Origin of the sequence: Streptomyces beihaiensis, from assembly GCF_026274175.1 — a bacterium.
GTDB lineage: Bacteria > Actinomycetota > Actinomycetes > Streptomycetales > Streptomycetaceae > Streptomyces > Streptomyces beihaiensis.
Map to the genome: position 1 here is coordinate 1 of NZ_JAPHNL010000068.1, position 57,500 is coordinate 57,500.

Sequence of the window (57,500 nt, forward strand, 5' to 3'; positions counted from 1 at the left end):
GCCCTGTGGGAACAGGACACCACCCCCGCCGGCTTCACCTGGGTGGCGGCCGACGCCGCCGACGACAACGTCCTCGCTTTCCTCCGCCACCCCGCCACCGACGGCGCCCCACCCCTGCTCTCCGTCTCCAACTTCTCCCCGGTCGTCCGCCACGACTACCGCCTCGACCTGCCGCCGACCACCGAGACCACCACCAGCACCGGCGCCACCACCGGCACCGGCACCGACATTCCCGTGTGGCAGGAGGTCCTCAACACCGACGAGGCCCGCTACGGCGGCGGTGACGTACGCAACCCCGACCCGATCAAGACGACGGAATCGGGCATCCACCTCACGCTGCCACCGCTGGCGACGGTGTGGCTGAGCCCGGGGGCGTAGCCGTCGGTGCCCGGCCGGCCCCGCTCGGCGACCTCGCCGATTTGCGTGTGCCGGTAGAGTCTTCCTTCGGAGAACTCCGGGCCATGGCGCCCGACCGGCAGCCGGAGGCCGACTGCCGGGGACCGGCCGGGCCCCGCTGACGTGGCCGGGCGCATTCCTCGGGTCCCTCACGATTCCGCCCCTTCGACATGCACCGTGCGACGCACAACGCCCAACGCCCAACGGGCGGCGTGCGGCATGCGGCATGCGATGTGCGGAGTCACGTACGACGACACCGCGTACGCGTGCCGCTGACGGCCATGCGTGCCTGATCAGGAAACGGTTGCATGTCCTCACCGCTCGGCGCGGCCCCCAGGCTGCGCATGTCCAAGCCTGACTGGCTCCAGTCCCCGAAGGTCCTGCGGACAGAGGTCCTCGCCGGTCTGGTCGTCGCGCTCGCCCTGATCCCCGAGGCCATCTCCTTCTCGGTCATCGCCGGGGTCGATCCGAGCATCGGTCTTTGCGCGGCGTGCACGATGGCGATCGTCATCTCCGTCGTGGGCGGCCGCAAGGCGATGATCTCGGCCGCGACCGGTGCCGTGGCGCTGGTCGTCGCGCCGATCAACCACAAGTACGGACTCGGTTACCTGGTCGCCACCGTCATCCTGGCGGGTGTCTTCCAGATCGTCCTGGGCTCGCTCGGGGTGGCGAAGCTGATGCGCTTCGTGCCGCGCAGCGTGATGGTCGGCTTCGTCAACGCGCTCGCGATCCTGATCTTCATGGCGCAGCTGCCGGAGATGGAGCACGTGCCGTGGGCCGTCTACCCGCTGATCGTCGGCGGACTCGCGCTCATGTTCACCTTCCCGAAGATCACGAAGGTGATCCCGGCCCCACTCGTCTCGATCATCATCCTCACCCTGATCACGGTGGGCGCCGGGATCGCGGTGCCGACGGTCGGCGACAAGGGCGCGCTGCCGTCGTCGCTGCCGGTGCCCGGTCTGCCGGACGTGCCGTTCACGCTCGACACACTCAAGATCATCGCCCCGTACGCCCTCGCCATGGCGCTGGTCGGCCTGATGGAGTCGCTGATGACGGCCAAGCTGGTCGACGACATCACCGACACGCGCTCCAACAAGACCCGCGAATCCGTCGGCCAGGGCATCGCCAACATCGTCACCGGCTTCTTCGGCGGCATGGGCGGCTGCGCCATGATCGGCCAGACCATGATCAACGTGAAGGTCTCGGGCGCCCGCACCCGCCTGTCCACGTTCCTGGCGGGCTCGTTCCTGATGGTGCTCTGCATCGTGCTCGGGCCGGTCGTCTCCCACATCCCGATGGCCGCGCTGGTCGCGGTGATGGTCCTGGTCTCGATCGGCACGTTCGACTGGCACTCCGTCCAGCCGAGGACGCTGAAGCGGATGCCGCTCGGCGAGACCACGGTCATGGTGATCACCGTCATCGTCGTGGTGGCCACGTCCAACCTGGCCATCGGCGTCGTCGTCGGCTCGATCACCGCGATGGTGATCTTCGCCAAGCGGGTCGCCCACCTCGCCGAGGTCTCCGGAGTCGTCGACCCGGACGGCAAGCAGGCGGTGTACGCGGTCACGGGCGAGCTGTTCTTCGCGTCCTCCAACGACCTGGTGACCCAGTTCGACTACAAGAACGACCCCGCCGACGTCGTCATCGACCTGTCGGACGCCCACATCTGGGACGCGTCGTCGGTGGCGGCGCTCGACGCGATCGAGACCAAGTACGCCGAGCGCGGCAAGAAGGTCACCATCGTCGGCCTGAACCAGCCCAGCGCCGACATGCACGAGCGCCTCGCGGGCCGCCTCACGGCGGGTCACTGACCGGCGGTCGCGATGCGCTTGAGGGGCGGCGTCCGGCGCACGGTCGGCGGACGTCAGGGTGAGACCGAGGTGGGGGACCAGGCCGTGCCGTCGTAGTAGTAGGCCGGGTCACCCTTGAGACCGACGGTGCGGAAGGGCCGCCCGTCGGCCTTGATCGGCAACAGGCCACTGCGTGTGCCGCTCGTCCAGGACAGCACCAGGTACCAACTGACGTCCTGGCCCCCGGTCCTCGCGTCCACGTTCAGAACCTGGGGGTCGCCGGCCGAGACCTGGTAGGGGAAGTCCGTCACCTTCTTCTTCACGCCGCTCCCGACATAGCCCGCCACCGGACTGGTGCGCGGCACCGTCGCGTCGAGATCCACGGCGAACGACGCCGGGTCGAGCCCACCGCCGCAGCCGGAACCGGGAGTGAAGGCGTTCCCGCGCGGCGCGGGTCTGCTGCTCATCACGTGCGCGTAGAGCGCGTTCAGCACGACCGGCTCCCCGGTCGTGCTCTGCACGGTGAGCTGTAGGCGCAGATGCCCGCCCGGGACCCCGCCGAGAGCCGAGGCCCACGCGTCCGTCTGCTCCAGCGACGGCGGCGGAGGGACCTTGCCGGGCTTTCGCGGCATCATGAACCACTGGCCGCACTGCGTGTCCCAGTTGTCGTTGAGCACGGCGACCGTGATGGGCGGCTTCCCGTCGCCGCCGGCGCTGGTCGCCGTGGCGGTGGGCGAGCCGGTGGCGGCCGAGGGCCCGGCCGTGGCGCCGGAGGTGCCGGAGGCGCCGGCCGGGGACCGCCCCGGCGAAGCGGATACGGTCCCGGCGGGCGCCGGGGGCGTCTCACCCGTCGCCCGGCCGGTCGCGCCCGCCGAGGCGCGCAGCGCGAGCGGGGCGGTGGTTCCGGTGTCCTCGGCATGCGCGGCGTCTTTGTTGTGGAGCGCGAACGGAAGGGCGGCGACGGCCGCGACGGTGGCGACGGCGGCGGCACCGAGAACGAGCACGGACCGCCTCGACTTCCGGGGCCACCCCCGAGCCCCTTCCCGTTCACGCGGCCCCCGCGCGGTCCCGGCCTTCAGCGTGCCGATCGTTTCGAGCGCCTCAAGCGCCTTGGGTGCCTCAAGCGTCCCGGACACCCGGGATGTCCCGGATACCCCCCGGTCCTCCGGTGCGCTCGACATCACTGACGCTTCCGGTGCCTCCTTCGGCTCATCGGACAGCCCGGACGTCCAGGGATTTCCGGGTGCCTCAGTCGCCCCCGGCTCACCCGTGGGTGTGGCGGGTGCGTTCGCCTGATCGGCTTCTGTTTCCCCTGTTTCCCCTGTTTCCCCCGCCGTCCGGGCGGGCGCGGGCTCTCCCGCCCGCCGTACGGACTCCGGTTCACCGGTCGGCCGCGCGGGCGCCGGTTCCGCCGTGGGCCGCGCGGAGTCCCGACGGGCCGCGTCCGCCAGCAGCCAGCGTCGGTGCAACGTCACCAGTTCCTCCGGGCCCGCCCCGCACAGACGCGCGAGGCGCTCCACCGGGGCGTAGTCGGTGGGCACGGCCGCGCCGTTGCAGTAGCGGTGCAGCGTGGAGGTACTGACGTGCAGACGGGTGGCGAGTTGCCCATAGCTGCGCCCCGAGCGCTCTTTCAGCGCGCGCAGCATCGTGGCGAAATCTTCGACATGTGTGGCCACGCCACGCTCCCCTCGTCCCGCACGACCGTTCCAGGCAATGTCATCATCGCAGCTCACAGGGGCTGGAACGTTCCAGCGTCCCTGACTGTCGCGAGACTGTGGCATCCGGGACGGACCAGGTCCGACGGTAGTGACGCAAGCCAGCCGACTCCCACAGCGAAGGTCACTCGCCATGTCGATGAAGTCCGCCCTCACGTTCACCCGGTCGATGAAGTCCGGCCTCACGTCCGCCGCCGTCCTCACCCTCGGAGCGCTCGCGCTCACCGCATGCCAGTCGGGCACCCCCGGGGCGGCGAGCAGCGCCTCCCCCTCATCCGTCGCTTCCGGTCCCGCGGCCGGCTCCTCCAGCGTCGCCGGCCCGGCTGGGGACACGTCGGGCCGGTCGGCCTCCGCACCGTCCGCCTCGTCGCACAGCGACGGCACAGGCGGCACGAGCGGCGTCGGCGGGACGGGCAAGGCGGTCAGCGCCAGCAGCGACGGTGCCGGTGGCAAGACCGGTCGGTCGGGCGGCACCGGTGGTAAGGGCAAGGCCGGCGGCGCCGGCCACACCAGCGCTTCGGACGGTTACGCGACGAGCGACGGCTACGCCTACAAGCACCCCTGCACCCCGCAGCAGCTCTCGGTGCACGTGGTCCGCCGTTCGGCCGCACCGTCCCAGCGGGTGATCGAGGTCCACAACAAAGGGGCGCGCTCCTGTGGCCTCAGCTACTTCCCGCTGGTCGCGCTTCAGAACGCGAAGGAGACGAACGGCAACCTGGCGATCAAGCCTCTGATCCCGGGCGGCCTCGGCGGCCCGCCCGCCTCGCCCGTCTACGCCGGGCACACCGTCTACGCCGTCATCGACCTCGACCCGAGCGGAGCGACCGTCGGAGCCGCGCGAAACATCAACCAGATGGACGTGCTGGCCGACGGCGATCACATGCCGAACGCCGCCACGCTGAACTTCCCGCTCGGTGACAAGGCGCTCGTGCTGAAGCCCAAGCTGGGACTCTACGAACGCGACATCGCGGACGCCGTCAAGTCGATGCACTCGGCGAACACCCGCCCCTGAGTCTCCTCGCTCGCACGAGCGGTGAACCCTCGCACGACCGGTGCCCCTCCGCCCTGTCGGTAGTGGTTCGGCCCGCCGACCGGGCGGCTCGCGGCGCCGGGCGCCGGGCGCCGGACGGAGTGGCGGAGCAACGGGATTGCCTCGGACCGATCACAGTCCGAGGCAATCTCCGCCGCCCCGCCGCGGGCCACCGACACGTTCACAACGGGCCGCCGACGTTGCTCACGGCGGGCCACCGACGTCGCTCACGGCGGGCCGCCACCGGAGCGAACGCCCCCGCTGCCACCGCTCTCCGCGTGCTGATAGGCGCGCAGGGTGACGGAGGCCGGTGGCCAGGGCGGGGCGACGGGCCGCAGCCGCCGCCAGTCGTACGGGGGGTGCCCCAGCTTCGGGCGGCGCCGGTCGTAGCCGTTGATCAGCAGCCACCCGCCGACGCAGCCCACGATCAGCACGCGCCCCGCGACATCGGCGGGGCGTGCCCCGGGCGCGAGGAGCCCGCCGAGCCCGGCCGTCCACAGCCAGTAGCCGAGCAGTGGGTAGACGACCAGTTGGTGCCAGATCTTGGTCGGGGCGACAGCCTGCCGACGGGTGAAGAACCCCCCGCGCAGCTCGCCCCACCACTGCACGGCGCCGAAGCACAACCAGCCGGCGCCGAAGGCAAGCCCCCACCACGGCCCCGTGGGCCCGCCCGGCCCCCCGCCCCCACCGGCGCCCGCGCCAGGCAGCACCGAACCGGTCCGCCACACCCCGACACCGACCGCCACGGCCAGCAAGGGGTCGCCGACCAGCACCGCCACGAACCCCGTACGAAACCCCATCAGGCGCCGCTCGAGCACCAGCGCCAACACCCAAAGACCCCCGGGCGTCACGGCGAACGCCGCGAGCGCGGCGACCCACGGGCCGTGCTGCAGCGGCACGCCCAGCCAGGGAAGGTAGCCGTCACTCACGAGCACACCGGCGAGCCTGTCCGCCGTCTCCGGCACGGCCGCCGCCGGCGGCAGAGCACCGGCCGGGAGAGGCCGTGGGCGGGGGCACGGCCGCCGACGCGGATCTCACCGCCCTCGCGCGAGCCGAGCGCCGACAGCGGCCCGCGTGCCCCGGCCCGCCCGAAACTTCGAGCACCCTGACCGGCCCGGCGACCCGCCCCTTGCTGTTGCCCCGACTGTTTCGACATACCTCCATGGTGATGAACTCCGGCGCGACGCGCAGTCTCCGCCCGTGGCTCAAACGGCCGCCACGCCGCGCGAGCTCCTCCAGCACCTTGCGCACGTGGGCACGTGGGCACATGGGCACGTGGGCACATGGGCACGTGGATTCAGTCGACCGATCACGGTCCGAGGCAGTTCCCCGCCAACTGCGGCCTCGGCCCGCCGGAGCGGGCCGGAAGCGGTTCGGAAGCGGGCCGGTTCTGGCCGCGGAAGCGGCGCCGCTGGTGCCATCGGAAGCGTCAATCGCCTTTCCTCACCCCTTGTCGACCGCCGGCCATGGCAGGCCCGTCGGGCGCGTACGCACCGGACGGGTCGCCGCGAGGGCGGCCGGGGCGGGGGCGGCGCACTGCCGCGACCGCTGGAGAACCCCATGACCGATCCAGGAACCACTCCGCGCGCCAAGCGTCCGGATCCGCCGTCCATCCCCCTGGAGCCGCCCTCGTACCGCGCCCCGGGGCTGATACCACCGGGCGGCCCGGCCCGGACCTGGGGGCTCGTGGTCATCGCCACGCCCCTGCTGCTCGCCTTGCTGGCGGCTCTGATCGGCGGCGCGGCCGGCGGTTCCGGCACATCCGGCCCAGGCCCGGGACCCGGCTATGACGGATCGAACTACAGCGGCTCAGGCGTCTCGGACACCGCAGGTGGAGGTGGAGGCGGAGACGGAGGCGGAGGAGCGACGGACCCGACCGGCTACGCGTCCCCGACCGTGCCCTCGGGGCCCTACGGCGACACCGGCACACCACCGGACCCGTACGCCACCACGCCCGGAGCGGCCACGACCGACGTCTACGGCGGCAGCGGCTACGCCGACGGCGGCTCCACCTACCCGCCGGACACCGCCTCCGCCACCGCGGGCGACACGGCCGCCACCACCGGCACGGGCCCGAGCACCGGCAAAGGACCGCGCGACGTCGTCACCGCCTACTTCGCGGCGCTCAACGCCCACGACTACCGCACCGCCTGGGCGCTCGGCGGCAAGAACCTCGACTCCGACTACAACACCTTCGTCTCGGGCTACAGCACCACCGAGCAGGACACCATCGGCACCGTGTCCGTGAAGGGCACCAAGGTGCGACTGACCATCAAGGCCCTCCAGACGGACGGCACGACGCACTCCTACGACGCCACCTACACCGTCCGCGACGGCGAGATCACCAGCGGCACGGCCACCCAGACCGGCTGACATCCACCCGGGCGCGTCCGCAGCGGTGCGCGCCTTCCTGAGCGGAGCGCTGAATCACCATGACCACCAACCTACTTCACCCGTCTCCTCCCAGCTCACCACCGCCGAAGCCACCGCAGCCCCGGCAGTACGCCCGCACCAGGGCCACCCGGCTGCTGTCGGCGGGCACCTACCTCGATCCCGGTTACCGCCGCGACGTGATCCGGGTGCTGCTGAAGATGCGGCACCGGGTCGTCGCGCCCTCCTACGGCTACGACGCCGTGTCGGTCCTCGCCCACGCCCTCGCCGCGCGCCGCCTGCGCCGTATCCAGTGGGGGGTCGCCCTGGGCGGGATGGCCCTGGTCCTGGTGCTGTCGGGCAACGGAGCGCTCAGTCCGGCCCTCGCCGTGATCGGCCTGTTCTGGGTGCCGTGGGCAGCGGCCTACCTGCGCAGGATCGTGACCCTGCACATCCTCATGACACGGCTGCGTGAGGACGGCGCCGACGGTGGCTTCGACGGCGCCTGCCCCGCACACGCCAAGCTGACCGGGGCCCTCGCCCACAAGATCGACCACGAGCAGGCCAGCCGTGGCGGGCTGGTCTTCTACGGCGGCTACCAGCCGTTCGTCGGCGCGGGCGTTCCGCTGAACGACTGGGCGAACGCGCAGTTGCTGCTCGGCGCGCCGAGGACACGGATCACGGCGCGCAAACCCAAGGACGGCTCCCTGCCCGACCTCGACACCGTCGAGCGCAGGGACGTCATCCCGTTCGACGTGACCGAGATCACCCGCGAGGTCGCCGCCCGCATGGCCGCCGACCTGCGCGACGAGACCGGCCCGGACGGGCGGATCAACGGGCTGACCGTCGAACGGCGCCGCTACACCACCGCGATCCGCACCCGCGATCGCTCCACGAAGGCCGGCTGGTCGATCCTGCCCAGCGTGGAGGACCTCCCCGCGCTCCACTGGCGGGAGGACTACGACGCTGCCCGCGAGTACCTGTGCATACGGGTCGGGTCGTGGGACGAGGAACTGGTGACCACGATCTACGTGGGCTTCGACCTCAGGGGCAGCACCCTGCACACCGAGTTCTACACGTACGTGCTCGGGCCCCTCGTCGAGGACTTCCACCTGGTGGACCAGCTGCCCGCCGCCATGGACTGGCTGCTCGCGGTACGGGTGGCCTGGGACATGCTCACCAGCGCGGTCCGCTGGTGGGTGGGGCTGTGGCTGATGCCGCTGTGGCTGATCCCGGAGCGGTTCCTGCCGTCGTGGGCCGTCCCGTGGATCCGGCCCTGGCGCGCCAGGAGGGCCAGGAGGGCGGCCACGGTCTTCCTGAGGCTGCGGACGGTGGACTCCAGCGAGTTCCGGCTCGGGCGGTACGTCAACCGCTGGCTCAACTGTGGCGCGCTGACCAGCGTCAGGGAACTCGCCACCAGCGAGACCTTCCACCACTTCTTCCAGCAGGCCGACGCGGTGAAGTACATGCAGATCATCGAGCGCCGCCTGCTGGAGAACGTCCGCGCCTTCCTCGACGAGCACGACGTGGACCTCGCCGAGCACGACCGCGCACAGACCAACATCCTGCTCGGAGACAACAGCCAGAACGTCTTCGGCAGCGGGAACAGCAACTTCGGCTACAACTACCAGCCCCCAGCGGGCGGTTCGTCAGGAAAGACGGGGAAGTGACATGAGCCAGGGCCACACCTTCGGCGAGAACAACCAGAACATCCTCGGCGACGGGGCCAGCGGGTTCGGCTACCACGTCTACAACACCCCCCAGCCGGACCGGGAGCAGGAGAGCGCACAGGCCGCCGCCGAGCAGGAGGCGGCCCGCGCGTCCTACGCACGCAGTCGCAGCGTCTTCGTCGTGCACGGCCGTGACGAGGAGGTCCGCCTGGCCATGTTCGGGCTGCTGCGCCGGCTCGACCTGCGCCCGCTGGAGTGGGAGCGGCTGGTACGGGCCACCCACGGGGCCACTCCGTTCCTCGGCGAGGTCGTCGAGAAGGCGCTGTCGCAGGCCCAGGCCGCGCTCGTGCTGCTCACACCGGACGACGTCGCCAAGCTCCACCCGCACCTGCTGGGCGACCGGGAGCAGCCCTACGAAACCCAGTTCACCGGCCAGCCCCGGCAGAACGTGCTGATCGAACTCGGTATGGCCTTGATGGCCTACCCGGAGCGGACGGTGATCGTGGAGGTCGGCGAGGTACGGCCCGCGGCGGACCTCGCGGGCCGCAACGTGATCCGCTTCGACGGTTCCCTGGCATCCGTGTCGAAGATCGTCGAACGGCTCAAGGTGGCCGAGTGCGACCTCGACGACACCCGGCAGGACTGGCGGGAGACCTCGTACTTCAGGAACCTGTCGGCTTACCACCGACAGGCCTGAGGCACGGAGGCACGGAGGCGCGGAGGAAAGGGGCGGGAGGCCATGAGCCTTCCGCCCCCTCCGCGCGGGCACGCGGGGCGGGGCGCGGGGCGGGGCGCGGGGCGGGGAACCAACCACCGGGCACCCAACGGCAGACCCGGGCATCGGCACAGGGCCGGGAAGGAAGAGGGCCGGGAACAGGCATGGAAAGAGGCCCGGCAACAGGACCGGGACCAGGCCCGGGGCGCCGCCGGTGATGCGCGCGGCAACAGGATCGGGATCCCCGCAGGCACTACTGGTCCGGGCTCGTAGCCAGGGCGTCCAGGAACGCGGCGAGTTCGCGCATGTCGACGCCGTCCAGCTCGCCGGGCCGGACGACCAGGCGCAGTTCGCGGCAGACCGCGGCCTCCCGGGAGCTGGCCACGAAGGACACCAGGATCAGCCGGAGCAGACTGTCCCGGTCGAGGTAGCCGATCCGGGCGAGTCCCGACCCCACCAACGGCATGTCGACCCGGTCGAGTTGAGCGTGCGCGCGCAGCGCACGCCACAGACCGCCCAGCCCCCGCCACAGGTCGTCCACGCCCGACGACGCCACGTAGTCGTCGCCGATCCGGCTGTAGGCCACGCCGAACACCAGCCGGGGCCGGGCGCCCAGCACCGCGACCGTGCCGACCGGGTAGCGGTCGAGCTTGCCGAGCGGCTTGTCCGAGCGCGCCTCCCGGGCGACGGGCCGGACCGACGCGAGCGCCGCGTCCAGCTCCGCGTCCAGGCGGCGCGTGTCACCGCCGTAGCGGCGGTCCAGCAACTGTGCCTGCACACTGTCGTCGTTGATGACCCGTCCGCCCGCCGACAGGGTGTCGAAAGTGTCGCAGAACCCGACGACGAGGTGGGCGGGCCGGTCGAACACGTCGCCCGTCTCGACGACCACCGTCATGGCGGGCCGCCGGAACACCTGCCGCACCCGGGTGATCGGGCGGGCCCGCAGCAGCCCCCAGGCCAGGCAGGTGCCCACGGACAGTCCGACGACTGCGCCGGAACCGCTGTGGGGTACGAACGGGCCCACGACCTGGAGCACCGCGGAGAGCCCGCCGAACGCCACCATGGTGTCGCGCACGAAGACCTGCCGGGCGCGTCGCACACCACGCGGCCACCACGAACGCGCCAGGCGGCGCGGCCACGAGACGCCGCCGGACCGCAGCGCCCCGCCGGCCGGGCCCGAACCGTTGGAATCACCCGGATACATGGTTTCTCCAAGGCATCATGATAATCTGCCAGTCACCAAGGCTTACGCAGAGTGACGCACAATCGCCGGGGGGCGACGCGGATGGCCGGTGCGAGAGCGCGTATCCGGGTGAAGGTTCTGGGGCCGGTCCAGCTCGAGGTCGACGGGGCTGCCGTCAGGCTGACGCCCCTGACCGTACGGCTGTTGGTCCGTCTGGTGGCGGCCGAGGGCGAGGCGGTGCCGGTGCGGCAGCTCCGGCGCGACGTGTGGGGGCTCGCGGACGAACCACGCCATCTGGACCAGCGCAACCGCAACGAAGTGCAGAAGCGGGTGCTGGAGCTGCGGCGGGTGCTGGCGCCGGGTGACCGTTCGGGCGCGGGCAGTTCGGGTGCCCATGTGCTGCGCACCGAGCAGCAGGTGACGGCACAGGGCTCGGAGACGGCCTACCGTCTGGTTCTGCGGCCGGAGGAACTGGACAGTTCGCGGTTCACCGCGATCGTCAGCGAGGCTCTGCTCGCCCCGCCGGCCACCGCCGCGCACCAACTGGCCGAGGCGTTGTCCCTGGTACGCGGCAGGCCGCTGGCCGAGGTGAACGGCGAGGGGTTCGCGACGTCGTTCATCCGCCGCCTGACCGCCCTGCAGAACACCGCCCGCCGCGAACTGGTCCGCGTACAGACCGACTTGGGTCGCCCGGAGCTCGCCCTTCCGGTGGCCGAACTGATCGCCCACGAGCATCCCGACGACGTCGAGGCCGCACGGGCCCTCGACGCTCTGCGCGCGGAACTGCGGGCCCGGCACGGAGACGAACTGTTGCGGCACCGGGTGCCGTTGCCCGGCCGACGCGCGGAAGTGGTGCTGATACGCGGGGATCTGTTCGACCAGGTGGACGCCAATCTGGTGGTCGGCTTCTCGGACACGTTCGACACGGAGAACTCCGAAGACCTCGTGATCAGCCGCGAGAGCGTACAGAGCCAGCTCGTCGACCGGGTGTTCGCGGGGCGGCGCCGCCTGCTGGACGGCAAGCTGCGGGCGGGGCTGCGCACGGTGAAAGCGGTGGGCACCGAGAACGTGCGGTCCAAGCCGCTCGGCCGACGGGTGCGCTACCCGGTGGGCACCACCGTGATGCTGCCGGTCGACGGCCGCCGGGTGTTCGCCACCGCCTATTCGAGGCTCGGGAACGATCTGGTCGCCAGGTCCAACTGCGAGGACCTGCGGCGGAGTCTGGACAATGTGTGGGCGGCGGTGGCGGTGCACGGCCTGTTCAAGCCGGTCGCCGTGCCGCTGATCGGGTCCGGGCTGGCCCGGATCACGGATCTGGACCGGGGCCAGCTGGTCGCCCTGATCGTGGACTCGTTCATCGACGCCTGCCGCGAGCACCCCGCTCTGGCACCCGAGCTCCGGATCGTCGTCCGGCCCCAGGAACTGGCCAGGACCGACCTGACTCCGGTGGAGCGGCGCTTCCAGGAGACCGTGCCCGGCCTGCACGCGACGGACTGACGGCTGCGGTGGGGCCGAGCAGCGGCTCGGCCCTGGCCCCTGAACCGGCTTGCTGCTCCGCATAGTTGCTCCCCCCTCGCGGCCGCACTCCGCCACCCGTGCCTCGCGCCGCCTCGCCCGGCCCCACCGCTGTCCACGAGACCACGCCGGACGCTTCCTCCGGTACCCACCAACCGCTTCCGATCCGATTCCGAGCGGTTGCGGCAGCGGAGGGCCATCGAACTCCCCGACCGTGCCGGCAGCGATGACGTCCTTGACACCGAACCGGGCGAGATCGCCTTTGCGGGATACGCCTCCCCGCTTTCCCGGCCGGGTTCCGGCCATTCCCTCTGCGCCACCGTTGCCCGGCGCCCCGGCGCAACGGGAGCCGCGTACAACGGACCCCCTTCCTCCTGCCGAGACCGATCCGGCCGCCACCGAGGCGCCGGCTGAGTCCGCCGTTCGAGCCCCTGACACCGCCGGTTCGGCCGGACCTGACACGGGTGGTCCTGACAGCCGAGCAACGCAGGTGGAGCAACGGCGCCGCGGCGCGTTCCCGCGTATGGGGTGCGTCAAAGCGGCCGGGAGCGGCGTATGGATGCCGTTAAGGGGCGTAGATCCGGATCAGGACGGCGTGTTCGCTGGGTCGGTCAGATCCCTTCGATTCGCACCTCATCCAGGAGTTCCGATGGCCGACGTGGCCTTCGTCATCGGCACGATCGCGGTCTTCGCGCTCGTGGTCGTCATCGCCAAGGGGGTGACGAGGCTGTGACCGCCGAGAACATCGCCGGCCTCGTCGTGGCCGTCGCCCTGCTGGGCTACCTCGCCCTCGCCCTGATCTTCCCGGAGAGGTTCTGAGCCGCACCATGAGCCCCGTTCTTGCTGACGTGCTCACGGTCGTCGCGCTGACAGGCGCGCTCGCTCTGGTGCACCGTCCCCTCGGCGACCACATGGCCGCCGTGTACTGCTCCAAGAAGCACCTGCGGGTGGAGCGCTGGATCTACCGCGCCGTCGGCGCCAACCCGGACACGGAGATGCGCTGGCCCGTGTACCTGCGCGGGGTGCTCGCCTTCTCCGCGGTCGGCGTGCTCTTCCTGTACCTGGTGCAGCGAGTCCAGGACAAGCTGCCGCTGTCGCTCGGCTTCAAGCCGGTCTCCCCGGACCAGGCGTTCAACACGGCCGCCTCCTTCGTGTCCAACACGAACTGGCAGTCGTACGCGGGCGAGACCGCCATGAGCCATGTCACCCAGACCATGGGTCTGGCCGTGCAGAACTTCGTCTCGGCGGCCGTCGGTATCGCCGTCGCCGTGGCGTTGGTGCGCGGCTTCGCGCGCTCGCGCACCGGCGGCCTGGGGAACTTCTGGGCGGACCTGGTGCGCGGCACCATCCGGATCCTGATCCCTCTCTCGGTGGTCGCGGCCGTGGTCCTGATCGCGTGCGGCGCCATCCAGAACTTCGGCGACATCCACACGGTCACCACGCTCACCGGTGACAAGCAGTCCATCAGCCCCGGTGCCGTCGCCTCCCAGGAGGCCATCAAGGACATCGGCACCAACGGCGGCGGCTACTTCAACGCCAACTCCGCGCACCCCTTCGAGAATCCCGACGGCTTCACCAACTGGCTGGAGATCTTCCTGCTGCTGGTGATCCCGTTCTCGCTGCCGCGCACCTTCGCCACCATGGTCGGCTCGGCCAGGCAGGGCTACGCGATCGTCGCCGCGATGGGCGTCATCTGGCTGGCCGCCCTCGTCGCCGTGACGTGGCTGGAGTACGCCCACCCCGGCACCGCCTCGCAGCTCGCGGGCGGCTCGATGGAGGGCAAGGAGCAGCGGTTCGGCGAGGGGAACTCGTCCCTGTTCGCCGTCTCCACGACCATGACCTCGACCGGGTCCGTCGACTCCTTCCACGACTCCTTCCAGGGCCTGTCCGGCGGCGTCCTGCTCCTGGGCATGATGCTCGGCGAGATCGCGCCCGGCGGCGTCGGCTCCGGCCTGTACGGGATGCTGGTCATGGCGGTCATCGCGGTGTTCATCGCCGGGCTGATGGTGGGGCGCACGCCCGAGTACCTGGGCAAGAAGATCGGCTCCCGCGAGATCAAGCTGGCCGCCTGCTACATCCTGATCACCCCGGCCCTCGTCCTGACCGGCACCGCGCTCGCCATGGCGCTGGGCAAGGGCGTGCCGTCCATGACCAACCACGGGGCGCACGGCTTCTCCGAGGTCCTGTACGCGTACACGTCGGCGAGCAACAACAACGGTTCCGCCTTCGCGGGCTTCGGCGCCGACACCACGTACCACAACACGATGCTCGGGCTGTGCATGCTACTCGGCCGGTTCCTGCCGATGGTGTTCGTGCTCGCGCTCGCCGGTTCGCTGGCCGAGCAGAAGCCGATCCCCGCCACCGCGGGCACTCTGCGTACCGAGAAGCCGCTGTTCACCGGGCTGCTCGTCGGCGCCATCGTGATCATCACCGGTCTGACCTTCTTCCCGGCCCTCGCGCTCGGGCCGCTCGCCGAAGGGCTGGCGTCATGACCGCCGACATCAAGAAGCAGAACCAAGAGGACCGAGAGAACACCGTGTCCCAGACGCCTCCCACTCCTCCCGCCACATCGGCTCCCTCCGCCACGTCGGCTCCCTCCGCCACCTCGACCACTCCGAACACCGCGCCTCTCGCCCCGCACGCGGACGTGCCCACCGGGCACAAGGAGCAGCGGGACCGGATCGGCGGCGGCCTGTTCGACCCTCAGCAGCTGTGGACCTCGCTGCCGGACGCCTTCCGCAAGCTGGACCCGCGGGTGATGGCCAAGTCGCCGGTCATGTTCGTGGTGCTGGTCGGCTCGGTGGCCACCACGCTGCTCGCGGTCGAGAACCCGGGCGACTGGTTCGGCTGGACCATCGCAGCCTGGCTGTGGCTGACGGTGATCTTCGCCAACCTGGCCGAGGCCGTCGCCGAGGGCCGCGGCAAGGCGCAGGCGGACACCCTGCGCAAGGCCAAGACGGACTCCGTGGCGCGTCGGCTGGCCACCGACGGCACGACCGAGGAGCAGGTCCCTGGGACGGATCTGAAGATCGGCGACCGTGTCGTCTGCGAGGCGGGCGACATCATCCCCGGCGACGGTGACGTCGTAGAGGGCGTGGCGTCCGTCGACGAGTCGGCCATCACCGGCGAGTCGGCCCCCGTCATCCGCGAGTCCGGCGGCGACCGCTCGGCCGTCACCGGCGGCACGAAGGTCCTCTCCGACCGCATCGTCATCAAGATCACGACGAAGCCCGGCGAGACGTTCATCGACCGCATGATCAACCTGGTCGAGGGCGCCGCCCGGCAGAAGACGCCCAACGAGATCGCCCTCAACATCCTCCTGGCGTCCCTCACCATCGTCTTCCTGCTGGCCGTGGTCACGCTGAAGCCGTTCGCCATCTACGCGGGCGCCGACGACCAGACCTCCCTGGTCGTGCTGGCCGCGCTCCTGGTCTGCCTGATCCCGACCACGATCGGCGCCCTGCTCTCCGCCATCGGCATCGCGGGCATGGACCGCCTCGTACAGCGCAACGTACTGGCCATGTCCGGCCGCGCCGTCGAGGCCGCGGGCGACGTGTCCACGCTGCTGCTCGACAAGACCGGCACCATCACCCTCGGCAACCGTCAGGCCGCCGAGTTCGTCCCCGTACGCGGCACCACCGAGGCCGAGGTCGCCGACGCCGCGCAGCTCTCCTCGCTCGCCGACGAGACGCCCGAGGGCCGCTCCGTCGTCGTCCTGGCCAAGGAGAAGTACGGGCTGCGCGAGCGACACCAGGGCGAGCTGGAGCACGCCACGTGGATCGAGTTCACCGCCCAGACCCGTATGTCGGGCGTGGACGTCGGCGGCCGCAGGATCCGCAAGGGCGCGTCGGGGTCGGTCGTCGCCTGGGTGCGCGAGCGGGGCGGCCAGGTTCGCGACGAGGCCGAGAAGCTGGCGAACACCATCTCCGAGGCCGGCGGCACTCCGCTGCTCGTGGCGGTCGAGGACACCGAGGGTGCCCGTGTCCTGGGCGTCATCCACCTCAAGGACGTCGTCAAGGAAGGCATGCGCGAGCGGTTCGAGGAGCTGCGCCGCATGGGCATCAAGACGATCATGATCACCGGTGACAACCCGCTCACCGCGAAGGCCATCGCGGAGGAGGCGGGCGTCGACGACTTCCTCGCCGAGGCCACTCCCGAGGACAAGATGGCCCTCATCAAGCGGGAGCAGGCGGGCGGCAAGCTCGTCGCGATGACCGGTGACGGCACCAACGACGCCCCGGCGCTCGCCCAGGCGGACGTCGGTGTCGCCATGAACACGGGCACGTCGGCCGCCAAGGAGGCCGGCAACATGGTCGACCTCGACTCGAACCCGACCAAGCTCATCGAGGTCGTCGAGATCGGCAAGCAACTGCTGATCACCCGGGGCGCGTTGACCACGTTCTCCATCGCCAACGACGTCGCGAAGTACTTCGCGATCATCCCGGCGATCTTCGCGGTGGCGTACCCGTCGCTCGACAAGCTCAACATCATGGGCCTGGCCTCGCCGGAGTCGGCGATCCTCTCCGCGGTGATCTTCAACGCTCTGATCATCATCGCCCTGGTGCCGCTGGCCCTGAAGGGCGTCCGGTACCGGCCGATGAGCGCGGACAAGATGCTCCGCCGCAACCTGGCCGTCTACGGCCTCGGCGGCCTCGTGGTGCCGTTCATCGGCATCAAGCTCATCGACCTGCTCATCACGCTCATCCCCGGCGTCGGGTGAAGGACATGAACACTTCTTTCGCGAATTCAGCCCGCATGGTGGGGGCCGCGCTGCGCATGCTGCTCGTCCTCACCGTCCTCACCGGCGTCGTCTACCCGCTGCTCGTCACCGGCATCGGCCAGGCCGCCTTCCAGCACAAGGCCAACGGCTCGCTGGTGAAGGTCGACGGCAAGGAGGTCGGCTCCGAACTGATCGGCCAGAACTGGAACCTGCCCGGCACCGACAAGCCCGACCCGAAGTACTTCCAGCCCCGCCCCTCCAACAGCGCCTACGACCCACTGTCCACCGGCTCCAGCCAGCTCGGCGCGAGCGACCCGAGGTTGGTGAAGAGAGTCGAGGCCGCCAGGGCGCAGGTCGCCGCCTTCAATGCCGTACCGGAGTCGCGAGTGCCCGCCGACGCGGTCACCGGCTCGGCGTCCGCGATCGACCCGGACATCTCCCCGGCCTACGCCGGTATCCAGATCGACCGTGTCGCCAGGGTGAACAGGCTGCCCGCCGCCCAGGTGCGCAGGCTGGTGCGCGACCACACGGACGGCCGTGCTCTGGGCTTCATGGGCGAGCCGCGCGTCAACGTGCTGGAGCTGAACATCGCCCTGACGAAGCTGGCCAGACACTGATGGTCTTACGGAGGTCCGGAGGTCCGGAGGTCCTTACGGAGGTCCTTACGGAGGTCCTTACGGAGGTCCTTACGGAGGTCCTTACGGAGGTCCTTACGGACCGGGAGGGGCCGGCGGACCGTGAGGATTCACGGTTCGCCGGTCCCGAAGAGCACAATCACACCGAAACGACGGAGAACACAGGAAGGCCGCACGCCGATGACGCGGGTGCTGGTGGTCGAGGACGATCCACAGCTCGTACGAGCCCTCATGATCAATCTGCGGGCCCGGCAGTACGACGTGGATGCCGCCCCCGATGGCGTCACCGCGCTGCGGCTGGCAGCCGCCCGCCAGCCGGACGTCGTGGTCCTGGATCTGGGGCTGCCCGACATGGACGGCGTCGACGTGATCAAGGGGCTGCGCGGGTGGACCCGCGTACCGATCCTGGTACTGTCCGCCCGCGCCGCCTCCGGTGAAAAGGTCGCGGCCCTGGACGCGGGCGCCGACGACTACATCACCAAACCCTTCGGCATGGACGAGCTGCTGGCCCGGCTGCGCGCCGCCGTCCGCCGGAGCGCGGACGCACCCCTCACCCCCGAGACGACCCTCGTCACCACCCCCGACTTCACGATCGACCTGGTGGCCAAGAGGGTCGTGCGAGACGACCGCGGCGTTCGCCTCACCCCCACCGAATGGCATCTGCTGGAGATCCTGGTCACCAACCCCGGCCGCCTCATCACCCAGAAACAGCTCCTCCAGGAGGTGTGGGGCATTTCCCAGAGCAACAGGACCAACTACCTGCGCGTCTACATGGCGCAACTACGTCGCAAACTGGAAGCGGACCCCGCCCATCCCCGCTACCTGATCACCGAGCCGGGCATGGGCTACCGCTTCGAGGCATGACGCCCACGTCCGGGCACGGACACAGACACGAAGAGACGACACACATGGCACGCGGCAAGCTCCGGATCTACCTCGGCGCCGCACCGGGCGTCGGCAAGACGTACGCGATGCTCTCCGAGGCCCACCGCCGCATCGAACGCGGCAAGGACTGCGTGGTCGCGGTCGTGGAGCACCACGACCGCCCGCGCACCGAGGTGATGCTGAGCGGACTGGAACAGATCCCGCGCCGGGAGCTGGAGTACCGGGGCGCGCGGTTCACCGAGATGGACACCGACACGGTCCTCGCACGCCACCCTCAGGTGGCCCTGGTGGACGAACTGGCGCACACGAACGTCCCCGGCTCGCGCAACGCCAAACGCTGGCAGGACGTGGAGGAACTGCTCGCCGCGGGCATCGACGTCGTGTCGACCGTCAACATCCAGCACCTCGAATCCCTCGGCGACGTCGTCGAATCGATCACCGGCGTCCGGCAGCAGGAGACCGTGCCCGACGAGGTCGTGCGGCGCGCCGACCAGATCGAGCTGGTCGACATGTCCCCGGAAGCGCTGCGCCGCCGCATGGCCCATGGCAACATCTACAAGCCCGACAAGGTCGACGCGGCCCTGTCCAACTACTTCCGCCCCGGCAACCTCACCGCGCTGCGCGAGCTGGCCCTGCTGTGGGTGGCCGACCGGGTCGACGAATACCTCCACCAGTACCGGGGCGAGCACGGCATCCGCTCCACCTGGCAGGCCCGCGAGCGCATCGTCGTCGGACTGACCGGCGGACCCGAGGGCCGTACGCTGATCAGGCGTGCGGCGCGGTTGGCGGAGAAGGGCGCGGGCGGCGAGGTCCTGGCCGTCTACATCGCCCGCAGCGACGGACTGACCGCCGCCTCACCCAAGGAACTCGCTGTCCAGCGCACCCTCGTCGAGGACCTGGGCGGCACATTCCACCACGTCGTCGGCGACGATGTCCCCGCCGCGCTCCTCGACTTCGCGCGCGGCGTCAACGCCACCCAGATCGTGCTCGGCGTCTCACGGCGCAAGGGATGGCAGTACGCCTTCGGGCCCGGCGTGAGCGCCACCGTGGCCCGCGATTCCGGCCCCGACCTGGACGTCCACCTCGTCACCCACGGCGAGGCGGGCAAGGGCCGGGGACTCCCGATCGCGCGCGGCGCCCGGCTGGGCCGGACCCGGCTGCTGTGGGGCTGGCTGCTCGGCGTCATCGGCCCCCTCCTGCTCACCTACACCCTCACCCACATCACACCCGGCCCCGGCCTCATCAACGACGTCCTGCTCTTCCTGACGCTGACGGTGGGCGCCGCACTGCTCGGCGGCCTGCTGCCCGCGCTGGCCTCGGCGGCCGTCGGCTCGCTCCTGCTCAACTGGTACTTCACACCACCGGTCCACACCTGGACCATCGCCGACCCGGAGAACATCGTCGCCATCGCGGTCTTCTTCGCCGTCGCGGTGTCGGTGGCCTCCGTGGTGGACCTGGCCGCCCGCCGCACCCATCAGGCGGCGCGGCTGCGGGCCGAGTCGGAGATCCTCTCCCTCCTCGCGGGCAGCGTGCTGCGCGGCGAGACCAGCCCCGAGGCGATCCTCGAACGGGTCCGCGAGACCTTCTCCATGGAGTCGGCGGCCCTCCTGGAACGCGCAGGCGACGCCGCCCCGTGGACCTGCGTGGCCGAAGTCGGCTCCGACCCGGTCGTGGACCGGCCAAAGGACGCCGACGTCGACATGCCGGTCGGCGACCACATCGCCCTGACGCTGTCCGGGCGCGTACTGCCCGCCGAGGACCGCCGCGTCCTGGCCGCGTTCGCCGCCCAGGCCGTGGTCGCCCTGGACCGGCAACGGCTCCAGGAGGAGGCCGGGCAGGCCAAGGTCCTGGCCGAGGGCAACCGCATCCGCACCGCGCTCCTCGCCGCCGTCAGCCACGACCTGCGCACGCCCCTGGCAGGCATCAAGGCATCGGTCACCTCACTCCGCTCCGACGACGTGGAGTGGTCCGAGGAGGACCGCGCCGAACTCCTCGAAGCCATCGAGGAGGGCGCGGACCGCCTCGACCACCTGGTCGGCAACCTGCTCGACATGTCCCGCCTGCAGACCGGCACCGTCACCCCGCTGATCCGCGAGACCGACCTCGACGAGGTCGTCCCCATGGCACTGGCCGGAGTCCCGGAACCCGACGAGCTGATCGACCTCGACATCCCGGAGACGCTGCCCATGGTGGCGGTCGACCGCGGACTGCTGGAACGCGCCGTGGCCAACGTCGTCGAGAACGCCGCCAAGTACAGCCCCCCGGGCGCGAAGGTCCTCGTCTCCGCGAGCGCGCTGCACGACCGCGTCGAGCTCCGCGTCGTCGACCGCGGCCCCGGCGTCCCCGACGAGGCCAAGGACCGCATCTTCGCCCCCTTCCAGCGCTACGGCGACGCCCCGCGCGGCGCCGGCGTCGGCCTTGGCCTCGCCGTCGCCCGCGGCTTCGCCGAGGTCATGGGCGGCACCCTCACCGCCGAGGACACCCCCGGCGGCGGCCTCACCATGGTCCTCACCCTCCCCACGACCACCGGCCACCCACCGAACCGACCGGAACTCCCGGCGACCGTGGCGACATAGGACGCACGCAGGGACAGCGCTGACAGTGCTGTCCGCACCCGCTTGATCAGCGCCGCCGTCCCGGCGGTGCCGGCGGCGGAGACGGCGTGGCTGCTCCGGCGCGAACCGGGGCGTCGGCGCGTTGCGTGGTGCTGCGGGCCCCGGCTGCTTGTGCTCGGCGGCCCGGTGCGTGCCGCTCGCCGAGGCGGCGGACGCGCCAGGTCAGGGCGCGGGCCGGGCTGCGGGCGTCGTCCAGCGGGCGCCGGCCGAGCGCCTGGTCGAGGACGGTGGTGGCCGTTGTGGCGGACGGCTCCGACACGTCTGGGATGCTCTCACCGCCGTACTCGCCGAAGCGGACGCGGGTGTCGACCACATCGCCCGCACGAAGGCGACGCCTTGCCCCTGCCTCGGAAGGACGTAACGTCCTTCCGAGGCAGGGGGCAGCGCGTACGGGTGGGCACCAGGGTGCGAAGCTCATCGACGTCGCGCGGCTGGCGCGGGTCTCCACGGGGACGGTCTCCCACGTCCTCAACCGACCCGACCGGGTCGCCGAGGTCACCCGGGTGCGGGTCGAGAAGGCCATAGCCGACCTCGGACTCGTGCGGGGCGGCACGGTGTCGGAGCATGCGGCCCACTGGCGCAGGAACGGCTTCGCTACCTGGCTGCTCACCCCGGCGGTTTCCGGCTGGTACCCGAAGAAGGCACCACAGGAGGCCCGCCCCGTGCCCATCCTCGGCGGGCCGTGACCTGGCGTCCCGGCAAGAGGGCGCCGCGCCACCGATCGCGCCGATGCCTGCTGGCTCCAGATCGTCAAGGGCCTCATACCTCACGGTCTCCGTCACACCCACCGGACGATGCTGGAGGACCTGGGCACGGAGAAGGTGCTCATGGACGAGTGCATGGGTCACCTCGACGGTTCGGTCTCCGCGCGCTACGCCCACGCCACTCGTGGTATATGAGAACGCCTCATGCTCGGCCTGACCCAGCAGTGGGAGGCAGCACTCGACGCCCGCCTGGCCCTGTGCCCGACGTCACCGGTGCGCGTCCTCAACGACCTTCTGCGCGCACACGCAGCCGTTCTCCGATAGCTGCACGGCGCCCCACCACACTGTCGCGGGCACCGCCGTTTTCCCCATAGGAGGGTGGCGGTCCGACGCTCATGCGCCAGCGTGTATCCGAGGGCGCCCACACGGCCAGCAGAGACAACAGGTCAGTGCCGAAGGGAGGGGTGCGCCTTCTCAAGCGCTCTTCTCCCCAGCACCAGTTTGTCGAACTCCTCGTCGCTGATCACGGGCGCGTCCGTGATGTAGTAGCGGAAGCGGTGGTCGTCAATCTCCACGCTGAGGTTCGCGTGCTGGGCGGCTGCCTCCGTGAGAGGGAGCGCTTTTGCCTGACGCAGAGCCTCCGCGCTCACCGGGCTGCTGGCGGACAGGGAAAGCAGCTCCAGAAAGTCGGTCTCGGAAATGACCTCGATCTCATGCCCGGCATCCAGGAGTTCCTGCGCCTTCCGATGCTTCCCGCTGAGCGTCATGCCGGGTGCGAAGCGCGTGGGGTCGGCGGTGCCGACGACCAGGATGTCGGTCTTGCGGCTCACCCCCGCTGTGGCTTGCGCGCCGATGTCTGCCAGTCGCTGTTGGGCCTCGGCGCGGGACAGGGAGTTCAGCGTGCCGGTGATGCAGACGTGGCGGCCGTACAGGGGGCCCTCGGGGTCTGCCTCCGGATTCGCGGTCGGGATGGGCTGCCGCTTCTCCTGGACGCGGCAGCGACAGCTCGACCAGGACCCGGAGTCCGGGTAGAGCTGGCCGTAACGGATATGGAGTTTCCTCAGCAGATCATCGAGTTTGTCCGTGCCGTGCACGGGCATGGCGGCCAGCATGACGCGAGCGGCCGTGTCGGCATCTGCTTGAGCATCGTGGTGGGCGCCCGTCATGGGTACGCCGGCAGCCTCAGCTACGAACGGAAGGCGATAGGCAAGAAGCCTCCACGTTTGGCGGGCGACTACCAGGGAGCAGGCATACCGGACCCTGGGCCATTCGACCGCCGTCTCCGTGCAGGCTGCGCGCAATGCCCCGAAGTCGAAAGCGGCGTTATGGGCGACCAACGGACGGCCGTCGGCGAAGTCGAGGATCTGCCGCAGAACCGCCGGCCAGGCAGGCGCTCCATCGACCATCTGAGCAGTGATGCCGTGGATGGAGGTGTTGTATGCCGCGAAGCCTCCGTCACCGGGAGGGCTCACCAATGTGGAGAACCGTTCCGTGATCTTTCCGGCAACAACGGCTGTCATGCCGACCGAACAGATGCTCCCTGGCCAGTAGTTGGCGGTCTCGAAGTCGATTGAAACCCAGTCACCGTTCACGATTCCCTCCCCGCACTCCTTGAGATCTTCACACGCCCGGTGGGGTTCGGGGAACGTATGCGTCCCTTCGATCAGGCGCCGAGATTGCGCCGCACCCGCAGGGAATAGGTCGTCCCTTCCGGGCCGCTACTACTGCCCCAGCCGACGCTGGTAGCGACGTTCCAGCCTTGCTGTTCCCGCATCTGCTGGGCGAAGGCGTCCAAGTTTCGGATCTCGGTGCGTTGTGGCAAACCGGATCTTGTTCGAGGGGCAGCGGGTGGTCGTCTGGACTGAGGTTCGGGTGCGGTCGCGGGCATGAGAGAACGGGCCCCTTGGTAGTGACGCGGTTACGACACCAGCACGACCAAGGAAGCCCGTTGCCTGATCAGTTGAGCAGCACCACTGTGGCTGCGTCTACTGCGGTCACCCCTGGGTGTGACTGCTACGTGCACAGGTTCGGTTCGATCGCTCCGGGACGGCGGGCAGGCTGCTATCCGAGTGACATGACGGATGCGGAGTGGGCCGAGGTCCGCTCCGCGATGCCGGTGCCGACCTGGCTGCTGAAGCGGGGCGGGCGTCCGGAGGCGTACTGCCACCGGGAGATACTCGACGCTGTGCGCTATCTGGTCGACAACGGCGTGAAGTGGATGGCCATGCCGGTCGACTTTCCATACCGGCGGGCGGTGACCGCGACGCGACGGCCGCCGATCGTTGTGATGCGTACGCGCTCGAAGAGCGGTTCGCCGCTGTCGTCGATGGTGTTCGCGCACACGGCCATCGCGTGGAGGGTGGGTTCGAAGTAGTGGGGCCAGCCGTGGTTTCCGGGGGCGATCACGTCGTAGAGGCCGGTGAGGATGTTCCGCTCGATCTGTCCGTGGCCGAGGCGGTAGTGGCCGCTGCCTTCGAAGAAGTCGCCGCAGTCCACGATCAGGCTGTGGGGGCGGGCGGCGTGGAGGTGGGCGAGCAGCGGTGTCGCCGTGTCGAGGGCGGAGTGGACGTCGGTGGTCGCGATGATCTGCCGGAGGTGGCGGTTCACGGGGTCACCTCGCAGATGTCGGCGCCCAGGGCGTGCAGCTTCACCGGTAGGTCGGCGTGGCCGCGGCGGAGTTGTTCGAGGCCGCCGAGGGTGGTGATGCCGTGTGCGGTGAGGCCGGCGGTGAGCAGGGCGGAGCCGGTGCGGATGTCGGTGGTCTCCACGCCCGCGCCGGTCAGCTGCTGGGGGCCGGTGAAGCGGCACTCGGTGGGGGTGATCGCGCGGATATCGGCTCCGAGGCGGGCGAGTTGGGGCAGGAGGTTGTTGTGGCGGCCGGGGTTGATGGCGTCGGCGAACAGGTGCGTACCGGGGCGGGTGAGGGCCAGGGCCAGCAGGGGCGGTTCGAAGTCGGAGTCCAGGCCACCGGGCGAGAGTGAGGCGATGGCCCGAAGTGAGCGGCCGGTCGGGAGGGCGTCCTGGGCCTGGACGGTGAGGGTGGTGCCCTCAGAGGCGGCGGGGATGCCGAGCCGGTGCAAGGCGGCGATCAGGGGTGCGACGTCGTCGCCGCGTACGCCGGTGATCGTGGCGGTGCCACCGGTGGCCGCGACCGCGCAGGCCAGCGTGCCCGCCTCGATCTTGTCGCCGGGCACCGTCCACATGATGTCGTCGTCCCAGACGGAGGTCGGCGGCTGAAGCGCGAGGACGCGCTCGCTCACCTGGGACTTCCACCCTGCTCCCTGCAACGCCTCTACGACGCCGAGTACTTCGGGCGAGAGATTCGGCCCACCAAGGCGCAGTGGACGCCGCGCGACGACCGCGCGCAGCAGTGCGGCGATGCTCGCCCCGCGCGAGCGGAAGGGCAGCATGACCGACACGGTGCCGGTGCCGCCCGTGGCCGCTTCCACCAGATAGCCGTGGTCGTCGACGGTGGTGCGGTCACCGAAGCGCCCGTACACCTTGAAGTGCTGTTCCATCCCGCGCTCCCCGATGGCGCAGCCACCCGGCCAGGGCAGGCGCGCCCGTCCGTACGCGCCGAGCAGTGCGGGCACGAGGTAGTAGGAGGCCCGGATACTGGCGGCGGCCTCGGTATCGGGTCCGGACGGGGTGCCGCTGCCGCTGGGCAGGATCACGACTGTGTGCGGGGTGGTGACAGGGCGGGCGGCGTGCCAGCCGGACTGCTGGAGCAGGGTGAGCAGTGTCTCGACGTCGGTGCTCGTCGGGACGTTGCTCAGGCGCACGGGGCGATGGAGTGCCGCCGCGGTGGCCAGCAGGGGCAGGGCCGCGTTCTTGGAGCCGTCGACGGCCACGGTCCCAGCAAGCGGGTTACCGGGCCGTACCGCGACCACTTCGGCGGCGACAGGTGGAATCCGTACAACAGACAACGCTCAACTCCTCTGTGAAGGAAGGCGAGATGGGATGGCGGGGAATGGTGCGCCGACTTTGAACTGGGCCCAGCAGCGTTTGCCGGACGGCAACTGATCGCATCCGTGCAGATCGGCGAGCGCGGCGACGAGGAACAGCCCGCGCCCGCCCTCGGCCTCCGGGTCAGGCAGAGCGACCTGCGGGAGGCGGCCATCGGACGCGCTGTCGGTCACGTCGAGCAGCAGACCGGCATCGTCGAGGCGGGCACCGGCCCAGATCGGCCCGCCGCCGGCGTGTCGGACCGCGTTCGCGATCAGCTCCCCGGCGGCCAGTTCCACCGTGTCCAGGAGGTCGCGGTCGAGGAGGTCGCCCCAGGCCGTCCGTATACCGAGCGCGAGCTGTCGCCGCGCATCACGGGCGGCGGCCGGGGTACCGGCGACGGGCAGACGGATCTCGTGCGCTTCCATGAGCGGCCTCCTGGTCGGTTCGGCGGCCACTCCACGTAACCGGGCCGGGGCCGAGCGGAGCCAGGAGGTGTGCCGGTGCCGCATGACTTATGCAGTTGCTGCATCGCAGTCAATTCGCTGTCGCTTACGCTCGGTTGAGCAGGCACGATCGGCGGCGGCGGAAGGGGCCGTGGCACAGATGGCCGAAGAGCACAGTTCAGCAAGACCAGACAGGCCGGTTGGACCGGCGGGACCGGCGGGACCGGCCAGGCAGGTCAGCGACGCCGCCCGGATCGGGGAACTGATCCGGCAGGCCCGCGTGGTGCAGCGACGCTCGCAGAAGGACGTCGCCGCCGCGCTGGGCTACCACCAGTCCAAGGTGAGCCGCCTGGAGTCGGGCAAGGGCACCGAGGACGTCCGCGTGCTGCGCGAGATCGCGCAGGTGTTGAACATCCCGCCGCACCGCCTCGGCCTCGCCGCCACCACGAACAACAGCCCTTCCGGCCCTGAGACCGAGGACATGCACCGCCGTACGTTCCTTGCCGCGGGCGCCGCCGGTATCGCCGCGCTCACCACCACCCCGGCCGCAGGCCGGGCCACCGCCTCGGCCGCTCACAACGAGCTGATCCAGTCCCTGCTGCCGGGAGCCACACCGCATACCCCCACCGGCCCGCCACCCGACCTTCAGGGCCTGCAGTCCCACGTCGCAGACGTACGACGCCTGTTCTGCACCTGCGACTACACCGCGCTGGAACGCAGCCTGCCCGCCCTCATCGGGCAGCTCAGGCAGGCGATCGGCAACGCCCCCGGCTCCAGCGACCTCTCCGGACCCCTGGCCACCGCGTACCAGACCTCGGCGAGTCTGCTGCTCAAACAGAGTGACCAGGGCAACGCCTGGCTCGCCGTCGGGCGAGCCATGGCCGAGGCCGAACGCTCCGGCAACCCGGTCGTCCTCGCCTCCAGCGTCCGCGTTCACGCGCACGCCCTCACGCGCGGCGACCACGCCGTCCAAGCCGTCACCCTCGTCCGCCACACCGCGAACCAGCTCACCGGCTCCTACGATCAACGCTCCCCGCGCTACCTCGCCGCACTCGGCCTGCTCCTCCTGCGCGGAGTGACCGCAGCCAGCAACGGTGGCGACCGCTCCGCCACCCACGACTTCCTCACCGAGGCCAGAGAAGTCGCCCGCTACGTGGCTCTTGACAGCCCCGACGCCTGGGCCAACTTCAGCCCCACCAACGTCGACCTGCATGCCGTCAGCGCCGCCGTCACCTTCGGCGACGCGGGGATCGCCCTGGAGACCGCACGCCCGCTCATGCGCCGCCACATCCCCGTCCCCGAACGCCGCGCCGCCCTGTGGGTCGAGTCCGCCCGCGCCTACAGCCAGCAAGGCCGCCTCGGCGACGGCTACCAGGCCCTGCGCATCGCCGAGAGCTGCGCGGCCCAGGACATCCGCCGCCCCGCCGTCCGCGAGCTGGTCGCCGACATGGCGGCCCGCGACCGGCGTCGTAGCCTGCCAGAGCTGCACCACTTCAGCCGACAGTTGGGAGTCCCCGCGTGAGCGCGCCGCAGTCCGAACCGCAGGCCAGGAAGCCGTTCCTGTACGTCGTCGTGTGCGCGTCCGGCATCGCCGGTGACGTGGGCAAACTGATCACGGCGGCACAGGAGGCGAACTGGGACGTGGGCGTGGTCGTCACCCCGCAGGGTCTCGGCTTCATCGACGCGACAGCGGTCGAGGCACAGACCGGCTACCCGATCCGGTCCGCGTGGCGGCAGCCCGGGGACCCGCGCCCGCTGCCGCCCGCCGATGCGATTGCCGTGGCCCCGGCGACGTTCAACACGATCAACAAGTGGGCGGCCGGAATCTCCGACACGCTCGCGCTGGGCATTCTGTGCGAGGCGCACGGCATGGGCATCCCCATCACCGCCCTCCCGTACCTGAACGCGGCGCAGGCCGCCCACCCCGCGTACGCGCGCAGCCTCGACGTGCTCCGCGAGATGGGCGTCCTGCTCGGCTCGTACGAACCGCACAAGCCGAAGGCCGGCGGCGGGGCCGACCGCTTCCGCTGGGAGGAGGCACTGGAGCTGCTCGCTCCGGTGGTGTCCCGACAGGCGTGATCAGCGTCGCCGGGACTGCTGGGCCGGCCCGTTCGGTGGCATGCCGAACGCGGACGCCGCGGTGGGGCCGGGTGCGCCGGGGCGATACCTCGAGCTGCGGGCTTGGGCGGCGCGGGCTCGTTCACTGGGCGCGGGGCGGGCGGCCAGCCGTTGGATGCGGCAGGTCAGGACGCGGGCTGGAGACTGCGCGTCGTCCGGGACTGGCTCCCAAATGGCTCCCAAGACGGCCCCTGGAACCACTCAGGGGCCCGACCCGCTAAGCGGATCAGGCCCCTGACCTGGTGTTTCTCTGTCGGGGTGGCGGGATTTGAACCCACGACCTCTTCGTCCCGAACGAAGCGCGCTGCCAAGCTGCGCTACACCCCGATGTCGTTGTTCCGCCTCCCGCAGGTGCTGCGGTCGCGGCGACATCGATTACTTTAGCGGACCGGTGGCCTGAGACGAAATCCGGTTTTCGGGGGGCGGGCCTCGGGCCTGATCCGGTCCAGGGTGACGAGGAGCAGGGCCAGGGCGTAGAAGGCCAGACCGAGGACGACGGCGTTGCGCAGGACATCGGCGTAGCCGTGGGCCTCGACGTCCAGGAACGGGTACGGGTAGCGGGCCGGGGCGCCCGGGGGCATCAGCGCGCCGCGGGTGAGGGCGAAGGCGAAGTAGGCCAGGGGATAGGTCAGCCAGAGTGCGGCGTGGTGTCGGCGGTAGGTGCCGGGGCGGGTGAGCAGGAGCCAGTTCAGGGTCGCGCCGATGGGGGTGACCGTGTGCAGGAGCTGGTTGGCGGCCTGGTGGGGGGCCGTCATGACGAAGTCCGGGTCGCCGACCATCGAGAAGCCGCTGGAGCTGTTGGCCAGGAGGAGGTGGTAGACGAGGCCCGTGATGGCGATGAAGAGCAGTGCGCCGCCTGTGAGGAGGGGGTTGAGCGGTGGGCGGGCGGTCCAGGCGTGCCAGGCCGAGAGTGTCAGGACGACCGCCAGCAGGATGTTGGACTGGATCGTGAAGTAGCTGAGGGTGCGCAGCACGCTGGTGCTGATCGAGAGCTCGATGACGACGCCCGTCGCGGCCGCCAGGGCCACCAGTGCCCGGAAGGCGGCTGCCGGCGGGCGGCGGCCCACAGCGGTGGCCGTCTCGGCCGGGGCGGCGGCCGCCACGGGGCGAGCGGCGGAGGGGTCGGCCGCGCTGCTGGGCGTGATCACGGACTTACCGTACGTCTCGTGTGATCCACGTGAAAGCGGTGTGAATCGTTACCGTCTGGGCCAGTGGTGCGAAGCGTCTGCGGCGGTGGTGCTCGGCGTCGCGGGCGCCGTGTCAGGGCCGCGGTGTCAGCGTGAGCAGTGTCGCTTCCGGGGGGCAGGCGAAGCGGACCGGCGTGTAGCGGTTCGTGCCGCAGCCCGCCGAGACGTGGAGATGGGACGTCCGGCCCGCCGCCCGATGCGTGGACAGGCCCTTCACACGGTCCGCGTCCAGGTCGCAGTTGGTGACCAGAGCGCCGTAGAAGGGGATGCAGAGCTGGCCGCCGTGGGTGTGTCCGGCGAGGATCAGCGGGTAGCCGTCCGCTGTGAACGCGTCGAGCGCGCGGATGTAGGGGGCGTGGACCACGCCGAGTGAGAAGTCGTGGCCGGGCTGGGGGCCGCCCGCCACCTGGGCGTAGCGGTCGCGCTTGATGTGCGGGTCGTCCAGGCCCGTGAGGCCGATCACCACGCCGGCCACCTTCAGCGTGCCGCGCGTGTTCGTCAGGTTCACCCAGCCCGCCTCGTCGAAGCCGTCACGCAGCACCTCCCACGGGTTGTGGATGACGCCGACCGCCGGTGCGTTGCCGTTCAGGCCGTGCCTGCCGGACGCCTTCTCCAGCAAGTAGCGCGCGGGGTTGCGGAGCCTGGGGCCGTAGTAGTCGTTGGAGCCGAAGACGTACGCGCCGGGGAAGTCCATCAGCGGGCCGAGCGCGTCGAGGACCTCGGGGACGCCCTCCGGGTCGGACAGGTTGTCGCCCGTGTTGATGACGAAGTCGGGGCGCAGTCCCGCGAGCGAGCGAAGCCACCGCTGCTTCTTGCGCTGGCCGCTGACCATGTGGATGTCGGAGACCTGCAGGACGCGCAGCGGGTGCATCCCGGCGGGCAGGACCGGGACCGTCACCCGTCGAAGCCGGAACGAGCGGGCCTCGAAGCCGGCCGCGTAGGCCACCGTGGCGGCTCCCGCCGCCGCGACGCCTGCCGTCACCTTCAGGGAGGTCTTCAGGAGGGACTTCGGGGCCGTCGGGGGAATCCCGTGTCGCACGCGCATGTCTCCATCGTGTCAGACAGCGTGTTCAGTGGAAATCAACGGGCGCCGCTCCCCGCGCACCTGCGACAATCGGGCCATGACCACGCTCAAGGCGAAGCTGCAGGACGACCTCAATGCCGCGATCAAGGAGCGCGACGAGCTGCGCTCCTCGACGCTGCGGCTCACCCTCTCCGCGATCACCAACCAGGAGGTCGCCGGCACGGAGAAGCGCCAGCTCTCCGACGACGAGGTGCAGAAGGTGATCGCCAAGGAGGCGAAGAAGCGCCGTGAGGCGGCCGAGGCATTCGAGAAGGCCGGGCGCGCCGAGTCCGCCGGGCGCGAGAAGGCTGAGGGTGAGGTCCTCGCCACGTATCTGCCGCAGCAGCTGAGCGACGCCGAGCTCGAGCAGATCGTCGCCGAGGCGGTCGAGGAGGCGAAGACGGCGGGTGCCGAGGGGCCCAGGGCCATGGGCCAGGTCATGAAGATCGTGAAGCCGAAGGTCGCCGACCGCGCGGAGGGCGGCCGCGTCGCCGCCACGGTCAAGCGGCTGCTGGCGGGCTGAGTGGGCTGAGCGGCTGAGTGGGCCGAGCGGCTGAGTGGGCTGAGCGGCTGAGTGGGCCGAGTGGCTGAGTGGGCCGAGTGGGCTGAGCAAGCTGAGCGGCCCGAGTGGCCCGAGTGGGCCGAGTGGGCCGAGTGGGCTGAGCAAGCTGAGCGGCCCGAGTGGGCCGAGTGGGCTGAGCAAGCCGAGCGGCCGAGTGGGCCGAGCGAGCCGAGCAAGCTGAGCGGCTGAGTGGGCGGCAACTTCTGCTGTTGGCCCGGCGTCGGGCCTATGTCGACATCGGGCCTGTGCGTAAGGGGCGCCTCCGACTGGGAAGCGCCCCTTACGCATACCTGCGAGGTCCGACGGGGCCGGACCGAGCCGGTTAGTGGCCCCAGACTCCGCCGGTTCCGTGCTTGTTGCCGCCGCCGTTGGTGCCGCCGATCAGGTCCGGCGGGATCGAGACGCCGGGCAGCGGGCTGCCGCCAGTGGTGCCGGTGCTTGTGCCGGTGCCGGCGACCGTTCCGCTGCCGGGCTTGCCGTCCTGCTTGCCCTTGTCGTTCTTGCCGCCGTCGTTCTTGCCCTTGTCCTTCCCCTTGTTGGCGTCGGGGTCGGGGATGTCGACCTTGTTGAAGGTCGGTGCGGGCTTGCCCGCGAGGGCGCCCGTCATGGCGTCTCGCCAGATCGGGCCGGGCGTGTCGGCGCCGTAGACCTTCTCGTGGTACTGGCCGCCGATGCTGATGTTCTCCATCTTGACGCTCTGCGTCGCGCTGCCGACCCACACCGCGCCTGCCAGGTTCGGCGTGTAGCCGACGAACCAGGCGTTCCTGCGGCCGTCCGTCGTACCCGTCTTGCCCGCGTTGTCCCGGTCCTTGAGACCGGCCAACTTACCCGTACCGGAGTCGGTCACGCCCTTCAGCAGGGCGTTGATCGTGTCCGCGGTGTTCTCCGACATGGCGCGTGAGCACTGCGTCTTCGGCACGTCGAGCGCCTTGCCGTCCGGCCCGGTGATCGACTCGATGGCGACCGGCGTGCAGTACGTACCCCGGTTGGCGAACGCCGCGTACGCCGAGGCCATCGTCAACGGCGACAGGCCGGTCGAGCCCAGCGTCATCGACGAGGGCACCTCGGGCACCTTCTTGCCGTTGCCCTGCACCACACCCAGCTTGTCGATCATCTTGGCCACCGGGCACATGCCGGTGTCGGCGAGCATCTCCACGAAGTACGTGTTGATCGACCGCTCCATCGCCTCCTTCAGGCGGAAGGGGCCGACCTCGGTCTCGTTCTCGTTCGACAGTTTGTAGCCGCCGTCGTTGACCCACGGCTTGCCGCTGCACGTCTGGACCTGCTTCGGGTAGGGCATCTCGTACGGCGCCGGGTACTGCTTCGTCACCGGCGTGCCCTGCTCCAGGGCCGCGGCCGCCAGGAACGGCTTGAACGTCGAACCGGTCGGGAAGCCGAAGTTGGCGCCGCCGTACTGGGCGTTGACCGAGTAGTTGTAGACCGTCTGGTGCTTGTCCGCGTCCGAGCCGTACGGCCTCGACTGGCCCATGCCGAGGATCTTGCCGGTGCCCGGCTCGACGAGCGTGGCCGCCGAGGCGACCGGGTCCGTCTTGTAGACGTGCTCCTTGAGGGATGCCTCCACCGAGTCCTGGGCCTGCGGGTCCAGGGTCGTCCTGATCGTCAGGCCGCCGCGGTCCCAGACCTTCAGCCGGTCCGCCGCGGTCTTGCCGAAGACCGGATCGTTGAGGAAGACCTTCTCGACGTAACTGCAGAAGAACGACGCGCCGCGGACCGCCGTGATGCATCCGCTGCGCGGCCTCTTCACCTTCAGGCCCAGCGGGGTCTTCTTGGCCGCGTCGGCCTCGGTCTGCGAGATCGCGTGCGTGTCGGCCATGCGCTGCAGCACCACGTCGCGCCGGTTCTTCGCCTCGGTCGAGTCGTTGATCGGGTCGTAGCGCGACGGCGACTGCACGATGCCCGCGAGGAGGGCCGACTCCGGCACGTTCAGATCCGCGGCGTGCTTGGAGAAGTACCGCTGGGCCGCGGCCTCGACGCCGTAGGACTGCTCGCCGAAGTACGTGATGTTCAGGTAGTTGGCGAGGATCTTCTTCTTGCCGAGCTCCTTCTCCACCTGGATCGCGTACTTGAGCTCGCGGATCTTGCGCCCGATCGTCTGCTGGGTGGCCTGCGCGACCTTCGTCGGGTCGTCGCCCGCCTCCTCGATGAAGACGTTCTTCACGTACTGCTGAGTGAGGGTGGAGGCGCCCTGGGCGACGCCGCCGCTGCGCGCGTTGGCGTTCAGGGCGCGCAGGATGCCCTTGGCGTCGACGGCGCCGTGCTGGTAGAACCGCGCGTCCTCGATCGAGACGATCGCCTTCTGCATGTACGGCGAGATCTTGGTGAGCGGCACCACGGTGCGGTTGCGCGAGTAGACCGTCGCGATCTTGCCGCCCTGGCTGTCCAGGATGGTGGTGCGCTGGCTCAGCGGCGGTGTCTTCAGGTTCGACGGGATCTCGTCGAACCCGGCGACCGACCCCTTCGCGGCCAGGCCGAGCGCGCCTGCCGCGGGCAGGGCGATTCCGGCCAGCACGGCACCGGCGGCCACGCTGACACCGAGGAACTTGGCGGCCTGTTGGGCCGGCGACAGTCCGCCGCCACTCCCGGCCGAGCGCTTCTTTCCCATGCAGGGCAGCCTACGTTCTGATTCTCCGGACAGGCGTATATGCCTTGGCCTAAGCTGCACTCAACTGTCACAGCAGTGCGGTCGCGTATCAAGACGTGGGACGACCCCGAATCGTTCCCGGCGTTTCCCCGGCGCCTTCCCCCGGCGCCACTTGCAGTCCTTCCCGTCTCTCCCGGCGGGCCGGCGGGCCGACCGGAGGGACGGGTCTACGGGGCGACGGGTCAATGGGCCTCTTACGGAGGCGCTATGAGTGTCCGAATTCGCCTTATGTGTTACCTGGTGGCCGATGTGGCGTAAGTGAACTGTCCTGGTTTGCCGGGGTCATCACACATGTCCATCGGTCACTCCGTCGGGTGATCTGACGCTTACGCATAGTCCGTTCGGGCCATTCAAGATTGGGCCCGAAGGGGGTGTTGCGCTGTGCCCACCTTCCGTAACGTCCTCAACTGGCGGCGGTGAATATGCCGCTTGCCGCCGTGGGGGAGCCTCGATTCGGGAGAGGACGGCGCCGGTATGGGCTGGGTAGTCGACTGGAGTGCGCAGGCCGCCTGCCGCACTACCGATCCGGATGAACTGTTCGTTCAAGGAGCAGCGCAGAACCGGGCCAAGGCGGTGTGCACGGGGTGTCCCGTGCGGACCGAGTGCCTGGCGGACGCGTTGGACAATCGCGTCGAGTTCGGCGTGTGGGGTGGCATGACGGAGCGGGAGCGCCGCGCACTGCTGCGCAGGCGCCCGACCGTCACCTCGTGGCGCCGACTGCTTGAGACAGCGCGTACGGAGTACGAGCGTGGCGCGGGCCTGCTGCCCGTGGAGCTCGAAGAACACGCGCACGGGCATGGGCACGGCCACGGGCATCACGAGCATGACGAGGCGTTCGACCGGTACGCGGCCGTCGGCTGAGGGCCGTGCACCGGTCGCTGGCGGCGGCCGGACGGGCCGTTGACGTCAGCGTCAGCGTCGGCGTCAGCGTCAGCAGAGACCTCGGCGCGCCTGCTCCGAGGCCGAGGCGGCGCCCGCTGAAGCGAGCCGAGGCTCAGGCAGCTCCGGTCGGGGTGTCACCGGCCGCGAGCCGGGCCCCGATGTCCCGGAGGCCCGCCAGGTCGTGTACGTCGCCGGGCAGCGCCGCGACCTCGGTCACGGCGACCTCGGGGTGCAGCGCGGTGAAACGGTCACGCGTGCGCTGTTCGCGTGCGATCAGCTGCATACGCTCGGCGTGCAGCCGCAGCAGACCGGCGGCGAGCCGATCGACGGAGGTGGCGGCCAGCCGGTCGACGGAGGTGTCGTCAGCGGTCTGGTCGAAGGCCGTGGCGGCGGTCGTTGTGGCGGTCGCGCTGTCGGGATGTTCTGGGGAGTCCTCGGGGGAGTCCTCGGAGTCGTCGGGGGAGTGCTCGGAGCCCTCGCTGTCCTCGGGGTAACCCTCGGGAGAACCTTCGGGAGAGGTGGGCGAGGTACCGGTACGACCCTCTTCCTTCCCGGCCGTCTGATCCACAATGCGGCGCTCGTCAAGATTTTCCGCGGCGGCGAGCGCGCGCTCGGCGGAGACTCGCTCGGCGTCGCTGCCGTGCACCCGGTTCAGTACGAGCCCGGCCAGCGGCATCTTCTCCGCGGCGAGCCGCTCCACGAAGTACGCCGCCTCGCGCAGCGCGTCCCGCTCCGGCGCGGCGACGACGAGGAACGCGGTACCGGGCGCCTGCAGCAGCTTGTACGTGGCGTCCGCGCGGGTGCGGAACCCGCCGAACATCGTGTCCATCGCCGCCACGAACGTCTGCACGTCGCGCAGGAGCTGACCGCCGAGCAGCTTGCCGAGCGCGCCGGTCATCATCGACATCCCGACGTTGAGGAACTTCATGCCGGCCCGCCCGCCGACCTTCGCGGGCGCCATCAGTACGCGGATGAGCTTGCCGTCGAGGAAGGACCCGAGCCGCTTGGGCGCGTCCAGGAAGTCGAGCGCCGAGCGGGAGGGGGGCGTGTCGACGACGATCAGATCCCACTCGTCGCGCGCCCTGAGCTGCCCCAGTTTCTCCATCGCCATGTACTCCTGCGTGCCCGCGAAGCCCGCTGAGAGCGACTGGTAGAAGGGGTTGGAGAGGATCGCCTCGGCTCGCTCCTCGTCCGCGTGCGCCTCGACGATCTCGTCGAAGGTGCGCTTCATGTCGAGCATCATGGCGTGCAACTCGCCGCCCGCCGCTGCCCCGGTGGCCTCGATGCCCTTGACCCGGCGCGGGGTGTTGTCGAGTGAGTCGATGCCCATCGACTGGGCCAGGCGGCGGGCCGGGTCGATGGTGAGCACGACAACCTTGCGGCCGCGTTCGGCGGCGCGCAGACCAAGGGCGGCCGCGGTGGTCGTCTTGCCGACACCGCCCGAGCCGCAGCACACCACGATGCGGGTCTCCGGGTCGTCGAGCAGTGGGTCGACGTTGAGCGCGGCGTTCGTCTCCAGCGTCATCGTCTCTAGATCCCTCGGTCGGTTCCTCGGTCGGTTCCTGGGGCGGTTCCTGGAGCGGTTCGGGGGTCGGTTCCGTGGCCGGTTCCCGGGTCGGTTCCGTGGCTGGTTCCGTGGCCGATTCCTTGGCCGCGCAGGTAGTCGGCGAGCGTGTACAGGCCCGCCAGGTCCAACCCCTCGGTGAGCTGGGGGAGTTCGTGCAGCGGGAGCCCCGTGTCGGCGAGCAGGCCGCGCTGGGCGTGCTCCAGGGCGTGGCGTTCCGCGTACTCGTCGGCCTGGGCTAGCAGCGGCGCCGCGAGCTTCGTGGCGCCGCTGAGTCCGGCGGAGGCCAGGGCGGCGGCGACCGCGGGCCGGACGGAGGCGTCGCGGGCCAGCGCCAGGGCGGGGGCGTCGAGCAGCGTCGGGCGCACCATGTTCACCAGGACCCGGCCCACGGGCAGCCGGGCGGCGCGCAGTTCGGCGACGCCGTCGAGGGTTTCCTGGACCGGCATCTCCTCAAGGAGCGTCACCAGGTGCACCGCGGTTTCGCGGGACTTGATGACGCGCATGACCGCCTGCGCCTGGTTGTGTATGGGGCCCATCTTGGCGAGCCCCGCGACCTCGTGGTTCACGTTGAGGAAGCGGGTGATGCGGCCGGTGGGCGGCGCGTCCATCACGACGTAGTCGTACGCGTAACGCCCTTGTTTGTCCTTGCGCCGCACCGCCTCGCACGCCTTGCCGGTCAGCAGCACGTCGCGCAGCCCCGGGGCGACGGTCGTGGCGAAGTCGATGGCGCCGAGTTTCTTCAGGGCACGGCCCGCGCCGCCGAGCTTGTAGAACATCTGGAGGTAGTCCAGGAGCGCCAGTTCGGGGTCGATGGCCAGCGCGTACACCTCGCCGCCGCCGGGAGCGACGGCGATCTTCCGCTCCTCGTACGGCAGCGCCTCCGTCTCGAAGAGCTGCGCGATGCCCTGTCTGCCCTCCACCTCCACGAGGAGTGTGCGCCTGCCCTCGGTCGCGAGGGCGAGCGCGAGTGCGGCGGCGACCGTGGTCTTTCCGGTACCGCCCTTGCCGCTGACGACCTGGAGCCTGCTCACACATGCGAGCCTAACCAGTGGGCCGCCCGATCACGCAGGAGCCCGTGTGATGTCTGCGTCCGAGGCTGTGCACTCTGTTGCGGCGGATACAGTCGCTCCATGGCAAAGAAGTGGGAATACGCGACCGTGCCGCTCCTCGTGCACGCGACCAAGCAGATCCTGGACACCTGGGGCGAGGACGGCTGGGAGCTGGTCCAGGTCGTGCCGGGGCCGAACAACCCCGAGCAGCTGGTGGCGTATCTGAAGCGGGAGAAGGACGCGTGAGCGCGGTGGAGGCCCGGCTGCGGGAGCTCGGCCTGACCCTGCCGCCCGTCGTGCCGCCGGTGGCCGCGTACCAGCCCGCCGTGCAGTCGGGTGTGTACGTGTACACGGCCGGGCAGCTGCCCATGGTCGACGGCAAGCTGACGCTCACCGGTAAGGTCGGCGCCGAGGTGACCGCCGAGGAGGCCAAGGAGCAGGCCCGTGTCTGCGCCCTGAACGCGCTCGCCGCGGTCAAGTCGGTCGCGGGTGACCTGGACCGCGTCGCGCGCGTCGTGAAGGTCGTCGGCTTCGTGGCCTCGGCCGCGGACTTCACCGGGCAGCCCGGCGTCATCAACGGTGCGAGCGAACTGCTCGGTGAGGTCCTGGGCGACAAGGGCGTACACGCGCGCAGCGCGGTCGGCGTGGCCGTGCTGCCCCTGGACGCCCCGGTCGAGGTCGAGGTCCAGGTGGAACTCACCGAGGCGTAACCACAGCCTCAACCCCGGATAAGCGTAGGTAGCGGATAAGCGCGGATACCGGCACGGGGGGCGAGGAGGCCCACCAGGCGAGCTGGCCCGCCGGGCGGGCCGACCCCGTCTCGGGCACGCGCTCGGCGTGGGTGGGCCCGGCGGGGGGTGGGCTCTCGAACATCCGGCCGTCAGCGGATAGCCTCCGGCCATGGCAAACGGGCAGTGGTACCCCCCGGAGTGGCCGGACCGTATCCGGGCCCTCGCCGCAGGCACCCTCGTGCCCGCGGCACCCCGCCGGGCTGCGACAGTGATGCTCCTCAGGGACGGCGCCGCCGCCTCTTCGGCACCCATGTCCGCTCCCGCATCGGCTCCCGTGTCGGCTCCTGCATCGGCTCCCGCGTCGGCGTCGGCGCCCGCATCCGCGCCGTCTCCGGCCGCCGGCGCGGGTGGTGGCACCGGCATCGAGGTGCACATGCTGCGCCGGCACACCTCGATGCCGTTCGCCGCGGGCGCGTACGCCTACCCCGGCGGCGGCGTCGACCCCCGCGACGACGAGCGTCAGGTCCGCTGGGCCGGCCCGTCGCGCCAGGAATGGGCCGCACGGCTCGGCGTGCCGGAGGGCGACGCGCAGGCGGTCGTCTGCGCCGCGGTGCGCGAGACGTTCGAGGAGGCGGGGGTGCTGCTCGCGGGCCCGGCGCCGGACGACGTCGTCGGCGACACGACGGGCGACGACTGGGAGGCGGACCGCCGAGCGCTGGTCAGCCGCGAACTCTCGTTCGCCGAGTTCCTCGACCGCCGCGGGCTCGTCCTCCGCTCCGACCTGCTCGGCGCCTGGGCCCGTTGGATCACCCCCGAGTTCGAGCCGCGCCGCTACGACACCTGGTTCTTCGCCGCCGCGCTCCCCACGGGTCAGCGCACCCGTGACGTCTCCGGCGAGGCCGACCGCACCGTATGGATCCGGCCGGCCCTGGCGGCGGCCGCGTACGACAAGGGCGAGCTGCTGATGATGCCGCCCACCATCGCCACCCTGCGCGCCCTGGCCGCGTACGACACCGTGAACGGCGCCCTCGCGGGCGCCGCGGGCCGCGACCTGACGCCCGTACTGGCAGAGGCGAGGCTGCGCGATGGCGAGGTGGTGCTGACCTGGCCGGGCCACGACGAGTTCACCAAGCACGTGCCGAGTGGTGACGTGCCGACCATCGACAAGTCCACTGGCGGCGTGCGGACTGGCGACAAGTCCACTGGCGACAAGTCGACTGGTGGCGTGCCGACCGGCGACGTGCCGATCGGTGGCGTGCCGACTGCCGACGTCCCGACCGGCGACAAGACGACTGGCGACGTCCCGACCGGCGGCAAGCCGACCGGAGGAGCCCACCGATGACGGAAGCCGCCGCACTGCCGGGGCAGCCACGCGGCGGGGTGCTCTCCGGCCCCGCCACCACCCGCGCGATCAACGTCCTCGCGCCGAACCCGTCCGCGATGACCCTCGACGGCACCAACACCTGGATCGTCGCCGAACCGGACAGCGACCTGGCCGTCGTCATCGACCCCGGCCCCCTGGACGACACCCACCTGCGGCACGTGATCCAGGTCGCGGAGCAGGCAGGTCGGCGCGTCGCCCTCACGCTCCTCACCCACGGCCATCCCGACCACGCCGAAGGCGCGGCCAGGTTCGCCGAACTGACCGGCACCAAGGTGCGGGCCCTCGACCCGGCGCTGCGCCTGGGCGACGAGGGCCTCACGGCGGGCGACGTCGTCAGGACCGGCGGCCTCGAACTACGGGTCGTGCCGACGCCCGGCCACACCGCCGACTCGCTCTGCTTCCACCTGCCCGCCGACCGCGCGGTCCTGACCGGCGACACGATCCTCGGGCGCGGCACGACGGTCGTGGCGCACCCGGACGGCCGTCTCGGCGACTACCTCGACTCCCTGCGCCGCCTGCGCTCCCTCACGGTCGACGACGGGGTGCACACGGTGCTGCCGGGCCACGGCCCCGTACTCGACGACGCCCAGGGCGCGGTCGAGTTCTACCTCGCCCACCGCGCGACCCGGCTCGCCCAGGTCGAGTCGGCGGTCGAGAACGGGTACGCCACGGCCGCCGAGGTGGTGGCGCACGTCTACGCCGACGTGGACCGCTCGCTGTGGCCCGCGGCCGAACTGTCGGTACGGGCCCAGCTGGACTACCTGCGCGAACACGGGCTGGTCTAGCGGCGGTCCAACGGCGGTCTAACGGCCGTCCGGAGTGTCCACCGCGGTGTCGGCCACGGTCTCGGCCGGGACACCGGCACGGGTGTCGAGAGCGCCGAGAGCGGCAAGAGCAGCCAACCGATCCGGGCCGAGGATGATGTCGACACCGACGACCTTTCCACCGCGGAACGTGAACGCCAGCACGGAGACGACCTTGCCGCCCGGCGCCGCGACCAGTCCCATGCTGTCGCCGACGAACGCCGGGTACGTGGCCCTGGCCGGGGCCGTGCGCCCGTAGAGGGCCGCCTGACCGGCCACCTCCAGCGCGCCGCGCACCAGCTTGGACGCCCCGCCGGGCCCCACGTCCACGCGCAACAGGACGTCCGGGTCGAGGAGTTCGAGCAACGCGTCGAAGTCACCGGCGCGCGACGCTGCCAGCCAGGCGTCCGCGACCCGGCGCTGCCGGGCCAGGTCGGTGTCCTGAGCCGGTACGGCGCCCTGGACGCGGCGCCGCGCCCGGCTCGCGAGCTGACGGGTGGCCGCCGGAGTGCGCTCCACGACCGGCGCGAGCTCGTCGAACGGCACCGCGAACATGTCGTGCAGCACGAACGCCAGGCGCTCCGCGGGCGCGAGCGTGTCGAGGACGACGAGCAGCGCCAGGCCGACCGAGTCCGCGAGCTCCGCCTCGCGCGCGGGGTCCGCGGGTCGGATCACCGGGTCGGGCAGGCGGATCTCCGTGTCGCCGGCTCCGGTGCCGTCCAGGGGCTCCTCGCGGCGGGACGCGCGCGTGCGCAACATGTCGAGGCAGATCCGTCCCACGACGGTGGTCAGCCAGCCGCTCAGGTTCCTTACGTCGTCCGCCGCGGGGCCGGAACCGGCGCGCTGCAGCCGCAGCCAGCTCTCCTGAACCGCGTCCTCCGCCTCACTGAGCGACCCGAGCATCCGGTACGCCACGGACCGCAGCCGCCCCCGTTCCCTTTCGAATCGCGCGGCCAGTTCGGCAGGGGAGGACGGCGAGGGCGACGGCGACGGCGACGGCGTCGGGAGTTGTGACGGCGTCGGGAGTTGTGATGGTGTCGGCAGCTGTGATGATGACGGTGTCATGGCAGGTTTGAGGCTCCTTAAGGCCGTGGTTTCTTGATGCCGTGCACGCGCGTGTACTCGCCCGCGAGCCACGGCCCGAGCTCTTCGGTGACGGTGTACAGCGCGCCGAGTTCACCCGTCGGCTCGTACGCGGCGGTGGCCGCGGCCCGCATGTGTGCCGCCCACTCGGGGTAGTACCCGGCGAACGCCTTGGCCATCTCGGCCAGGTCGCTGGTCCAGCCGTTCCAGCGGGGCATGACGAGAGTGAAGCCGGTGCGGACCAGGTGCCGGGAGATACGCCGCTGGAGGCGCGGCAGACGTTCGGGCGCGGTCGACCGGATCTCCGCGCGCCAGCGAGGCAGGAACAGGGCGAGGTCACCGTTGGTCTCGCGGGCGAGCAGTGACGTGGGTCGGTAGGCGGGCAGCAGAGGGGCCAGGTCCTCGCCGAGCAATGGCGTGCACAGGCAGGCGACGAACCAGCCCAGGTCGTACCTCTCCAGGTCGCTCAGCAGCCGGTCCCGGCCGGACAGCAGCGTGCCCGAGCCGTCGATCTGCTCGAACCGAGCGTCCAGCTCCACGTCGAGCCGCCGCGCGTCCGCGCGGTCCCGCTCGGTCGGTTCCGCGCGCAGCGCCACCAGGAGGTCGAGGTCGGAGCGGCCGGGCCTGGCGGTGCCGCGAGGCACTGAGCCGTAAAGGTAGGCGCCGGTCATCCGCGACTCACCGAAGGTGTCGCGCAGAGCGTCCCGCGCGGCGGAGACGACCGGGCGGAACGGGGCCTGAACGTACATCAGGGAGCCCTCCCGCACGATGTGACCCTGCGCGTCGAGGCCACGGGCGCCGTCGGACGCCGCGTCGGGGTCCGGGAGGCGCGGCGTGGTCGGCGCAGTCGGCGCAGGCGACGTGGTCGTGGGCGTCGGCTTCGGCATGGGAACCGGCTTCGGCATGGGAACCGGCTCCGGCATGGGAACCGGCTCCGGTAGGGGCGTCGGCTTCGGCATGGGGACCGGCTTTGGTAGGGGCGTCGGCTTCGGCACGGGCCTTGGCGTGGGCATGGAGTCACTGTGCAGCCACGTACCGCGCGGGGCACGCGCTTTTCCGGTTCCCGCGGCCCCACCGCGCGGGACTCCCGCCGTCCCGCGCGGGTGATGACGATGGGCCCCGCCACGAGACTGTGGCGAGGCCCATCGATGTCCGGTCTTCGGCGCTACAGGACCGGCGGCGCGGTCAGCGCGAACGCTTCGCGAGGCGCTCCACGTCCAGCAGGATCACGGCGCGGGCCTCAAGGCGGAGCCACCCGCGGCCCGCGAAGTCGGCGAGTGCCTTGTTCACCGTTTCGCGGGAGGCGCCGACCAGCTGGGCCAGCTCTTCCTGCGTGAGGTCGTGCACGACGTGGATGCCCTCCTCGGACTGCACACCGAAGCGGCGCGACAGGTCGAGCAGCGCGCGGGCCACGCGGCCCGGCACGTCGGAGAAGACCAGGTCGGACATCTGGTCGTTGGTCTTGCGCAGGCGCCGCGCGACGGCACGCAGCAGGGCGGTGGCCACCTCGGGGCGCGCGTTGAGCCACGGCTGCAGGTCACCGTGGCCGAGGCCGAGGAGCTTCACCTCGGTCAGGGCGCTGGCGGTGGCGGTGCGCGGGCCCGGGTCGAACAGCGACAGCTCACCGATCAGCTCGCCGGGGCCGAGCACGGCCAGCATGTTCTCGCGACCGTCGGGGGACGTGCGGTGGAGCTTCACCTTCCCCTCGGTCACCACGTACAGGCGGTCTCCTGGGTCGCCCTCGTGGAAGAGGGCGTCACCACGCGCGAGGGTCACCTCACTCATGGAGGCGCGGAGCTCCGCGGCCTGCTCGTCATCGAGCGCCGCGAAGAGCGGGGCGCGCCGCAGAACGTCGTCCACGAGTCTCTCTCCTATGTCGCCGGCATCGGGACCGGGCCGACCGGCCGACCGGGTCGGTCCGGTTGTCGATCGTTCCCGCTGCCCATTTTGCCGGACGGTCCAAACAGTGTGATCAGTCACTCGGACACAAGTCTGCCGCAACCGCGTCACAAGCAGAGGGGGAGGGGGCCCAATCGGGGGCTGATCCGGCGGCTCAAGCGCGGATGTCGGTGCCTGGCTTTAGGCTGACCGAGTGTCCAAAAGGCCGGTGAGAGCGCAGGCGAAGGGGGCTGAGGCGGTGTCGGCAGACCGCGATTCCGCTATGGGCGAACATGCGCCCGTCAGTACCCCCGTAACCACCACCGGAGGCTCCGCCGGGAGCAGGAAGCGTACGACCGTGTCCGCGCAGGGGAAGGCCGCCATGTCCGCGAAGAAGGCCACCGGGGCCAAGAAGACGGCCGCAGCCAAGCAGACGGCAGCAGCCAAGACGCCGACGGCAGCCAAGACGGCGGCGGCAGCCAAGACGGCGGCGGCAGCCAAGACGGCGGCCGCGGCCAAGACGGCGGCTCCTGCCGCGAAGAAGGCCCCTGCGGCCAAGAAGACCCTCGCGGCCAAGAAGACCCTCGCGGCCAAGAAGACCCCTGCGGCCAAGAGGGCCCCCGAGGCCAAGAAGGCTTCTGCCGGCGCCAAGACCGAGAGCCACACCGCCCTTGTCCGGCGTGCGCGCAAGATCAACCGTGAGCTCGCGGAGGTGTATCCGTACGCCCACCCGGAGCTGGACTTCGAGAACCCGTTCCAGCTGCTGCTCGCCACGGTCCTGTCCGCGCAGACGACCGACCTGCGGGTCAACCAGACGACTCCGGCGCTGTTCGCCAAGTATCCGACCCCGGAGGACCTGGCCGCGGCCAACCCCGAGGAGGTCGAGGAGCTGATCCGGCCGACCGGTTTCTTCCGGGCCAAGACGAAGTCGATCATGGGCATCGCGAAGGCGCTGAGCGAGGACTTCGGCGGGGAGGTGCCGGGCCGTCTGGAGGACCTGGTCAAGCTGCCCGGCGTGGGCCGCAAGACGGCCTTCGTCGTGCTCGGCAACGCCTTCGGCCGCCCCGGCATCACCGTGGACACGCACTTCGGCCGCCTGGTGCGCCGCTGGAAGTGGACGGACGAGACGGACCCGGACAAGGTCGAACAGGCCGTCGGCGCGCTCTTCCCGAAGAGCGAGTGGACGATGCTCAGCCACCATGTGATCTTCCACGGCCGCCGCATCTGCCACGCCCGGAAACCGGCCTGTGGCGCCTGCCCCATCGCCCCGCTCTGCCCGGCGTACGGGGAGGGCGAGACGGATCCGGAGAAGGCGAAGAAGCTGCTCAAGTACGAGAAGGGCGGCCTGCCCGGCCAGCGCCTCAAGCCCCCGCAGTCCTACCTGGACGCGGGCGGCATCGCGGCCCCGCCGCTGGGTGGCACGAGAGGGTGACAGAACGCGGCGGCGGAACGAATCGGGGGTGCTCGGGCGTTGGGCCCACCACGAGACGGACGGGGGCGGCTATGAAGCATGTGAGTGAGATCGGGGAGATCACGGAGATCAGCGAGATCCGCGAGATCGGCGAGGCCCGCGCAGTCAGCGAAGTCGGCGAAGCCGGTAAGACCGACGGCGGCGGCAACGCGGGCAGCCCCAGCGCGGGCAGTTTTAACGCGGGCAGTTCCAACGCGGGCAGCCCCAGCGCGGGCAGCTCCAGTACCAGCAATAGCGGTTCCGCCCCCGCGCAGGCTCACACCCACACCGGTACCGCCCCACCCGACCTCTCCGGCACCACCCTGACCAGCCAAGGCATCCCCGACTGGCTGGTTCCCGTGGACCGGGCCGCGCGCGCCGTCCGCGGGGAGCAGCTCAGCCGGTTCCTGCCGCCCGAGGACGGCGGAGGGCGCCAGTCCGCCGTTCTGATCCTCTTCGGCGAGGGGCAGCGGGGGCCCGAGCTGCTGCTCATGGAGCGGTCCGGCGCGCTCCGCTCGCACGCGGGCCAGCCGTCGTTCCCCGGCGGCGCGCTCGACCCGGAGGACGGGGACCCGCACACGGACGGCCCGCTGCGAGCCGCCCTGCGCGAGGCGTGGGAGGAGACCGGGCTCGACCCGCGTGGTGTCCAGCTCTTCGGCGTCCTGCCCCGCCTCTACATCCCGGTCAGCGGCTTCGTGGTGACCCCGGTGCTCGGCTGGTGGCGGGTGCCCACACCGGTCGCCGCGGTCGACCCGGCGGAGACGGCCCGTGTCTTCACCGTGCCGGTGGCGGATCTCACGGACCCGGCGAACCGGGCGACGACCGTCCATCCGAGTGGCCACAGGGGCCCGGCTTTCCTGGTGGAATCGGCTCTGGTCTGGGGTTTCACCGCCGGAGTGATCGACAGGATCGTGCATTTCGCAGGCTGGGAGCGGCCCTGGGACCGCGGGAAGACGGTCCCGCTCGACTGGCGCTCATGACATGGTGACCCGCGTGTTGTGTAATCCCGGGGGCCGCGAGAGGCCCGCGGCGCCGGAACCGAACCCGGAACCGAATCCGAACGTGACGCCGGTCGCGACGCCGGTCGTGACGCCGGTCATGACGCCGGTCGTGACCCCGAAAGTGAAGCCGATCGTGCCGCCGGAAGTGATGTGGGGCAGGAGTCTGCGAGGCGTGAATCCGTGAACGTGCTGGACATCCTGCTGATCGTGGCCGCCGTGTGGTTCGCCGTCATCGGCTACCGCCAGGGCTTCGTCGTCGGCATTCTCTCCGTGATCGGCTTCCTCGGCGGCGGCCTCGTCGCCGTGTACGTACTGCCCGTGGTCTGGGACGCGGTGACCGACAAGGCCGAGGTGACGACGACGGCCGCGATCGTCGCCGTGGTGGTCGTGATCGTCTGCGCGTCCGTCGGCCAGGCATTCACCACCCACCTGGGCAACAAGCTGCGCAAATTCATCACCTGGTCCCCGGCGCGCGCCCTGGACGCGACGGGCGGCGCGGTGGTCAACGTGGCGGCGATGCTCCTGGTCGCCTGGCTGATCGGTTCCGCGCTCGCCGGGACCACGCTGCCCACGCTCGGCAAGGAGGTACGCGGCTCGAAGGTGCTGCAGGGCGTCTCCCGCGCGCTGCCCGCCCAGGCCGACACGTGGTTCGCGAACTTCTCGTCGACGCTCGCGCAGAACGGCGTACCGCAGGTCTTCAGCCCGTTCACGCACGAGCCGATCACCGACGTCAGACCGCCCGACCCTGCGCTGGCCAACAGCCAGGTGGTGCGTACGGCGAAGCGTTCCATCGTCAAGGTCGTCGGCCAGGCGCCCAGCTGCGGCAAGGTCCTGGAAGGCAGCGGTTTCGTCTTCGCGGACCGGCGCGTGATGACCAACGCTCACGTGGTCGGCGGGGTCGACGAGCCCACCGTCCAGATCGGCGGCGAGGGCAAGCGCTACCGTGCGAAGGTCGTCCTCTACGACTGGAAGCGGGACATCGCGGTCCTGGACGTCCCGAAGCTGACCGCCCCGCCGCTGAACTTCACGACCCGTGAGGCGCCGCGCGGCACCGGCGCGATCGTCGCGGGCTTCCCGGAGAACGGCGCGTACGACGTGCGCCCCGCCCGTCTGCGCGGCCGCATCACGGCCGACGGCCCGGACATCTACCACCGCGGCACCGTCCGCCGCGAGGTCTACTCGCTGTACGCGACGGTCCGGCAGGGCAACTCCGGCGGACCGCTCCTGACGCCCGAAGGCAAGGTGTACGGCGTGGTCTTCGCCAAGTCCCTCGACAACGACCAGACCGGCTACGCCCTGACGGACGACGAGATCGCCACCGACATCAGCCAGGGCCGCACAGCGGTCCAGGAGGTCGACACGCAGGCCTGCGCACTGTAGACCGCCGTCTCCGGCCTCCGCGGCCCGTCTCTGCGTCTTCCGGCCTCCGAGCCTGTCTCTCCGGCTCCGCCTGGCTCCGAGCCTGTCTCTCCGGCCCCTCCAGACCCCGAACCCGCCTCTCTGGCCCTGCCAGACCCCGAGCCCGCCTCTCCGGCGGCCCCGACCAGGCCCCCAGCCCGTCTCCGGCGCCTTCAGCCCTTCTCCGGCGCCCTCAAGCCAGTGTGCGGCGCCGCCGCAGCAGCCCTTATCCAGTACCTCGGCTCTTCAGCGCCCGGTCTGGTGCCGCAGCCTCGCCGACATCCAGCGGGCCCGACGCCGCAGGATCCGCGGGATACCGAGCCGGGGTCCGAGTACCGCGTACTCGCGCGGCGCCCCTTTGCGGGAAGGGCCCGGCGTCGTCGCGGGGCGGCGGGTGCGTGCTGCGTCACTGTAGTTGTGCGTCCAGCCCATAACCCGACCTGTGCCCGTGCCCCATGGTCGGTAACCGTGTCGGACGGCTCCAATCGGCTTATGCGTCGGGCATGTGGCCGACTGTCGGACAGGCGTTCACATTTCACCGGTCCGGTTCAGGATCCCGCAGCCAGTTCACCAGCTCCGTGGAGAACGCCACCGGGTCTTCTTCGTGCGGGAAGTGTCCGAGGCCGTCGAACAGGCGCCAGCGGTACGGCGCTTCGACGTACTCGCCCGAACCCGCCGCGCTGCGCGTGCGCATCACCGGATCGAGTGAACCGTGCAGATGCAGCGTCGGCACCCGCACCGGCCGCTTCATCCGCCGGTTGAACTGGATCCCGTCGGGCCGCGCCAGCGACCGGACGAGCCAGCGGTACGGCTCGACCGAGCAGTGCGCCGTGGACGGGATGCACATGGCGTGCTGGTACGTCCGTACGGCCTCGTCGTCCGGCTGGTTCGGCCCTGACCAGTCCCGTACGAGCTTGCCGACCAACGCCCCCTCGTCCGCCACCAGCTGACGCTCCGGCAGCCATGGCCGCTGGAAACCCCACACGTACGACCCGGCGCGCGACTGCCGGTAGTCCGCCAGCATCGCCGAGCGCCAGCGCCGCGGGTGCGGCATCGAGGCCACGGCGAGCCGCCGCACCAGCTTGGGCCGCATCACGGCCGCGGTCCACGCCAGGTAGCCGCCCAGGTCGTGGCCGACGAGTGCCGCGTCCGGCTCGCCGAGCGAGCGCACCACACCGGTCACGTCGAGCGCGAGGTTGGCCGGATCGTAGCCGCGCGGCGTACGGTCGCTGCCGCCCACGCCCCGCAGGTCCATGGCGACGGCCCGGTAGCCCGCGTCCGCGAGCGCGACCAGTTGGTGCCGCCACGCCCACCAGAACTGCGGGAAACCGTGCAGCAGCAGCACGAGCGGGCCCTCGCCCAGCTCCGCGATGTGGAAGCGGGCGCCGTTGGCCGCGACGTCCCTGTGGGTCACCTCCCGGCCACCCGGCAGGTCGATCCGTACGACCGAGGTGGGGGCCTGCTGCGCTGCTGGAGGGACCTGCCGCGGCGAAGAGCCTGTCTGCTGAGCAGAAGGGGCGGCTTGCTGAGCAGAAGAGGTGGCCTGTTGCGCCGAGGGGGTGGCCTGTTGCGCAGAAGGGGCGGCCTGTTGCGCCGAAGGGGTGGTCTGCTGCGCCGAAGGAGTGGCGGGGTCCGTCATGAGGACGAGCGTGCCACAGCCTCGATGGCCTCGGGGCCATGGTCGGGCGGGGTCACCTGACGGGGGTGCGGCTTGGCGTTCCCCAGTACGCCCGCCGTCTCCTTGACCGAGGCGGCGACCTTCTGCGGGCCCTTGCCCTTCTTGGCCTTCTTGAAGAACGCGACACCGATGCCGACGAGCAGGAGGAAGAGGACGAAACTCGCCCCGAAGGACGCCAGGAAGCACAGGGAGAGGTTCCACCCGCCCTGCCCGTTGTGGCCGCCGGTCCACGCGTTGATCCCGTATGCGAGCGCGAAACTCAGCATGGGCAGCGAGAAGGTCAGCACGACGAGGGCCGCGACGAAGGCGCCGCCGCCGATCCCGCCGCGCTTCACATCCTGCTTCAGCTGTGCCTTCGCCAGGGCGATCTCGTCGTGCACCAGCGCGGACATCTCGGTCGTCGCGGAGGCGAACAGCTGGCCGATGCTGCGTTCGGCGCCGACCGGGCTGTCGTCGGGTGCGCTGGGTGCGCTGCTCATCGCGTACTCCCTGTTCTCCTGTGGAGGTTCCCGTGGCGGCCCGTAGCCAGGTGCGCGGGCCACCGCGAGTGCGGACTTGCTTGTCGTCAGATCATGCCGGACGCGCGTCCTCGTCGCCTGCCCCGGTGGTCACTTCGGCAAGCCTCCGGTGCTCCGCGGCCTTCTCCTCGTAGATGCGGGCCATCCGAAGGTGGTATTCCGGTTTGTCCATCTCGTAGATGTCGGGGATGCCGTCCTGGTCCTCGTCGCGCTCCTCTGCCTCGCACAGAGCGCGGTACTTGGCGTTCCGTATCTTCAGCAGGATGCCCGCGAGGATCGCCGCGATCACCGACCCGACCAGGACAGAGGCCTTGACCTCGTCGGTCAGTACCGGGTCCTCGGTGAAGGCGAGTTCGCCGATGAGCAGCGAGACGGTGAAGCCGATCCCGGCGAGCGTGGCGACCGCGAACACGTCCGGCCAGGCCAGCTCGTCCGAGAGCGACGCCCTGGTGAACCGGGCCGTCAGCCATGTGCCGCCGAAGATGCCGAGCGCCTTGCCGACCACGAGCCCGAGCACCACGCCGAGCGTCTCCGGCCGGGTGAACACGTCGCCGAGCGACTTGCCCGACACTGCGACACCGGCGCTGAACAGCGCGAACAGCGGCACCGCGAGACCGGCCGAGACCGGCCGCACCAGGTGCTCGATGTGCTCGCCGGGGGAGTGCTCCTCGCCCTCCTCGCGGTGGCAGCGCAGCATCAGCCCCATGGCGACACCGGCGATGGTGGCGTGGACGCCGCTGTTGTACATCAGGCCCCAGATGACCAGCGCCAGCGGCACGTACACGTACCACCCGCGCACGCCCTTGCGCAGCAGCAGCCAGAAGACGACGAGACCGGCGACCGCGCCGCCGAGCGCCGCGAAGTTCAGGTCGCTCGTGAAGAAGATCGCGATGATCAGGATCGCGAAGAGGTCGTCGACGACGGCGAGGGTGAGGAGGAAGGCGCGCAGGGCGCTGGGCAGCGACGTGCCGATGACGGCGAGAACGGCGAGCGCGAACGCGATGTCGGTGGCGGTCGGCACCGCCCAGCCGTCCAGGTTTCCGCCGCCGACCGCGTTGACGATCGCGTAGACGATCGCGGGCATCGCCATGCCGGACACGGCGGCCACGACCGGCAGCACGGCGGCCTTCGGGTCGCGCAGGTCGCCCGCGACCAGCTCGCGTTTGAGCTCGATACCGGCGACGAAGAAGAAGATCGCGAGCAGACCGTCGGCGGCCCAGTGCGTCATGGACAGGTTCAGGCCGAGCGTCTTCGGGCCGATGTGCCAGTGGCTGACGGTCTCGTAGCTGTGGTGCAGGGCCGGGACGTTGGCCCAGATGACCGCGGCGATGGCGGCGACCAGCAGCAGCACGCCGCCGACGGTCTCGGCGCGCAGCGCGTCGGCCACGAAGGTGCGCTCGGGCAGGGAGAGCCGGCCGAGGGCCTTGCGGTGGTCGTTCTTGCTGGGCGCGCTCACGTGGGAGACCTCCGGGCGGGTGGGCAGACAAGCAGGCAGGAATGGGTATGGGTTGCTGTTCTGCCGACCAGACTTCCCGGCGCACCCTGTTCGCTTCTTGACCCTTCCTTTACTCTACAGGGTCCGCTGGGCGTACGAGTCGTACTTGGAGTACTTGACGTACTGGGGGATCATCACCTTACGCATTGCACGCGAAACGGGCACCCGGCGCTGTGCCGGGTGCCCGCCTGACCTGGGCTGCGGGTATCAGTCCTCGCTCGGTGCGGCCGGGAGCTTGGACTGGATGAGGTCCATCACGGAGGAGTCGGTGAGTGTGGTGACGTCACCGAGCTCCCGGTTCTCCGCGACGTCACGCAGCAGACGCCGCATGATCTTGCCGGACCGCGTCTTGGGCAGCTCGGCGACCGGAAGCACCCGCTTGGGCTTGGCGATCGGGCCGAGCGTGGCGCCGACGTGGTTGCGCAGGTCCGCCATGAGCGAGTCGTCCTCGGCGTTCGCGCTGCCGCGCAGGATCACGAACGCCACGATCGCCTGTCCGGTCGTCTCGTCGGCGGCGCCGACCACGGCGGCCTCGGCGACGGCCGGGTGGGACACGAGCGCCGACTCCACCTCGGTGGTCGAGATGTTGTGCCCGGACACGAGCATCACGTCGTCGACCCGGCCCAGCAGCCAGATGTCGCCGTCCTCGTCCTTCTTGGCGCCGTCCCCGGCGAAGTACTGCCCCTCGAAACGCGACCAGTACGTGTCGATGAACCGCTGGTCGTCGCCCCAGATGGTGCGCAGCATCGACGGCCACGGCTCGGTGAGGGTGAGGTAACCGCCGCCGCCGTTCGGCACCTCGTGGCCCTCGTCGTCGACCACGGTCGCGCTGATGCCGGGCAGCGGGCGCTGGGCGGAGCCCGGCTTGGTCTCGGTGACGCCGGGCAGCGGCGAGATCATCATCGCGCCGGTCTCGGTCTGCCACCAGGTGTCGACGATGGGGCACGTGTCGCCGCCGATGTGCTTCCGGTACCACATCCACGCCTCGGGGTTGATCGGCTCACCGACCGAACCGAGGACGCGCAGGCTGGACAGGTCGAACTTCGCGGGGATGTCGTCGCCCCACTTCATGAACGTACGGATCGCGGTCGGCGCCGTGTAGAGGATCGTGACGCCGTACTTCTGCACGATCTCCCAGAAGCGGCCCTGGTGCGGCGTGTCCGGGGTGCCCTCGTAGATGACCTGCGTCGCGCCGTTCGCCAGCGGGCCGTACGTGATGTACGAGTGGCCGGTGACCCAGCCGATGTCGGCCGTGCACCAGTACACGTCCGTCTCCGGCTTGAGGTCGAAGACCGCGTGATGGGTGTAGCTCGCCTGGGTGAGGTAGCCGCCGGACGTGTGCAGAATGCCCTTCGGCTTACCCGTCGTACCCGACGTGTAGAGGATGAAGAGCGGCTGCTCGGCGTCGAACGCCTGCGGGGTGTGCTCGGCCGACTGACGCCCGACGGCCTCGTGCCACCAGACGTCACGCCCCTCGACCCAGTCGACGTGCTGCTTGGTGCGCTGCACGACGAGAACCTTGCCGACGCCGTCCGTACGGGTGAGTGCCTCGTCGACCGCGGGCTTGAGCGCGGACGGCTTGCCGCGCCGGTACCCTCCGTCGGCCGTGATGACGACCTTGGCGTCCGCGTCCTGGATGCGGGCCGCGATGGCGTCGGCCGAGAAGCCGCCGAAGACGACGGAGTGCGCGGCGCCGATGCGCGCGCACGCGAGCATCGCGACGACGGCCTCGGGGATCATCGGCAGGTACACCGCGACCCGGTCGCCGGTCTGAACTCCCAGCTCCGTCAGGGCGTTCGCCGCGCGACTGACCTCGTCCTTGAGCTCGGCGTACGTGATGGCCCGGCTGTCGCCCGGCTCGCCCTCGAAGTGGATCGCGACCCGGTCGCCGTTTCCGGCTTCCACGTGGCGGTCGACGCAGTTGTACGCCACGTTGAGTCTGCCGTCCTTGAACCACTTGGCGAACGGCGGGTTCGACCAGTCCAGCGTCTCGGTCGGCTCGGTGGCCCACGTCAGACGGCGCGCCTGCTCGGCCCAGAAGCCGAGCCGGTCAGCCTTGGCCTGTTCGTACGCATCGGCCGTGACGTTGGCTTGCGCTGCCAGGTCAGCGGGCGGCGCGAAGCGTCGCTCCTCCTTCAAGAGGTTGGCCAGGCTTTCGTTGCTCACGACATCTCCCTATACGCCTTTAGGCTCTACGCCTTTTACGCTGCTTTGCCGGGGCGGCCGTTGTGTCCCAGGCCACAGCTCATCAGAAGGCGGCCCCTGCTGACAAGGGCCGCCGGGAAAATGGTTTAGACCTGTTCTCGAAGCCCTTCGATTCCGGCCACTTCGGCCTCCACCTGGGCGAAGACCGGGTCACCCGTCCTGAGCAGATACGCCTGCGCGTCCCCGACGTGGAAGTACATCCCGTGCAGCTCCAGTCGGCGCTCCCGCAACGCACGGGCCACCGACTCGTGCGCGCGCAGATGGTCCAACTGCTGTACGACGTTGGTCAGGCAGAGCTGCTCGACCGCGTCGGCGGGCGCCCGCCCGGCGAGTCGCACCCACCCCCGCCCCTCGACTGCCGTCCGCTCCAGACTCGGCACCCCGTGCCGCAGCCACCGCGCGAGCGGCGTGCGCGCCACGGACCCGACGTCGGAACCGGCACCGGACCCGGCGTCTGAACCGGCGCCGGAACCGGCCAGGAGCGCCTGCATGGCGCCGCAGCCGGAGTGTCCGCAGACGGTGATCGACTGCACCTCCAGTACGTCCACGGCGTACTCGATCGCCGCGGCCACCGAGTCGTCCCCGCTCTCCGAGCCGGGCGCGGGAACGAGGTTGCCCACATTGCGCACGACGAACAGGTCACCGGGACCGCTCGCCGTGATCATCGAGGTGACCACCCGCGAGTCGGCGCAGGTCAGGAACAGCTGCGTCGGCTTCTGCCCCTCCCGCGCCAGCCGCGCCAGCTCCCCGCGCACATGCGGCGCCGTGTCCCGCAGGAACGCGTTGATCCCGCGCGCGAGCTGCCCCTGCCCACCCCGCCCCGACTCGACCGCCCCGGGCGCAGCGCTCCCCGGCCGGCCGCATCGGTGATTCCACCACGGCGTCCAGGGGCGGCAGCAGGGGTGGGCGGACGCGGAGGCGGGGGTGGGTGTGGAGGTGGGTGTGAGTGTGGGCGTGGAGGTGGAGGTGGGCGTGGAGATGGAGGTGGAGGTGGGCGTGGATACGGGAGCGGGAGCGGGATTGGGGGTGGATGCGGATGCGGATGCGGACATGGGCCCGGTCGTGGACCAGTCCAGCGTCGAGCCGGGCGAATCGGCTGCCGATACAGCCGCAGCCATCGGTACAGCCGGAGTCGTCGGCGCAGTCGCAGCCGCCGATACAGCCACGGCCTCCGCCATGCCCCCGGCCTCCGCCACGCCCCCCGCCTCCGCCATGCCCCTCGACGCCCCCGGGGCCACCGGTGACGCGGTTGCCACGGCGGGGTACGCCCCGGAGTGGGCAGGCGCGGAGCGCATCGCCCCCGCGTCGGCTGCGCCGGAGTGGACGGCCCCGGAGCGGGCAGCCCCCGAGTGGGCGGCCCCCCAGTGGACCGTCCCGGAGTGGGCCGACACGAGATCCTCCGCGATGGGCTCCTTCCCGCGGTTGCCCGCACGCCCCGCGATCTCGACTTCACCTCCTTGTCCGGTGTGTGACTTCCGCCAGTCCTGCAACGCCTCGTACGCCGCATGGTCCATGTAGGAGCCGCTCAGCTCCACGACGCACCGCGCACCGTGCGGCACCTGGTGCAGTGTGCGGCTCAGCCGGGGGACCGCGAGGAAGGTCAACTGGCCGCGCACGCGCACGTGGTGGGCGCCGAGCTTGTCCTCCTCGTGCGTGATGCGGGTGTGCGCGAGGCGGTGCAGCGCGACGGCGACCGCGACCGCCACGCCGATCCCCACTCCTTCGAGCACGCCGAGCAGGACGACGCCGAGGATCGTGGCCCCGTAGACCAGCACCTCACGGTGGCGGGTGACCGTGCGGATGTGGTGCAGGGACACCATCCGGATCCCGACCGCCATCACCAGGGCGGCGAGTGACGCGAGCGGGACCAGTTCCAGAACGGGGACCAGTAGCAACATGGCCGCTACTACCCAAACGCCGTGGAGGACCGCGGAGTTCCCGCTCTTCGCTCCCGCTTTCACATTGGCCGTGGAACGTACGACGACGCCCGCCACGGGCAGCCCGCCCAGCGCTCCGGAGACGACGTTCGCGGCGCCCTGGCTGAACAGCTCACGGTTCAGGTCCGACCGGCACATTCGCGGCGGCAGATCGGGCCGCGCCGTGGCCAGCTTGTCCACGGCCACGGCTCCGAGCAGGGACTGCACGCTGCACACCAGTGTGGTCGTCAGGACGGCGGCGGCGATGCCGAGCACGGGACCGTCCGGCAGCCCGGCCAGCGCGTGGCTGCTCCACGAGGGCAGGTTCACCACAGGCAGGCGCAGCCCGAACAGTGCGGTCGTCACCGTCGCTGTGGCCACCGCCACGAGCGCGGCGGGCAGCCGACGGGCGACCCGGCCCAGGCGGCCGGGCAGCCGCGGCCAGCTGGTGAGCACCGCCAGGGTGAGCGCGGCGGCCAGCAGCGCGCCCGGGTGGATACGGGTCAACTGGGCGGGCAGCGCCCGAAGGTTGGCGAGTACGGAGCTCTGCGGGGTGCCACCCAGGACGATGTGCAGTTGGGCGACGGCGATGGTGACACCGATGCCCGCCAGCATGCCGTGTACGACGGCAGGGCTGACGGCGAGCGCCGTACGTGCCACGCGTAGGCAGCTGAGCCCGATCTGGGCGAGTCCGGCGAGCACGGTGATGGCGCAGGTGGTGCGCCAGCCGTACCGATGGATGAGCTCGGCGGTCACCACGGTCAATCCGGCGGCGGGGCCGCTGACCTGCAATGGGGCGCCGCCGATGGCGCCGGCGACGATCCCGCCGACGGCGGCGGCTACGAGCCCCGATTCCAGCGGCGCGCCGGTGGCCAGAGCGATACCGAGGGACAGGGGCAACGCGATCAGGAAGACCGCGACGGACGCGGACAGGTCCGCGCCCGAGAGGCGGGACAGGCGGTGGGGCGGTGCGCAGGCTGACATGGTTCCCGTCTCCTCCGGGGGGCGGCACGGTCGCGGCACGTGGCGGCGGGATGTATCAACTTTCGGTAAATGGATGGTAATGCAGAGTAAAGGATGTGACCGGATTATCGGGGCAAATGGTTCGCATTTTCACTCTGTGTAGTGAATGAGGGGTCCGGTCGGCTTGTCGTACAAATGGTGCGCGACTCTCGTGCGAGGTTGGCGGCGCCACCCGTACATCACGGGCATTTCGTGCATGACGCGCTTCCGGCGTATGCACCGTCCTGAACGCCGGCTCCAAGGAAGAAGGTGGGCGGAAGATGGCCGCCACCAAGAAGATCGCCGCGGGCGTCGCCGCCGTCGCGGCCTGTGCCGCAGCCCTCGCCGGCTGCGCGAGCAATGACCACGCGCACGCGCGCGAGAAGGGCGCCCCCGGCCCGAAGAAAGCGGCCCCCGCCGCGCCCGGTTCGGTCAACCGGCTCATCGGTGACGGCTCGACCGCCTACACCGGCAGCCAGCCGCACCTGCCCACGCCCCACCGTCTGAGACCGGGGCAGAAACCGCCGCAGTTCGTGGTCTTCTCCTGGGACGGCGCGGGTGAGGACAGCCAGAAGCTGTTCTCCCACTACCGCAAGGTCGCCAAGGCGAACAACGCGACCATGACGTACTTCCTGAGCGGCGTGTACATGCTCCCGAAGAGCAAGGCGAAGCTCTACCACGCACCTCAGCACGCGGCGGGCCAGTCGGACATCGGCTTCAACGGCATCGAGGGGATCAGGAACACCGCCGAACAGGTGCGCGGCGCCTGGCTCGACGGAAACGAGATCGGCACCCACTTCAACGGACACTTCTGCGGCAAGTACGGCGGGGTCGGCCAGTGGTCGGTGGCCGAGTGGAAGAGCGAGATCCGGCAGGCCAAGTCCTTCGTCAAGTCGTGGAAGACCAACGCGGGCCTGAAGAACATGCCGCCCCTGCCCTTCGACTACGACAAGGAGCTCATCGGCGCCCGCACCCCCTGCCTCGAGGGCCGGAAGAACTTCATGCGCGCCGCCCGCCAACTCGGCTTCCGCTACGACACCAGCGGCGTCGACGACCAGGTGTGGCCCAAGAAGAAACACGGTCTGTGGGACCTGTCGATGCAGCTGGTCCCCTTCAAGGGCCACTCCTACGAACAGCTCACCATGGACTACAACTTCATGATCAACCAGTCCGGAAAGTCGACCCAGGGCGACCCCGGCATGCGGGAGTACTGGGGCGACCAGATGCGGGACAGCCTGCTCGCGGGCTTCAACCGTGCCTACAAGGGCAACCGGGCACCGCTGATCATCGGCAACCACTTCGAGTCCTGGAACGGCGGCACGTACATCCGGGCCCTCGACGAGACGATCCACACGGTGTGCAACAAGCCCGAGGTGCGCTGCGTCTCGTTCCGGCAACTCGCCGACTGGCTCGACGCGCAGGACCCGCGGACGCTGAAGAAACTCACCACGCTCGGTGTCGGCCAGGCGCCCAAGCAGGGCTGGGCGTCCTTCCTCGACGGCAAGAAGGCCCCGGCCCCCAAGGGCGCGGCGGG

General features: G+C 70.7%; 47 protein-coding genes, 1 tRNA gene and 4 pseudogenes (1 of these 52 running past the window's edge). 28 read left to right on the plus strand and 24 right to left on the minus strand.

Annotated elements, in window-relative coordinates; genetic code table 11:
- On the plus strand, window positions 1-378 hold a 378-nt coding region (locus OFY01_RS08365; protein ID WP_266597860.1), incomplete at its 5' end, for an alpha amylase C-terminal domain-containing protein.
- Between the two features lie 326 nt (window positions 379-704).
- Window positions 705-2,207, plus strand: a complete 1,503-nt coding sequence (locus OFY01_RS08370; protein WP_266597862.1) for a SulP family inorganic anion transporter — start codon at window positions 705-707, stop codon at window positions 2,205-2,207.
- 53 nt (window positions 2,208-2,260) lie between these two features.
- Here OFY01_RS08370 and OFY01_RS08375 read toward each other — a convergent pair whose 3' ends face one another.
- Both OFY01_RS08375 and OFY01_RS32370 read right to left on the minus strand, forming a co-directional pair.
- Window positions 2,261-3,190: a hypothetical protein gene (locus OFY01_RS08375; RefSeq protein ID WP_266597954.1), complete on the minus strand. Its 930-nt coding sequence runs from the start codon at window positions 3,188-3,190 to the stop codon at window positions 2,261-2,263.
- Between the two features lie 528 nt (window positions 3,191-3,718).
- Window positions 3,719-4,036: pseudogene (locus OFY01_RS32370) on the minus strand (helix-turn-helix domain-containing protein); the annotation flags it as partial.
- On the opposite strand from OFY01_RS32370, the gene OFY01_RS08385 reads away from it, so the two are divergent.
- Window positions 4,035-4,913: a hypothetical protein gene (locus OFY01_RS08385; protein ID WP_266597864.1), complete on the plus strand. Its 879-nt coding sequence runs from the start codon at window positions 4,035-4,037 to the stop codon at window positions 4,911-4,913. The pseudogene OFY01_RS32370 and the gene OFY01_RS08385 overlap by 2 nt on opposite strands.
- A gap of 245 nt (window positions 4,914-5,158) precedes the next feature.
- Here OFY01_RS08385 and OFY01_RS08390 read toward each other — a convergent pair whose 3' ends face one another.
- A complete protein-coding gene (locus OFY01_RS08390; RefSeq protein WP_266597866.1) occupies window positions 5,159-5,866 on the minus strand; it encodes a hypothetical protein in 708 nt (235 codons plus the stop codon).
- A 625-nt stretch (window positions 5,867-6,491) separates the two neighbouring features.
- Between OFY01_RS08390 and OFY01_RS08395 the strand changes: the two genes are divergently transcribed.
- From OFY01_RS08395 to OFY01_RS08405, 3 genes are read left to right on the plus strand one after another with little or no spacing between them, the layout of a single operon-like run.
- Window positions 6,492-7,304, plus strand: a complete 813-nt coding sequence (locus OFY01_RS08395) for a hypothetical protein (protein ID WP_266597868.1) — start codon at window positions 6,492-6,494, stop codon at window positions 7,302-7,304.
- A 59-nt stretch (window positions 7,305-7,363) separates the two neighbouring features.
- Entirely contained in the window at window positions 7,364-8,971 is a 1,608-nt protein-coding gene (locus tag OFY01_RS08400) for a hypothetical protein (protein WP_266597870.1), read from the plus strand.
- A 1-nt stretch (window position 8,972) separates the two neighbouring features.
- Window positions 8,973-9,668 (plus strand): nucleotide-binding protein, encoded by a 696-nt coding sequence (locus OFY01_RS08405; protein ID WP_266597872.1) that lies wholly within the window; start codon window positions 8,973-8,975, stop codon window positions 9,666-9,668.
- 271 nt (window positions 9,669-9,939) lie between these two features.
- Here OFY01_RS08405 and OFY01_RS08410 read toward each other — a convergent pair whose 3' ends face one another.
- Complete coding sequence (locus OFY01_RS08410; RefSeq protein WP_266597873.1) at window positions 9,940-10,890, minus strand: macro domain-containing protein; 951 nt, start codon at window positions 10,888-10,890, stop codon at window positions 9,940-9,942.
- 81 nt (window positions 10,891-10,971) lie between these two features.
- Between OFY01_RS08410 and OFY01_RS08415 the strand changes: the two genes are divergently transcribed.
- The 7 genes from OFY01_RS08415 (at window position 10,972) to OFY01_RS08445 (ending at window position 21,200) form a co-directional block, all read left to right on the plus strand.
- Window positions 10,972-12,366 carry a macro domain-containing protein gene (locus OFY01_RS08415; protein ID WP_266597874.1) on the plus strand — a complete coding sequence of 465 codons (1,395 nt, stop codon included), beginning with the start codon at window positions 10,972-10,974 and terminating at the stop codon, window positions 12,364-12,366.
- Window positions 12,367-13,113: 747 nt separating this feature from the next.
- Complete coding sequence (gene kdpF, locus OFY01_RS08420; RefSeq protein ID WP_266597875.1) at window positions 13,114-13,203, plus strand: K(+)-transporting ATPase subunit F; 90 nt, start codon at window positions 13,114-13,116, stop codon at window positions 13,201-13,203.
- 8 nt (window positions 13,204-13,211) lie between these two features.
- Complete coding sequence (gene kdpA / locus OFY01_RS08425; protein ID WP_266597876.1) at window positions 13,212-14,876, plus strand: potassium-transporting ATPase subunit KdpA; 1,665 nt, start codon at window positions 13,212-13,214, stop codon at window positions 14,874-14,876.
- The gene (gene kdpB, locus OFY01_RS08430) at window positions 14,873-17,104 is read left to right on the plus strand and encodes a potassium-transporting ATPase subunit KdpB (RefSeq protein ID WP_266597878.1); all 2,232 of its coding nucleotides are present in this window, start codon (window positions 14,873-14,875) and stop codon (window positions 17,102-17,104) included. The genes kdpA and kdpB overlap by 4 nt, the downstream gene beginning before the upstream one ends.
- A gap of 5 nt (window positions 17,105-17,109) precedes the next feature.
- Window positions 17,110-17,721, plus strand: a complete 612-nt coding sequence (gene kdpC, locus OFY01_RS08435; protein ID WP_266597880.1) for a potassium-transporting ATPase subunit KdpC — start codon at window positions 17,110-17,112, stop codon at window positions 17,719-17,721.
- 198 nt (window positions 17,722-17,919) lie between these two features.
- Window positions 17,920-18,603: a response regulator gene (locus OFY01_RS08440; RefSeq protein WP_266597882.1), complete on the plus strand. Its 684-nt coding sequence runs from the start codon at window positions 17,920-17,922 to the stop codon at window positions 18,601-18,603.
- Window positions 18,604-18,647: 44 nt separating this feature from the next.
- Window positions 18,648-21,200, plus strand: coding sequence for a sensor histidine kinase (locus OFY01_RS08445; RefSeq protein ID WP_266597884.1), 2,553 nt, complete (start codon window positions 18,648-18,650; stop codon window positions 21,198-21,200).
- A gap of 46 nt (window positions 21,201-21,246) precedes the next feature.
- On the opposite strand, the gene OFY01_RS08450 is transcribed toward OFY01_RS08445, so the two are convergent.
- The gene (locus OFY01_RS08450; RefSeq protein WP_407700304.1) at window positions 21,247-21,498 is read right to left on the minus strand and encodes a hypothetical protein; all 252 of its coding nucleotides are present in this window, start codon (window positions 21,496-21,498) and stop codon (window positions 21,247-21,249) included.
- 48 nt (window positions 21,499-21,546) lie between these two features.
- On the opposite strand from OFY01_RS08450, the pseudogene OFY01_RS08455 reads away from it, so the two are divergent.
- A pseudogene (locus OFY01_RS08455) lies at window positions 21,547-22,267 on the plus strand (LacI family DNA-binding transcriptional regulator); the annotation flags it as partial.
- Window positions 22,268-22,389: 122 nt separating this feature from the next.
- On the opposite strand, the gene OFY01_RS08460 reads toward OFY01_RS08455, so the two are convergent.
- Window positions 22,390-23,535 carry an exonuclease domain-containing protein gene (locus OFY01_RS08460; protein WP_266597886.1) on the minus strand — a complete coding sequence of 382 codons (1,146 nt, stop codon included), beginning with the start codon at window positions 23,533-23,535 and terminating at the stop codon, window positions 22,390-22,392.
- 443 nt (window positions 23,536-23,978) lie between these two features.
- Between OFY01_RS08460 and OFY01_RS08465 the strand changes: the two are divergent.
- Window positions 23,979-24,200, plus strand: a pseudogene (locus OFY01_RS08465) (transposase); the annotation flags it as partial.
- On the opposite strand, the pseudogene OFY01_RS08470 reads toward OFY01_RS08465, so the two are convergent.
- The 3 genes and pseudogenes from OFY01_RS08470 to OFY01_RS08480 all read right to left on the minus strand — a co-directional run.
- Window positions 24,194-24,550, minus strand: a pseudogene (locus OFY01_RS08470) (metallophosphoesterase); the annotation flags it as partial. The pseudogenes OFY01_RS08465 and OFY01_RS08470 sit on opposite strands and share 7 nt — an antisense overlap.
- Window positions 24,547-25,833, minus strand: a complete 1,287-nt coding sequence (locus OFY01_RS08475) for a UDP-N-acetylglucosamine 1-carboxyvinyltransferase (protein ID WP_266597940.1) — start codon at window positions 25,831-25,833, stop codon at window positions 24,547-24,549. The pseudogene OFY01_RS08470 and the gene OFY01_RS08475, both read right to left, overlap by 4 nt.
- 39 nt (window positions 25,834-25,872) lie before the next feature.
- Window positions 25,873-26,316: an ATP-binding protein gene (locus tag OFY01_RS08480; protein WP_266597888.1), complete on the minus strand. Its 444-nt coding sequence runs from the start codon at window positions 26,314-26,316 to the stop codon at window positions 25,873-25,875.
- Between the two features lie 298 nt (window positions 26,317-26,614).
- On the opposite strand from OFY01_RS08480, the gene OFY01_RS08485 reads away from it, so the two are divergent.
- Window positions 26,615-27,856 (plus strand): helix-turn-helix domain-containing protein, encoded by a 1,242-nt coding sequence (locus tag OFY01_RS08485; RefSeq protein WP_266597889.1) that lies wholly within the window; start codon window positions 26,615-26,617, stop codon window positions 27,854-27,856.
- Window positions 27,853-28,413 (plus strand): flavoprotein, encoded by a 561-nt coding sequence (locus OFY01_RS08490; protein ID WP_266597891.1) that lies wholly within the window; start codon window positions 27,853-27,855, stop codon window positions 28,411-28,413. The genes OFY01_RS08485 and OFY01_RS08490 overlap by 4 nt, the downstream gene beginning before the upstream one ends.
- Window positions 28,414-28,705: 292 nt before the next feature.
- Here the strand turns inward: OFY01_RS08490 and OFY01_RS08500 are convergent.
- The 3 genes from OFY01_RS08500 to OFY01_RS08510 form a co-directional block, all read right to left on the minus strand.
- Window positions 28,706-28,779 (minus strand) — tRNA-Pro (locus OFY01_RS08500).
- A 53-nt stretch (window positions 28,780-28,832) separates the two neighbouring features.
- Window positions 28,833-29,600: a Pr6Pr family membrane protein gene (locus OFY01_RS08505; RefSeq protein ID WP_266597893.1), complete on the minus strand. Its 768-nt coding sequence runs from the start codon at window positions 29,598-29,600 to the stop codon at window positions 28,833-28,835.
- A 112-nt stretch (window positions 29,601-29,712) separates the two neighbouring features.
- Complete coding sequence (locus OFY01_RS08510) at window positions 29,713-30,684, minus strand: metallophosphoesterase (protein ID WP_266597895.1); 972 nt, start codon at window positions 30,682-30,684, stop codon at window positions 29,713-29,715.
- Between the two features lie 76 nt (window positions 30,685-30,760).
- Between OFY01_RS08510 and OFY01_RS08515 the strand changes: the two genes are divergently transcribed.
- Complete coding sequence (locus OFY01_RS08515) at window positions 30,761-31,225, plus strand: GatB/YqeY domain-containing protein (protein ID WP_266597897.1); 465 nt, start codon at window positions 30,761-30,763, stop codon at window positions 31,223-31,225.
- Between the two features lie 361 nt (window positions 31,226-31,586).
- Here the strand turns inward: OFY01_RS08515 and OFY01_RS08520 are convergent, their stop codons facing one another.
- Window positions 31,587-33,887, minus strand: coding sequence for a transglycosylase domain-containing protein (locus tag OFY01_RS08520; protein WP_266597899.1), 2,301 nt, complete (start codon window positions 33,885-33,887; stop codon window positions 31,587-31,589).
- A gap of 513 nt (window positions 33,888-34,400) precedes the next feature.
- Here OFY01_RS08520 and OFY01_RS08525 point away from each other — a divergent pair.
- Window positions 34,401-34,787, plus strand: a complete 387-nt coding sequence (locus tag OFY01_RS08525; protein WP_266597900.1) for a WhiB family transcriptional regulator — start codon at window positions 34,401-34,403, stop codon at window positions 34,785-34,787.
- 133 nt (window positions 34,788-34,920) lie between these two features.
- Here the strand turns inward: OFY01_RS08525 and OFY01_RS08530 are convergent, their stop codons facing one another.
- The gene (locus OFY01_RS08530; RefSeq protein WP_266597902.1) at window positions 34,921-36,333 is read right to left on the minus strand and encodes an ArsA family ATPase; all 1,413 of its coding nucleotides are present in this window, start codon (window positions 36,331-36,333) and stop codon (window positions 34,921-34,923) included.
- 5 nt (window positions 36,334-36,338) lie between these two features.
- Window positions 36,339-37,406 (minus strand): ArsA-related P-loop ATPase, encoded by a 1,068-nt coding sequence (locus tag OFY01_RS08535; RefSeq protein WP_266597904.1) that lies wholly within the window; start codon window positions 37,404-37,406, stop codon window positions 36,339-36,341.
- A gap of 99 nt (window positions 37,407-37,505) precedes the next feature.
- Between OFY01_RS08535 and OFY01_RS08540 the strand changes: the two genes are divergently transcribed.
- The 4 genes from OFY01_RS08540 (at window position 37,506) to OFY01_RS08555 (ending at window position 40,324) form a co-directional block, all read left to right on the plus strand.
- Window positions 37,506-37,670, plus strand: a complete 165-nt coding sequence (locus OFY01_RS08540; RefSeq protein WP_086020382.1) for a DUF4177 domain-containing protein — start codon at window positions 37,506-37,508, stop codon at window positions 37,668-37,670.
- The gene (locus OFY01_RS08545; RefSeq protein WP_266597908.1) at window positions 37,667-38,134 is read left to right on the plus strand and encodes a RidA family protein; all 468 of its coding nucleotides are present in this window, start codon (window positions 37,667-37,669) and stop codon (window positions 38,132-38,134) included. Before OFY01_RS08540 ends, OFY01_RS08545 begins: the two co-directional genes overlap by 4 nt.
- Window positions 38,135-38,324: 190 nt before the next feature.
- Complete coding sequence (locus tag OFY01_RS08550; protein WP_407700301.1) at window positions 38,325-39,497, plus strand: NUDIX hydrolase; 1,173 nt, start codon at window positions 38,325-38,327, stop codon at window positions 39,495-39,497.
- Window positions 39,494-40,324, plus strand: coding sequence for an MBL fold metallo-hydrolase (locus OFY01_RS08555; protein WP_266597910.1), 831 nt, complete (start codon window positions 39,494-39,496; stop codon window positions 40,322-40,324). The genes OFY01_RS08550 and OFY01_RS08555 overlap by 4 nt, the downstream gene beginning before the upstream one ends.
- A gap of 18 nt (window positions 40,325-40,342) precedes the next feature.
- Here the strand turns inward: OFY01_RS08555 and OFY01_RS08560 are convergent, their stop codons facing one another.
- The 3 genes from OFY01_RS08560 to OFY01_RS08570 form a co-directional block, all read right to left on the minus strand.
- On the minus strand, window positions 40,343-41,299 hold the full coding sequence (locus tag OFY01_RS08560) for a sigma-70 family RNA polymerase sigma factor (protein ID WP_266597942.1): 957 nt from the start codon (window positions 41,297-41,299) through the stop codon (window positions 40,343-40,345).
- 125 nt (window positions 41,300-41,424) lie between these two features.
- Window positions 41,425-42,174: a nucleotidyltransferase domain-containing protein gene (locus tag OFY01_RS08565; RefSeq protein WP_266597944.1), complete on the minus strand. Its 750-nt coding sequence runs from the start codon at window positions 42,172-42,174 to the stop codon at window positions 41,425-41,427.
- Between the two features lie 436 nt (window positions 42,175-42,610).
- Window positions 42,611-43,285 carry a Crp/Fnr family transcriptional regulator gene (locus tag OFY01_RS08570; protein WP_031090867.1) on the minus strand — a complete coding sequence of 225 codons (675 nt, stop codon included), beginning with the start codon at window positions 43,283-43,285 and terminating at the stop codon, window positions 42,611-42,613.
- Between the two features lie 400 nt (window positions 43,286-43,685).
- On the opposite strand from OFY01_RS08570, the gene nth reads away from it, so the two are divergent.
- From nth to OFY01_RS08590, 4 genes are all read left to right on the plus strand, one after another.
- Window positions 43,686-44,735, plus strand: a complete 1,050-nt coding sequence (nth, locus tag OFY01_RS08575; protein ID WP_266597946.1) for an endonuclease III — start codon at window positions 43,686-43,688, stop codon at window positions 44,733-44,735.
- A 341-nt stretch (window positions 44,736-45,076) separates the two neighbouring features.
- The gene (locus OFY01_RS08580) at window positions 45,077-45,733 is read left to right on the plus strand and encodes an NUDIX hydrolase (protein ID WP_266597948.1); all 657 of its coding nucleotides are present in this window, start codon (window positions 45,077-45,079) and stop codon (window positions 45,731-45,733) included.
- A gap of 1 nt (window position 45,734) precedes the next feature.
- Window positions 45,735-45,938, plus strand: a complete 204-nt coding sequence (locus OFY01_RS08585) for a hypothetical protein (protein WP_266597911.1) — start codon at window positions 45,735-45,737, stop codon at window positions 45,936-45,938.
- Window positions 45,935-47,134 (plus strand): MarP family serine protease, encoded by a 1,200-nt coding sequence (locus OFY01_RS08590; RefSeq protein WP_266597912.1) that lies wholly within the window; start codon window positions 45,935-45,937, stop codon window positions 47,132-47,134. The genes OFY01_RS08585 and OFY01_RS08590 overlap by 4 nt, the downstream gene beginning before the upstream one ends.
- A gap of 264 nt (window positions 47,135-47,398) precedes the next feature.
- Here OFY01_RS08590 and OFY01_RS08595 read toward each other — a convergent pair whose 3' ends face one another.
- The 6 genes from OFY01_RS08595 to OFY01_RS08620 form a co-directional block, all read right to left on the minus strand.
- Window positions 47,399-47,584 (minus strand): hypothetical protein, encoded by a 186-nt coding sequence (locus tag OFY01_RS08595; RefSeq protein WP_266597913.1) that lies wholly within the window; start codon window positions 47,582-47,584, stop codon window positions 47,399-47,401.
- A 103-nt stretch (window positions 47,585-47,687) separates the two neighbouring features.
- Window positions 47,688-48,590 (minus strand): alpha/beta fold hydrolase, encoded by a 903-nt coding sequence (locus OFY01_RS08600; RefSeq protein WP_266597950.1) that lies wholly within the window; start codon window positions 48,588-48,590, stop codon window positions 47,688-47,690.
- Window positions 48,591-48,787: 197 nt separating this feature from the next.
- Complete coding sequence (locus tag OFY01_RS08605) at window positions 48,788-49,309, minus strand: phage holin family protein (RefSeq protein ID WP_266597914.1); 522 nt, start codon at window positions 49,307-49,309, stop codon at window positions 48,788-48,790.
- Between the two features lie 91 nt (window positions 49,310-49,400).
- Entirely contained in the window at window positions 49,401-50,804 is a 1,404-nt protein-coding gene (nhaA, locus tag OFY01_RS08610; RefSeq protein ID WP_266597915.1) for a Na+/H+ antiporter NhaA, read from the minus strand.
- 246 nt (window positions 50,805-51,050) lie between these two features.
- Entirely contained in the window at window positions 51,051-53,009 is a 1,959-nt protein-coding gene (gene acs / locus OFY01_RS08615) for an acetate--CoA ligase (RefSeq protein ID WP_266597916.1), read from the minus strand.
- A gap of 125 nt (window positions 53,010-53,134) precedes the next feature.
- Window positions 53,135-55,948, minus strand: a complete 2,814-nt coding sequence (locus OFY01_RS08620; RefSeq protein ID WP_266597917.1) for a bifunctional SulP family inorganic anion transporter/carbonic anhydrase — start codon at window positions 55,946-55,948, stop codon at window positions 53,135-53,137.
- 299 nt (window positions 55,949-56,247) lie between these two features.
- Between OFY01_RS08620 and OFY01_RS08625 the strand changes: the two genes are divergently transcribed.
- On the plus strand, window positions 56,248-57,500 hold the 5' portion of the coding sequence (locus OFY01_RS08625) for a polysaccharide deacetylase family protein (RefSeq protein ID WP_266597918.1). It continues 22 nt past the right edge of the window; 1,253 of the gene's 1,275 nt are visible here — the first part of the coding sequence; it begins with the start codon at window positions 56,248-56,250; the stop codon falls past the right edge of the window.

What these genes read in the sequence shown, in the direction of transcription:
- OFY01_RS08525 (WP_266597900.1), top strand. Translation starts at nt 34,401, where the DNA reads ATGGGCTGGGTAGTCGACTGGAGTGCGCAGGCCGCCTGCCGCACTACC.
- OFY01_RS08480 (WP_266597888.1), bottom strand. Translation starts at nt 26,316, where the DNA reads ATGGAAGCGCACGAGATCCGTCTGCCCGTCGCCGGTACCCCGGCCGCC.
- kdpC (WP_266597880.1), top strand. Translation starts at nt 17,110, where the DNA reads ATGAACACTTCTTTCGCGAATTCAGCCCGCATGGTGGGGGCCGCGCTG.
- OFY01_RS08550 (WP_407700301.1), top strand. Translation starts at nt 38,325, where the DNA reads ATGGCAAACGGGCAGTGGTACCCCCCGGAGTGGCCGGACCGTATCCGG.
- OFY01_RS08585 (WP_266597911.1), top strand. Translation starts at nt 45,735, where the DNA reads ATGGTGACCCGCGTGTTGTGTAATCCCGGGGGCCGCGAGAGGCCCGCG.
- OFY01_RS08620 (WP_266597917.1), bottom strand. Translation starts at nt 55,948, where the DNA reads ATGTCAGCCTGCGCACCGCCCCACCGCCTGTCCCGCCTCTCGGGCGCG.
- OFY01_RS08565 (WP_266597944.1), bottom strand. Translation starts at nt 42,174, where the DNA reads ATGTACGTTCAGGCCCCGTTCCGCCCGGTCGTCTCCGCCGCGCGGGAC.
- OFY01_RS08515 (WP_266597897.1), top strand. Translation starts at nt 30,761, where the DNA reads ATGACCACGCTCAAGGCGAAGCTGCAGGACGACCTCAATGCCGCGATC.
- OFY01_RS08530 (WP_266597902.1), bottom strand. Translation starts at nt 36,333, where the DNA reads ATGACGCTGGAGACGAACGCCGCGCTCAACGTCGACCCACTGCTCGAC.
- OFY01_RS08510 (WP_266597895.1), bottom strand. Translation starts at nt 30,684, where the DNA reads ATGCGCGTGCGACACGGGATTCCCCCGACGGCCCCGAAGTCCCTCCTG.
- OFY01_RS08405 (WP_266597872.1), top strand. Translation starts at nt 8,973, where the DNA reads ATGAGCCAGGGCCACACCTTCGGCGAGAACAACCAGAACATCCTCGGC.
- kdpA (WP_266597876.1), top strand. Translation starts at nt 13,212, where the DNA reads ATGAGCCCCGTTCTTGCTGACGTGCTCACGGTCGTCGCGCTGACAGGC.
- OFY01_RS08595 (WP_266597913.1), bottom strand. Translation starts at nt 47,584, where the DNA reads ATGGGCTGGACGCACAACTACAGTGACGCAGCACGCACCCGCCGCCCC.
- kdpB (WP_266597878.1), top strand. Translation starts at nt 14,873, where the DNA reads ATGACCGCCGACATCAAGAAGCAGAACCAAGAGGACCGAGAGAACACC.
- OFY01_RS08445 (WP_266597884.1), top strand. Translation starts at nt 18,648, where the DNA reads ATGGCACGCGGCAAGCTCCGGATCTACCTCGGCGCCGCACCGGGCGTC.
- OFY01_RS08440 (WP_266597882.1), top strand. Translation starts at nt 17,920, where the DNA reads ATGACGCGGGTGCTGGTGGTCGAGGACGATCCACAGCTCGTACGAGCC.
- OFY01_RS08415 (WP_266597874.1), top strand. Translation starts at nt 10,972, where the DNA reads ATGGCCGGTGCGAGAGCGCGTATCCGGGTGAAGGTTCTGGGGCCGGTC.
- OFY01_RS08540 (WP_086020382.1), top strand. Translation starts at nt 37,506, where the DNA reads ATGGCAAAGAAGTGGGAATACGCGACCGTGCCGCTCCTCGTGCACGCG.
- OFY01_RS08555 (WP_266597910.1), top strand. Translation starts at nt 39,494, where the DNA reads ATGACGGAAGCCGCCGCACTGCCGGGGCAGCCACGCGGCGGGGTGCTC.
- OFY01_RS08520 (WP_266597899.1), bottom strand. Translation starts at nt 33,887, where the DNA reads ATGGGAAAGAAGCGCTCGGCCGGGAGTGGCGGCGGACTGTCGCCGGCC.
- OFY01_RS08385 (WP_266597864.1), top strand. Translation starts at nt 4,035, where the DNA reads ATGTCGATGAAGTCCGCCCTCACGTTCACCCGGTCGATGAAGTCCGGC.
- OFY01_RS08400 (WP_266597870.1), top strand. Translation starts at nt 7,364, where the DNA reads ATGACCACCAACCTACTTCACCCGTCTCCTCCCAGCTCACCACCGCCG.
- OFY01_RS08395 (WP_266597868.1), top strand. Translation starts at nt 6,492, where the DNA reads ATGACCGATCCAGGAACCACTCCGCGCGCCAAGCGTCCGGATCCGCCG.
- OFY01_RS08370 (WP_266597862.1), top strand. Translation starts at nt 705, where the DNA reads ATGTCCTCACCGCTCGGCGCGGCCCCCAGGCTGCGCATGTCCAAGCCT.
- nth (WP_266597946.1), top strand. Translation starts at nt 43,686, where the DNA reads ATGTCCGCGAAGAAGGCCACCGGGGCCAAGAAGACGGCCGCAGCCAAG.
- OFY01_RS08605 (WP_266597914.1), bottom strand. Translation starts at nt 49,309, where the DNA reads ATGAGCAGCGCACCCAGCGCACCCGACGACAGCCCGGTCGGCGCCGAA.
- OFY01_RS08410 (WP_266597873.1), bottom strand. Translation starts at nt 10,890, where the DNA reads ATGTATCCGGGTGATTCCAACGGTTCGGGCCCGGCCGGCGGGGCGCTG.